Source organism: Allobosea sp. 05T433, from assembly GCF_056396065.1.
The window spans coordinates 225,785-280,715 of record NZ_JBFTKS010000006.1 but is presented as its reverse complement, the minus strand read 5'-3'; the positions used below and the strand labels follow the sequence as shown (position 1 = coordinate 280,715).

The following is a 54,931-nucleotide window of genomic DNA, read 5'->3' as shown; positions in this document are numbered from 1 at the left end:
GCTGCCCTGTCGATGTCGGCGGCGCTGGCCTTCGGCGAAAGCCTGGCCGGCAATGTCGTCGCGCTGATGTATGCCGGCGGCCAGTTGCTCGAGAATTTTGCCCAGGGGCGTGCGCGCCGGGAGATGTCGGCCCTCCTCGGCCGGGTCGCCTTCAATGCCATGCGTTATCGCAGCGAGACACTCGAGGAAGTGCCGATTGCCGCGATCCGCCAGGGCGACCGCCTGCTGATGCGCACCGGGGAGGTGCTGCCGGTCGACGGCCATGTCGCAAGCGGCACCGCCGTGCTCGACCTTTCGGCTTTGACCGGAGAATCCGTGCCGAAGAGCCTGAGCCGCGGCGCCGAGGTGCTCAGCGGAGCAACGCTGCTCGGAGCCCCGTTCGATCTGATCGCGAGCCGGCCGGCGTCCGAGAGCACCTATGCCGGGATCGTCAAGCTGGTGGAACAGGCGCAGGCGAGCAAGGCGCCGATGGCTCGCCTGGCGGACCGTTACGCCATCGGTTTTCTCGTGCTGACCCTCGCGATCGCGGGGGCCGCCTGGCTGCTGAGCAGCGACCCGATCCGCGCCCTGGCAGTCCTCGTCGTGGCGACGCCCTGTCCCTTGATCCTCGCCGTGCCGGTCGCGATCATTTCAGGCATCTCGAAGACCGCGCGGGGCGGCGCACTGGTCAAGGATGGCAGCGTGCTCGAAGCCCTGGCGCGAGTGCGAACAGCCATTCTCGACAAAACCGGTACGCTCACCCAGGGGCGCCCGACGATTACCGAGATCCGCACCTGCAACGGCTTTGCCGCGACGGAGGTACTAACCCTCGCCGCGAGCCTCGATCAGGCCTCCGCCCATGTCGTGGCCATTTCACTGATTCGGGCCGCGTCCGATGCCGGACTGCCCCTTCTGCCCCCCTCGGATATCTCCGAAACGCCGGGAAAGGGCATCGAGGGACAGGTCGGCACCAGGCGCATCGCACTGGGCGGCGGTTCCTATGTGCGCAGCCGCAGCCGCGGCGGTGATCCGGACGCGCTGGTTGCGGACGCCCCCCCGGACGCTCTGACCGTGGCGGTGGCCGCGGACGGGCTGCTCGCCGGCGTCATTCTGCTTCGCGATCAACTGCGCGACGATGCGCGTTCGACGCTTCAATCGCTCCGCACCGCCGGAATCGAGCGGATCGTGCTGGCTTCCGGAGATCTTGACCAGATTGCCCGGACAGTGGGCGAGGATCTCGGCGTCGATCAGGTTTTGGGAGACCTGACGCCGGAGGGCAAGGTCGCCGTCGTGCGCCGCGAAGCCGAGAGCCGGGCGGTGATGATGGTGGGGGACGGCGTCAACGACGCGCCCGCACTTGCCGCCGCGGATGTTGGGGTCGCGATGGGCGCGCGCGGCGCCGCCGCGTCGTCGCAAGCAGCGGGCGTCGTCTTGCTGGTCGACGAACTGCAACCGCTGGCGAAGGCACTCGTGGTCGCCCGGCGCACGCGCGGCATCGCTCTGCAGAGCGTCTTCGTCGGCCTCGGGCTGTCCCTCGTCGGAATGCTTGTCGCTGCCCTCGGCTATCTTCCCCCGGTGCAGGGAGCCCTGTTCCAGGAAGCGATCGACATCGTGGTCATCCTGAACGCGCTCCGGGCCCTGCGCTGACGCGAAATGCACATCCGTTGAGCGGTTTCCTGGCCGGTGAGGTATTTGCGCGCGCCTCCGCTCCAGCTTCCACGCTGGCCGTCGCGCTCCCGCGCCAGCTGCCATCTGGTCATGAATGCCAGGTCTTCTGACGCTGCCCCTCGGAATTCAAAACCCAATCCGCCCCCCGCAGCCCCCTTCGTCCAAGACGTGACAGCAATGCTGCCCTGGTGCGCTACGCAATCCGCGACAGGCTGGTCGTGCTTTAGTCTGGTCCCTCGTGACGGCCGCCCGCCCCCGCCCCGAACTCACCCGGCAGGCAAACCTTTAGCCGGCTCCGTTCCAGGACCGGCAAACAAACATTCGAGCGCGACTTTCCGCGGGTTGTCAGTATCCTGCGCGTTCGATGTCATGGCCTACCGGCCGCCGGTGCAGGTCGAGAGTGGACGGAGGCCCATGAGCCCGCTTGATATATTCGCCTGGATTGTCCTGGTCGTTCTGGTGTGCAGCACGGTTTTCGTCATCGTCTTCATGGCCATGCTTCCGGGCATGATCGCCAAGCGACGCAATCATCCCTGGGCCCAGGCAGTGGCCGTCGGCGGCTGGGTGACGCTGTTCCTGGGATTCGTGCTGTGGCCTGCCGTCCTGATCTGGGCCTATGTCGACGTGCCCGCGCGTGTTGACGCGCCCGCGCGCCCGCAGGAGCTCGCCCGATGATCGTCGTCCTGCTCAATGTCTATCTCGCCCTGCTGTTCGTGCTGGTAAAACTCCGGATCGTGCCGTTCAACCTGTTCTGGAAGGTCTCGCCGGTCCTTGTCCTGCTCCTCTTGCTGATCGGCCTGTTCATCCCGATGAACTGGGGCGCGCCGCAAGGCGCGGCGCTGGCCATCCGGCAATCCGTCGCCATCGTCCCTGATGTCGCCGGCGAGGTGATCGACGTCCCTGTCGAGCCGAACACGCCGTTGAAGGCGGGCGCTGTGCTGTTCAAGATCGACCCCGTGCCCTACGAGGCCCAGGTCAAGGCGCTTGAAGCGCAGTTCCAATTGCAGCAGCAGCGCCTGGCTCAGATGACCCAGCTGCAGAGCACGGGGTCCGGCCGCAGCTTCGATGTCGAGCAACGCCAGGCCGAGGTCGACCAGCTCAAGGCGCAACTCGAGGGCGCCAGGTGGAACCTCGAGAAGACGGTGGTTCGAGCTCCGGCCGCCGGTTACGTCACCAATGTCGCGCTGCGGAAGGGCGCACGCGTCGCCAACCTGCCGCTTGCGCCGGTCATGGCCTTCGTCGACACCGCGGAGACGGTCATCGGCGTCGAGATCCAGCAGATCGATGCCCGCTACATTGCGGCCGGCCAGCCGGTCGAACTGACGTTCAAGTTCGCCCCGGGGCAGGTCTTTACCGGCAAGGTCGAGAGCGTGCTGCAGGCGATCTCGACCGGTCAGGTGCAGACATCCGGGGCGCGCCGAAATCCATCCAGGCAGCCCCCTTTGCCGTGCGCGTGAAACTCGACGACCAGGCCTTTGCCGACAAGCTCCCGGCGGGTGCTGCCGGCGATGCCGCCATCTTCACCGATCGCGTCACGGCCGCACATGTCATTCGCAAGGTGCTGCTGCGGCAGATCGCGATCACCAACTACATCAACCCCTTCTGATGCGAACGATCCGGCCCGCGGAGCTCGGCGCGCAACGGCCGCCAGCTCCCCGAGCCGGAGCGTCTCGGGATCACGAGCAACGAGTTGGCCCGATCGGATCGCCCGGCTCGGCTGATCGGTCGGGCGTTCGCCGTCCACATGATCTCGCGGCGGCGCGTTGACGCCGGCTGCTGCCGCCGGCTTTGATGCAGCGACACTATACGACCGGCATCGCCCGCTCACGCGGCGGCGGGTTGTTCATCCACACGAAGGGTTATCCAGATGCCTAGCGGCGGCTCCATCATCACAATCAGCGCCGCGAGGCCCCCCCTTCTCCGGGCCTCCGCGGCCCTCATCCTGCTCGCCGCTCTCGCCGGCTGTACGCAACGCGAGCCCATCGCGGCGAACGAGGGGCCAGGAATCCCGATCCGTACGCCGCAGGAGCGCAGCTATCTCGATCCCGGCCCTGCACCGAGCGAAGGCAGCGGGCCGGCTTATGTGCGCGAAAACCGCCGCTCGCCCAATTTCGGCGATCGTTTCGGGGGCGATGTCCTGTCCCGCGCGCCGTACTGACCCCAGCCATTGCTGAATGATGCGCAGAGCGGCCATGACCGCTCTGCTGCCTGACCCCGCGACCTGGATGGCTTCTGCATGAGACGGAAGGGGATGAGGATCGCTGCTGGGGCACTGGCGTTGTTGCTCGCCGGCTGCGCCGGCGACGTGCAGGGCGTGCTGGCGCCGGTTGCGCATGGCGCACCCGGCGCCAGCAAAGTCACCATGCTCGTGGCAACGACGCGCTCGCCCGATCCGGATAACGGCATCCTGTTTTCCGGCGAGCGCGGCGCGAAATCATCCTTCGCCGAGATCACCGTCTCGATCCCGCCCGCGCGCGCCCGGAAGGTTGGCGAGGTCCAATGGCCAAGCCGCCTTCCCGGCGACCCGGAACGCGAATTCGTGACACTGAAGGTTGACCGTCTCGACCAGCAGGCCGCCTTCGCCCGCTTGCACTCAGCAGCGTTGAAAGCCCCGAAGCGGCGCGTTCTCCTCTTCGTCCATGGCTTCAACAACCGGTTTGAGGATGCGGTCTATCGCTTCGCTCAGATCGTCCACGATTCCGATGCCAATGTCGTGCCGCTGCTCTTCACCTGGCCCTCGCGCGGTTCGCTCTTCGCCTATGGCTACGACCGCGAGAGCACGAATTATTCCCGCCATGCGCTCGAGGCCACGCTGCAGGCGCTGGCGCGCGATCCGGCCGTCGGCGAGGTCTCGATCCTGGCCCATTCCATGGGCAACTGGCTCACGCTCGAATCGCTGCGCCAGATGGCGATCCGCAACGGCCAGATCGCACCGAAGATCGCCAATATCATGCTCGCCTCGCCTGACGTCGATGTCGATGTCTTCCGGACCCAGATCGCCGAGATCGGCAAGAGCCGCGCGAAATTCACCCTCTTCGTCTCGCAAGACGACCGGGCACTGGCGGTTTCCCGCCGAGTCTGGGGCAGCACGGCACGGCTGGGCGCGATCAACCCGGAAGCCGAGCCCTATCGCGACGAGCTGGCTGCCGAAGGCATCACCGTACTCGACCTGACGAAGCTCAGATCGGACGACCGGCTCAACCACGGCAAATTCGCGGAGAGCCCCGAGGTCGTGCGGCTGATCGGGACCCGCCTCGTCGCGGGCCAGTCCATCACCGATTCACGCGTCGGCCTCGGCGACCGCCTGATGGCTGTCACCGCCGGTGCCGCGGCAACGGTTGGAACTGCGGCCGGTCTTGCGATTGCAGCACCGATCGCCATTGTCGACCCCCATACTCGCCGCAATTTCAATGGCCGCATCGAGCAACTCGGAGACTCGATCAGCGACGCGGCGAGCACGACCGGCGAAGTACTGACCACGCCGCTGGTGAACACGGGCCAGAAACAATAGCCGGATCGCGTGCACCAATCTCCAAGCCGCCGAACGCCAATTTCATTCGGTCGCCCGGGCAAGCTGCGACGGCAAGTGCCGCGGAGCACCTGTCAGATCACAGACGGCAACATCGTCGGTTTTGGCAGGTTCACGGTCACCCGCAGACCCGCCGGCTGGGCCGAAGCGAGGGTGACGTCCCCGCCATGCGCCCGGATGACGTCCCGGGCAATCGTGAGCCCGAGCCCGGTCCCACCGGTCGCACGGCTGCGCGATCCATCGAGGCGTTGAAACGGAGCGAAGGCACGCTCGATCTGGTCCGGCGCAATCCCTGGCCCGCCATCCCTGAGAACAATGACAAGCGCCTGAGCTTCGTCGCGCAGTTTAACGCTGACCCGCTCTCCATAGCGCAGGCCATTGTCGATGAGGTTTGACAGAGCACGGCGCATCGCCACGGGGTGACATGACAGCTGCGCATGATCGGGGCCGATATAGGTGACATGCCCCCCCATATCCGTGAAATTGTCGCAAAGGCTGATCAGCAGCGAGGCGATATCGACCACGCTGTGCGGCTCGCGCCGGGCATCGTCGCTCCCGAACGCGAGAGACGACTGGATCATGGTTTCCATCTCGGAAATATTGGACAGGACCTCCTGCCGCTGATCCTTGTCGCGCACATACTCCGCCATGAGCCGCAGCCGCGTGAGCGGCGTGCGCAGGTCATGCGATATGGCCGCGAGCATAGTGGTTCTCTCATCCACGAAATTCGTGAGGCGCGCCTGCATGTCGTTGAAGGCGTGGGCGATCGCGGCATATTCCGGCAGGTCCATGTCACCGATCGGAGTCAGCGCCCGCTCTCGGCCGAGCCGTTCGGCCGCTCCGGCAAGCTGCGTCAGCGGCTTGACCAGGCTGCGCGCCATCCAGATGGATAGCATGCCGACAAACAGCGCCCCGCCGATCAGGTCCGCCGCGTTCCGCACGTAGCGCGCGCTCGCCAGATCGCCGGCGCGCTGTCTCACGATCAGCCAGGACCGATCCGAGAGGCGGACGCCGATCTCGATTTCCGATGCCACGAGCGGGTAGTGCTCGACAGAATCCGCGGCGACATTGGTCATGAGCGCCGGCAGGCCGGACAAGAGAACGACACCGGTCCTGACCTGGCTGAGCAGGTTGCCGTAGGGCGTGATGTTGACAACGACAGCATCCGCATCGACGCCCAGTTTCTTGCTGATCTGGGCCTGGAGCGTCGCGCTCGATGCAGGCGAAGGACCGCCCGGCGCTGCGGGTTGACCTTCACGGATGACGAAATCGAGCCACTCCTTCGATTTCAGCGAAGACAGCGCCAAATCACGCTGGCTGGCATCGGCCGCCGTCACGGTCCGTTGAGCATCGACTGTCGTATCGACAAGCCACTGCGTGTCGAACAACGCGAAATCCGAGGGTGGCACCAGCGCGCGAAGCGCTTCGCCGAGCAGTTGAGTCCCGATGAAGGTGAGGACCACAACAATGGCGATGCGGGGGGCAAAACCCACCCGCGACCACAGCCTTACCCTCATGGCGTCGCTTCGGGCGCATCGGCAACCACGTCCGCAGTCATGACATATCCCTCGCTCCGCACGGTCTTGATGAGCAGTGGTTCCTGCGGATTGATCTCGATCTTGCGGCGCAGCCGGCTGATCTGGACGTCGATGCTGCGATCGAAGATCTGGCTGGCCCTGCCATGGGCCAGATCGAGCAGCTGATCACGGCTGAGAACACGCTGCGGATGCTCGACGAATGCCAGAAGCAGATCGAACTCGCCGCTGGTCAGGTCGGTCAGCACATTGTCGGGAGACAGGAAGACGCGGCGTTTCGCATCCAGAGTCCATCCCGCAAACCGAAAGTTCGACCGCACGTGATCGCGCGCAGCGGCGGGAGAGACGCCGGTCCGGCGCAGAACAGCCCGCACCCGCGCCAGAAGCTCCCGCGGGTTGAAAGGCTTCGTCACGTAATCGTCGGCACCGAGTTCGAGCCCGACGACCCGATCCGTATCGGATGTCATCGCCGTCAGCAGGATGATCGGGATATTGCTCGTGGCACGGACGCGCCGGCAAAGGCTGAGCCCATCCTCTCCCGGCATCATGATATCGAGGACGATGAGGTCGAAGCGCCCTGCTTCCAGGGCTTCGAGCATCTGCGCCCCGGCCTGGGCCTGCGTCACACGCACCCCATGCTCACTCAGGAATCGCGCGAGGATCCTGAGTATCGTGGCGTTGTCATCGACGATGAGGAGATGAGGGCTGTTCGAGCGGGCCACGCGATGAAGCTCCGGCAGAGGAGTACCCTTGGCCTTCCACATGCCCTTTGGGCAAGCATCATTCTGTAACAGTCTGTTGCAAACCGAAATCCCGGAGACATCGCCCCGCGCCCCCACTGCCTTAGAGATGAGCGTCTCGCGAACGCGTTTTGCGCCATTGGGGTTGATGAATGACGTCGTTGGAGGCGCTTCGGCGCATTTTGTCCGGCCGCGTGGCCCTGGCCGCATCTGCCCTGGCGCTCATCTGCACGACAGGTCCCGGTGATGCCCATGCGCAGAGTCTTTTCGATCGCATGCCAACGATCCCCGGCGATTGGACCATCACCCTGGGTGCTCAGGGCAGGTTTCTCCCCGAATTCGAAGGCGCTAGCCGCTTCCGCTTCGAACCCCTGCCGATCGTCTCCGTCCGCCGGGCCGGCAAGGCTGCGCGCTTTCGCGCCCCTCTGGACGGTGCCGGTATTTCGCTGATCGACATCGGCGGCTTCCATGCCGGTCTTGTCGGCAAGTACAAGGGCGGGCGCGACGCTGGCGACTACCCCAGACATTTGCGCGGGCTCGGCGATGTCGACGCGACGATCGAAGCTGGCCTCTTCGCCGAGTTCTGGCCCCGGGATTGGTTCCGGACGCGAATCGAAACGCGCCGTGGTTTCGGCGGGCACAGGGGCTTCGTCGCCGACCTTTTCGCCGATGTCGTCGTTCCCATTGGCGAACGCTGGACGCTGTCCGGCGGGCCGCGCCTGTCGCTGGCCGACAACAAGGCGACCGCACCGTATTTCGGCGTCGACGCGGCCCAATCGCTGGCTTCCGGACTTCCCCTCTTCAATGCCAAGGGCGGGCTGCATTCGATCGGCGCCGGCCTGCAGGCGCGCTATCAACTGACGCCGCGATGGGAGGTCCGTGCCTATGTCGAATACGCCCGCCTCAGGGATGATGCGGCATCCAGCCCGCTGGTGACCCGCTATGGATCGCCGAACCAGACGACCGTCGGCCTCGGCTTGAGCTACTCATTCGACGCCAAACTCTGGTGAGGGGATGCCCCTTGGACAGGCGTGGCGAGGGTGCGGCGTACGTGAGGCAGATGGAAGCGCCGGCTCCGGCCGCTAAAGCGTAACGGAGGAAAGGGCATTTACGTTTGCAACGGGCGCAGGGGGGCTGGCAATGATGATAGAGCTGGCGAGCGCGCGAGTGTCGTGCAAATCTCCGGGACCTTGCGATCATTCTGCCCCCATTGCAGGCATCTACCGTGCCGGTTCACGCTCCGAGACCAGACAAACCTAGTTTCGCGGGTCGGCGCAGGGGCGTTCTGCGCATTCTATTGCTGTTTGTTGCATCAGCAGCCATTGCAGGCTTGGCTCTCTCCTACAGCACGGTGCGCGACTACGGCTCCTTTCGAGCGTCGATACTGACCGGCGCGCCAGGCGGCGCCTATCATTCGCTCGCTTCAAATCTGGCGCAGCTGGCCAGGCGCGACCGAGGGCATCTCGAGGTTATCCCGACAGCGGGTTCGATCGAGAACGCCAAACGCCTGATGGCAGACCAGAAATCCTGCGCCGAGAAATTTGCCTTCGTTCAGGACGGCACTCCAGTGCCTGCCGAATCCGAACTGGAACTATTGGGGCGCCTGCCCGAACCGGAGTCGCTGCTCTTTCTGACCCGGCGCGATCGGTCCTTCGGTAGCTTCTCCGACCTACGGGGCGCCTCCATCGGAATAGGCCCCGAGAATTCGGGAACGGCCTATCTCGTGCTCCAACTGCTCGGCGATCCCGACCTGAAGAAGCTCGACATTCGAACGTCCTATCGCGAGCTCGAGGAGCAAGCTCAGCTTTTGGCGCAGGGCAATCTCGATATTGCCGCCTATGTCATGCGAAATGATGCCGAGTTCCTGCGGACGATCATCGGCCGCTATGATCTGGAAATCATCGAACTCCGAGATTTGAGAGGTTTGACCGACCGCTTTCCATGGCTGACTCTTGGGCGCGTGCCGGCTGGCCGATACGACTTGATGCGCCTGGTCCCTGCGACCGACAAAATGGTGCCGCAGGTCAATACGCTGGTCCTGGCCAACGCGTGCGCGAAGAGAGCTGACCGCATTGAATTGCTGGTGCTCCTGGCGGCTGCGCTTCCGACTTTCGTGCGCAGCAACCCGCCGACCTCGACGAGTTCGGCGACCGCGGTGCCGCTATCGTCCGAAGCGAGGCAGTTCTTTCTGACTGGCGAGCCGGAGTTCGTAGACCGCTATTTTCCGTGGCTCGTGAACCTCATGTCGCCCGCCTATTGGATCTACCTCGTCATGGCCGTTACGGCCCTTTTCAACCTGCTGAAGGGCATCAGCCGCTTTCGTCTTTGGCGACTTGATTCCGCGCGCGAGAAGCTTGAGGCGGAAGCAAGGCTCGTGGCGGGGGAGGCCGTCAGCCATGCGCCAGCACTGCATCCCATCGCGAAGCCCGCCTTGCCGGATGCGGATGAACGTGAAGCGATCAGGGACATGCTGGAGCGCCTGGCCGGGCTGCGCGAGCGGTGTCAGCGATACGCCAACTCGTTCGCAACGCCGATGGGCGAGGAAATGTTCTATCGCTACCAGCAATTCCTGATCGACCGCACGACAGTCGAACTGAAGACGCGTCTTGGAACGGGCTCATAACTCGTAGCTGCACCGATTCCCAACACGTGCGCCGACTATCGCCCCGACACGGCCCAGCCTCTCTCGTCTGGTCGATGAGATGACACGGCGCCGCTCGTTACAGACGTGCTTGAGACCGTGCACAAAACCGGCAGCAGGCGAGTTGTTGGATCAGAGAATGGCGGCACCACGTGTTCGATCAGGCGGCGCGACTTGGTGCCTTCTCAGACGGCATGCCATCTTTGATGGCGGCTTTGATTTGGTTCCGCAGTTCAGGCGTATCTTGATGCCCATGCACGGCAACGGCGTGCTGCACCGAGGCCTCCACCAGTTCGCTCTCATTGTCGGCGATGATCGTGACTGAGCAATTCATCTCGCTCGGGAATTCACGGCAGTCGATGAACTTGCGTCCCATAACGTCCTCCCCAATTGGGAGATCAAGCAACCTTCCATCACGTCGAATGGAAGCCCCCTACTTCACCTACAGTACGCTTACGCCCGGGGCCTGGCAAAAAGATCCGGCGCCCGACGATCGGGTGTAGCTGAGATAATCGAAGCCTGCTGATGCGGGAGAATGTCGTTCGCCCCTGTGGGTCTCGACCCTACCAACCCGTTCGCCACTTCAGGCTAGCAGCCAAGGGCGTCACGTCCGGCTGCTATGGACAACGGTTACAGAAATCTTGGAAAATCGTTTAAAATCAATACTTTATGATAATGGCTGGGGCGCCAGGATTCGAACCTGGGAATGGCGGTACCAAAAACCGCTGCCTTACCACTTGGCGACGCCCCAACGCGCTGCTGCGTTCTAGTGTGCGTCGCGCCTCTGCGCAACCGTCGACAAGCGCTTCTCACAGGTGGCTGCATCCGATGCGACAGATCCTTCGGCGAGGCTCTGGAGAAATCCACACAAGAGGTGCTTAGCCCTGTTGCGCTGCGGCGCGACGCTGGCTATAAGCCGGCCACCAGTTGATCGGAGTGTAGCGCAGTCTGGTAGCGCACCACGTTCGGGACGTGGGGGTCGCAGGTTCAAATCCTGCCACTCCGACCAAAATTTCCCGAGATATTTCAAGCCGTTACAAATCAAGCCCTTCGGGGCTTTTTTGTTGCCCGGACCGTTTCAGCGCGGTTTGATCCTCAGGCGGGCCTGCCTTGGCCCGATTAACGCATCCACGACTTCTCCCGGTACAGCGATGGTGTCGCGCGCGAGGCTCCTGTAGTCTCGCCCAAGGACAATGGGGCTCACTCTATGACGCGCTTTTCCCGAATCATCGGAATCATGAGCCTCGCCGTGMTGCTTTCCGGCTGCGACAAATGCGGGGAGCTGATGAAGCTCGATATCTTCGGCCAACCCGTGAAGACATGCTCCGGCAATAATCCGCAAGGCTGAGCGCAGGCCCGTCTGCCTGACGCGAATCGGTGGACTATCGGACCGGATCTTGTATGCGGCCCGATGCTTTCACCTTGTGCGGCTGCATCGGCCTTGCCGAAAACCGCAATCCCCTTTTCGGGCCGATGCCTTCCCGGCCGGCGCCAAAGAAAAAGCCGAGGCAAAGCCCCGGCTCGTTCGTCTCTACCGTTGCAGCGCGTCTCAGCCGCGGCGGCGCAGGAAGGACCAACTGGCCCCGACAAGGCTCGCAGCCAGCGCCATCTTGACCGCATCGCCGAGCAGGAAGGGCTGCACGCCGAAAGTGTAGGCCTTGGCGAAGCCGACACCCGTGGCACCGCTCGCCATCTGCGCCCCGAGCGCGAGCCACAGGCCGCCGAGGCCAAGAATCAGCGCTTCCGCGGCAATGAATCCCGCGATCAGGCGGATCACCGAGGCGCCACGCTCGGCCGCCCAGCCAGCGACAGCCGCCGCAAGCACGAAGCCGACAAGGAACCCGCCGGTCGGACCGGCAAGATAGAGCAGCCCGGCTGCAACCGGCGGCGTGTTGGTGAAGACCGGCAGCCCGGCAAGGCCATAGGCAATATAGAGTGCGACAGTCGCAGCGCCGAGGCGCGAGCCATAGGCGGCGCCCAGGCCGAGCACCGCCAGCGTCTGCAGGGTCATCGGCACCGGCCAGAACGGCACCTTGATCTTGGCCGCGAGGACGAGCAGCAGGCTGCCGGCCACGGCAAGGGCGACATTGCGCGCCAGCGCGGCGCGACGTCCCGAGACCTGGGGAAGGATCGCGTTGACCAGGGTCGGAGCGGAAAGGGGAAGCAGATCGGCCATGCGCTCTCATCCATTTTTCGAGGGCCGCGCTGCGCAGCCGGTTTTCCGTCTATAGAAAATGCTGCAATGCCCTACAAGGCGCGCGGCGGTGCGCGAAGCGGCAAGGCCGGGGCGCAACCTGCCCCCGTGACGCGACTGGACCAGGCGACGGAACCCGCATGAGCGAAGACATCGAATTCGATCGGAGCGCCACGGCTCCCTCCGGCGACGTGGTTGAACTGTCGCCGCTCGTCCGGCGCATCATCGCCGGAAATAGCGGGCCGATGACCTTTACCGGCACCTGCACCTATATCATCGGCCGGGGCACTGTGGCGGTGCTCGATCCTGGCCCCGACGACCCGGCTCATGTCGCGCGCGTCCTTGCCGCACTCGCTGACGAGAGCGTCAGCCATATCCTTGTCACACACACCCATCGCGATCATTCGCCCGCCGTTCCGGCACTGCAAGCGGCGACAGGCGCCATCGTCGCCGGCTGCCTGCCGCATCGCGCGGCGCGCGAACTGGCGCTTGGCGAGATCAATCCGCTCGATGCCGCGGCCGACCGCGATTATGCCCCCGATCTGCCGATGTATGACCGTGACACGGTCACGGGCCCCGGCTGGACGCTCTCGGCGGTCGAAACGCCGGGGCACACCGCCAATCACCTCGCTTTCGCGCTCGCGGAAGAGACAAGCCTGTTTTCAGGCGACCATGTCATGGCCTGGTCGACGAGCATCGTTGCCCCGCCCGACGGCTCGATGGCGTCCTACATGGCTTCGATCGAAAAACTGCGCGCGATGGAGCACGCCATCTACTGGCCTGGCCATGGCGGGCCGGTGAACGAACCGCAGCGCTTCCTGCGCGCGCTCGTACAGCACCGCCGGCTGCGCGAAGCCGCGATCCTCAACCGCCTCAGGGCTGGCGACGAGCGCATCGCGGAGATGGTGCCACCAATCTATCAGGGCTTGCCGGTCGCATTGCATGGCGCGGCCTCGCTCTCGATCCTCGCCCAACTCGAGGATCTGGTCCTCCACGGCACTGTCATCTGCGACGAGGCACTGCCGATGCTGGCGAGCCGATACAAGCTGGCCCGGACCTGATGCAGCGGCGTCGATTTCTTCGGATCGCATCACGCCGTCGCACATGACCTACCGTGCCTCGACCAGCAGCTCGACCTCTGCAGCAAAGGCGGCGATGCGGGCAGCATTTGCGCCGAGATCGTGGCTTCCGATCCGCGAAGCCGAGCGGATGTCGATGCGGCTGCCGTCGGCACGCGGTCGCACTCGGATCGTGATGTCCTCGGCAAGGCGCAGGATTCGGGTGCGCGCCACCGCCTCGATCCGCCCTGCCCCGCTGCGTCCGCCGGGGCGCGACGCTTCGAGCACCTGCCAGCCCAGTGCAGTGGCGGCCCGGCGCGCGATTGTGAACGCCGTTTCGGCCGGGACCTCCAGCACGATCGGCAGCGTCTTCGGATAGGCTTGGCGCTGGATGCGCCGCTCTCCAGCCGGTACGTCGGGCGGCACCAGGCCGTGGCGCACGGTCAACGCGGCCTGCGAGCGGCTGAAGGTCGGGGGATCATCGATATCGGTCGAGATATCGCTCAATCGCGGCAGCGTCAGCCATTTGAAGCCACCATAGAGCACTGGGGCAAGCATGATGAGCGCAAGCACGAAGGCCTGTGCCGCCATGCCGACCCCGCGATGCCCCACCTGCCAGATCCGCATGAAGGCGAGCACGGCCAGCAGCAACGCCAGCAGAACGAAGCCATAGGCACCGGCGATCGGCGCGAGTCCCTGCGCCGAAGGCTCGCCGAGCCGGGCGACGAGAATGGCCAGCAGCAGCACCGCGACGGAAAACCAGGCCAGCCGCCGGCTCCAGCGTGCGGCGCGCGAGACAGGTTCCTCGAAGACGATGCGACGATGCATGATGATTACGTGGCGGGGTCTGGCACCGAAGGCAAGCCTCGCGGCTCAGCCTGTCGGCAGGCGATAGTCCTTGAACTGCTCGCGCAGCGCGGTCTTCTGGATCTTGCCCGTAGCGGTATGCGGTATCGCCTCGACCAGGACGACATCGTCCGGCAGCCACCATTTTGCGATCTTGCCGGTCATATAGGCCAGCATCTCGTCGCGGCTCGGTGAACGGCCGGGTTTTGGAACGATGACCAGCAGCGGCCTCTCGTCCCATTTGGAATGGGCGACGCCAATCACCGCGGCCTCCGCCACATCGGGATGGCCGACCGCGAGATTTTCGAGATCGATGGACGATATCCACTCGCCGCCCGACTTGATCACATCCTTTGAGCGGTCGGTGATCTGGAGATACCCCGCGGCATCCAGCGTGCCGACATCGCCCGTATCGAAGAAACCGTGCTCGTCGAGGATCGCTTCATCCTCACGCCTGAAATAGGCGCCGGCGACGGACGGTCCGCGCACCTTCAGGCGCCCGAAGGTCTTGCCATCCCAGGGCAGGTCCTGGCCGGCATCGTCGGTGATGCGGAATTCGACGGTAAAGGGCGGATGCCCCTGCTTGACCTTGAGATCGTAGAGCGCATCGCCCTGCAGATGCCCATAGACCGGCTTGATCGAGCAGAACGAGCCGATCGGGCTCATTTCGGTCATGCCCCAGGCATGTGCGACCGTGACGCCATATTTGCGCTCGAATGCTTCCGTCATCGCCCGCGGGCAGGCTGAACCACCGATCACCACACGTTTCAGCGTCGAGAGGCGGGCGTTGGTCGCCTCCAGATGCTGCAGCAGGCCAAGCCAGACCGTCGGCACCGCAGCGGTGCAGGTCACGCCCTCGCCTTCCAGCAATTCGAGCAGCGATGCACCGTCGAGCTTCGCACCCGGCATGACCAGCTTGGCTCCGGTCATCGGCGCGGAATAGGCCAGCGACCAGCTATTGGCATGGAAGAGCGGCACGACCGGCAGCACGCTGTCGCGCGAGGACAACCCGATATAATCCGGCGCCGAGCAGGCCATGGCATGCAGCACGTTCGAGCGGTGCGAATAGAGCACCCCCTTCGGACCGCCGGTGGTGCCGGAGGTGTAGCAGAGCCCGGCGGCGGTGTTCTCGTCGAACTGCTTCCAGGCGAAATCATCATCGGCTTCAGTGAGCCACTCCTCGAAGGCGGCTGCTCCCTTCAGGCTGGTTTGCGGCATATGTGCCGCATCGGTCAGCACGATGTAGCGCTCGATGCTCGGCAGCCTGTCCTGGATCTGCTCGATCAGCGGCACGAAGGTCAGGTCGAGGAATAGCATCCTGTCCTCGGCATGGTTGATGATCCAGGCGATCTGCTCCGGGAACAGCCGCGGATTGACCGTATGAGTGATCGCGCCGATCCCGCTGATCCCGTACCAGAGTTCGAGATGCCGGTCGGTATTCCACGCCAGCGTCGCGACCCGGTCGCCGAGCCGCATCCCTTCCCGCTCGAGGCGCCTGGCCACCCGCAGGGCGCGGCGGCGGATATCGGCATAGGTCGTGCGCCGCAGCGAGCCGTCTTCCACCGCGCGGCTCACGACCTCGCGGGTGCCGTGCTGGACGGCGGCATGGTCGATGATCCGGTGCAGCAGCAGGGGCCAGTCCTGCATCAGGCCAAGCATAGCGTCTCTCCCCACGATCATTCTTGCTGTTGTTGGGAGCAGCATAGACAGGCTGCTCCCCGGCAGGGAAGCAGGAGTTGAGCCGGAGCGGGAATGAAGGGCTCGCCTGGAGCCACGCGATAGTTTAGGGCAGAACTGATAGACCCTGAGAGTTGGAACCGTGTCAGCGCCCGACGCCCTACGCACCGATCCAGACCGCGTCTGGTTCCGCTTCATGCGGTTGCACCAGCGCATGCTCGGCCAGATGACGGCGCGCATCCGTACGCTCGGGCTCTCGATCCCTCAATTCGATCTGCTCTCCACGCTGACCGAGCGCGAAGGCATCAGCCAAAGCGAGCTGGCCGAGCGGCTCTACGTCACCAAGGGCAACGTCTCCGGGCTCGTCGATCGCCTGGTGCAGGCCGGCCTCGTCGAGCGCCGCGCCATCGCGGGCGACCGGCGTTCCTATGCGATGCATCTGACGCCCGAGGGGCGCAGGCTGGCGGAAGCCGGCATCGCGGCGCAACGCAGCTATGTCGCGACCACGCTCGGCAAGCTGCCGGCCGGCGATCTCGCAGATCTCGACCGGCTCGTCCTGGCCTGGCGCGACCTCGCTCGCGCCGCGGACGCCGAATAGCGCCTTTATGTTCGCCGGGCTCGCCTTCGCTGGCGGCGGCAATCGCTGCTACTGGCAGGGTGGCTTCCATGAAACCGTGGCGCCACGCCTCGCGTTGTCGCCGCGCCGGGTCGTCGGTGTCAGCGCCGGCGCCTTCGCGATGCTCTATACGGCACTCGGTCTCGGCCCGACCGTACGCGAGCAGGTCAGGCAAGCCTGTCTCGACCGAACATCCGAAATGGATTGGGCGGCCTTTCGCCGGGGTGGGCGGCTCTTCCCGGTCGGCGAGCTCTATCAGCGCCTCCTCACTCAGCTCTTCACGCCCGAGGCCCTCTCAACCCTGCGGCTGATGAGCGATTTCCGCATCGCGATCTCGCGCCCGCCACGCTTCTGGCCCCTGCCGATCGCCGCGATGCTGGGGATCGGCGCCTATCAGCTCGAAAAGCGCCTCCGCCGGCCGGTCCATCCCACCGCCGGGCGCCGCCTCGGTTTCGTGCCCGATCTTGTCCGGCTCGCCGATTGCGCAACCGCAGAGCAACTGGTCGCGGCCCTGATGGCGAGCGCTGCAGTGCCTCCCTTCATGCCGGCCGGGCTCGTCGGGCAGCGCGCTGCGCTCGACGGCGGGCTGGTCGACAGCGCCCCCGCCTGGGCGCTCGCCGATCTGGAACAGGCCGGCGAACGGACGCTGGTCCTGCTGACGCGCCCCTTCTCCGCGGTGCCGCAGGTGCCGGGCCGGACCTATGCGCGCCCGTCCCGGACCATTCCGGTCTCGCAATTCACGATCCGCGACTGGGAGGGGATCCGCTTCGCCTACGAACTCGGCATCAGTGACGGCGAGAGCTTCCTTCGGCGGATGGAAGTCGAAGCGCGAACCGGCTAGGCATGAGGCTGGTTCCTGCGAACTGGTTCTTGCCAACCGACCGGACGTACCGATGCCTGCGATCGATCTGACCGCCTCCGCGACCGACCTCCGCGAAGCCCTGCTCGCGCGCCGCTTCAGCGCGAGCGACCTGCTCGAGGCCAGCTTCGCCCGCATCGACTCGCTGAACCCATTGCTCAACGCCATCATTGCCCAGGACCGCGAGGCCGCGCGCGCCATGGCGGCAGAATCGGACAGGCGCCTCGCCGATGGCAGCGCCCGCCCGCTTGAAGGGCTGCCGATCACGATCAAGGACGCCTTCGACGTTGCCGGCCTGCCCTCCTCCGGCGGGCTACCCGCCTACAAGGAGCGCATTCCCACCGATGATGCCGCCCCCGTCGCTCGCCTGCGCGCTGCCGGCGCCGTCATTCTGGGCAAGAGCAACGTCCCGGTCTTCTCAGGCGATTTCCAGAGCTACAACCCCATTCACGGCGTCACCAACAACCCCTGGAATGCTGCTTTCTCGCCCGGCGGCTCGTCCGGCGGAGCGGCAACCGCGGTCGCGACCGGCATGTCTGCTTTCGAGCTCGGCTCCGATCTCGGTGGCTCCGCGCGCTGGCCGGCCCATGCCTGCGGCGTCTACGGCCTGAAGACGAGCTGGGGGTTGATCTCGACCTGGGGCCACCTGCCGCCGCCGCCCGAGCGCCGCACACCGCGTAATGCCGACCTTTTGGTCGCCGGACCGATCACGCGCGCGCCCGAGGATCTTGCGCTCATCCTTCCGGTGCTGGCCGGCCCGCGCGATTCCCGAGTCGCGGGCGCCACACTCACCGCTCCTCGGCTGGAAGAGCCCCGCGGCCTGCGTGTCGCACTCTGGGCCGACGATGCTTTCGCTCCGACCGACCGGGAGGTCGGCGCAGTCGTGCATCGGGCCGCGGATCTGCTTGCCGCGCAGGGCGCGATCATCGACGAGACGGCGCGCCCGGCGATCCGCTTCTCCGAAGCCTTCGAGGTCTATGCGCTGCTCAACCATGCCGTCGTCGCCTATGGTCTGCCGCCTAAGGTCAGGGCGCGTATCCAGGCCATGGCATCGCGCTTCAGCACCAACGATCTCTCGCATCAATCGCTGCAAGCGCGCGGCGCGCGCATGACGCCGGGGCTCTACCAGCAGATCTCGCAGCGGCGCATGGCTCTGAAACGGCAATGGGCCCGCTTCTTCCAGTCCTATGACGTCGTGCTCTGCCCACCTGCCCCCGTTGCCGCGATCCCGCATGATCACACGCCGGATATTCACGCGAGGCGCCTTGTCGTGAACGGCGAGCCTCGCCCCTATCTCGATTTCCTGCTCTGGGCCTCGCTCGCGACTGGCGCAGACCTGCCTTCGCTGGTTGCGCCAATCTCGCAGTCGGACGCTGGTCTGCCGCTCGGCGTGCAGATCATTGCGGCGGCCGGCGAAGACCTGACGGCAGTCGCCGTCGGCGGCATGCTGGCAAGGGCGGGCGCAGGATATCGCGTTCCCCCCGGCTCGGCCGGACAATCCTGAGCAGGCGCAACCCGATACGCGCCAGAGTCTGCGTCGATCTGCGTGAAAATCGCTCAGTGCTTGCGCTGATCCCGGTCTATGCTCGCATAAAGGCCGCATAAAAACCTGGAGATTGCGCCATGCTATCCAACCTCGCCGTCCGCGACATTGAGACCCTGGTCCACCCATACACGAACCTGGCGACGCATCGCGAGACCGGCCCGCTGGTGCTGGAAAGCGGCAAGGGCGTCTTCGTCTATGACAGCGCCGGCAAGGAATACATCGAGGGCATGGCCGGGCTCTGGTGCACCGCGCTCGGCTACTCCAACCAGGAGCTGATCGACACGGCGACGGAGCAGATGAAGAAGCTGCCCTTCACGCATATCTTCGGCGGGCGCAGCCATGATCCGGCGATCGAGCTGGCGGAGAAGCTGAAGGAGATCGCACCGGTTCCGATCTCGAAGGTGTTCTACGGCGCCTCCGGCTCCGACGCCAACGACACCCAGGTGAAAATCGTCTGGTACATGAACAATGCCCTTGGCCGGCCGCAGAAGAAGAAGATCATCTCGCGGCTGAAGGGCTATCACGGCGTCACCGTGGCCTCGGCCTCGCTCACCGGCCTGCCCAACAATCATATCGATTTCGACCTGCCGCTGCCGGGCATCCTGCACACCTCCTGCCCGCATCATTATCGCTTCGCCGAGCCTGGCGAGAGCGAGCAGGATTACTCCTCGCGCCTCGCAGCCGAACTGGAGGAGATGATCCTGCGCGAAGGGCCGGACACGGTCGCCGCCTTCATTGCCGAGCCGGTAATGGGCGCTGGCGGCGCGATCACCCCGCCGGATGGCTATTTCGAGAAGATCAACGCCGTTCTCGCCAAATACGACATCCTGTTCATCTCGGATGAGGTCATCACCGGCTTCGGCCGCACCGGCAACATGTTCGGCACCACGACCTATGGCATGAACGTCGACACGATCTCGCTCGCCAAGCAGATCACCTCGGCCTATTTCCCGCTCAGCGCCGTGTTGATGAACGACAAGGTCTACGAGGTCCTCGTCGACCAGAGCCGCAAGATCGGCACCTTCGGCCACGGCAACACCTATGCCGGCCATCCCGTCGGTTGCGCGATCGCGGTCAAGACGCTGGAAATCTATCAGCGCGACAAGATCGTCGAGCACACCCGCAAGGTCTCCCCGACCTTCCTGCGGCGGCTGGAGAAGCTTGCCGAGCATCCGCTGGTCGGCGAAGCGCGCGGCGTCGGTCTGATCGGTGGCGTCGAGATCGTCAAGGACAAGGTGACCAAGGCCCCGTTCGAGACCAAGAAGGGCGTCGGCCCGAAATCGGTCTTCTTCGCGCAGGAAGAGGGCCTGATCACCCGCGCCATGGGCGACCGTGTCGCCTTCTGCCCGCCGCTCGTGATCACCGAGGCCGAGATCGAGGAGATGTTCGACCGCTACGAGCGGGCCCTGAACAAGACGCTCGCCTGGGTCAAGGCCGAAGGCTTGCTCGCGGCCTGAGCCTGCATGCTTAAGGGGAGATTAACCGAAGCGGCGACATGATTGCGATCGAGGCCGAAAAGCCACGAAGAAATCACGATCACGCCGCTTCGTCGTCCCGATCGGACGTCACCTTCCCTGTGTCGACGGCCAGGAACCGCCGGCACCGTGCAACAAGTAAAGTCAGGACCGATGCCTTCCGCCAACAAGCGTCAGACGACGCAACGAAGCGCGAGCTTCCATGATGCCTCGGCCAGAGAGGCCTACGCATCGCACTTCCGCCCGATCGCATTTCGCGCGATCGCCGCGGGAACGAGACGTGCCTCGCCTGCGTCGGACAGGACGGCAGAGAGGAAACCGGCTCATCTTGTGCCGGCCGTTCTCCGCAACGGTTTTGACGATTGACTTGACGACTGCCAGACTGACTTTCGAGACCCTCCATGATTGACCGGCGCAGAGCTCTCCAAACTCTCGCCGGTCTTTTTTTGGCCGGCTTCGGCACTGGCGGCTATGCCTATGCTTGGGAGCCAACCCATCAGCGGGTGACGCACTACCGGTTCACGCCGAATGGCTGGCCCCAGTCAGGCCGCCTCAAACTCGCAATCATCTCGGATCTGCACATTGGCGGGCCGCATATGCCGGTATCGCGTGTGCGCGATATAGTCGCGATGACCAACGAGCTGAAACCGGATCTCGTCCTGCTGCTCGGGGATTTCGTTGCGAGCCGGACGCGCCGCGCCTCCGACCCTCCCTATGCCGAATGGGCTATGGCACTCGCCGCGCTCAAGGCGCCGAGCGGGGTCTACGCCGTACTCGGCAATCACGACTGGTGGCAGGACGAACCGACACAAAGGAACCGCAGCGGGCCGACACAAGCGGGCCTTGCGCTCGAAGCGGCCGGGATCACGGTTCTCGAGAATCGGGCGGTGCGCCTGGAGACCGCTGCAGGTCCGCTCTGGCTTGCCGGCCTCGGCGACCAGATCGCCTTCGTCAAACGGTTGCGCGGACAGAAGAATGGCGTCGACGATCTGCCCGGCACCCTCGCCCAGATCGCTGATGATGGCGCGCCCGTCATCATGCTGGCGCATGAGCCGGATGTCTTCGCCCGGATGCCGGCGCGGGTTGGGCTGACACTGTCAGGCCATACCCATGGCGGACAGGTAAGGCTGTTCGGCTGGTCGCCGATCGTGCCGTCACGCTATGGCAATCGCTACGCCTATGGCCATGTCCGCGAGAACGGGCGCGATCTGGTGGTTTCTGCCGGCCTCGGCACCAGCAAACTGCCGCTCAGGTTCGGAATTCCGCCGGAGGTTGTGCTGGTGGAGCTAGGCTAGGGCATCGGACCGAAAAGTGGAATCCGGTTTTTGGAAAAATCCGATGCTTAAACAAGGAGCTAGATCGCCGCCGCATGCTCGGATGCCCCGAGCATCTTGCTCCGCTCGATCTGAAATGCTGTCAGACCCTGGCCGGGCGAGGCCCGACCAGAACCGGCGGGGGCCGTCAGACCACCACCACCTTGGTGCCGACCGTGACCCGATTATAGAGGTCGATCACGTCGATATTGCGCATCCGGATGCAGCCGGAAGACGCCGAACGGCCAATGGTCTCGGGCTCGTTCGTGCCATGGATGCGGTAGAGCGTGTCCTTGCCGTTCTGGTAGAGATACAGAGCGCGCGCACCGAGCGGGTTGTCCGGACCGCCCTCCATGCCACCGGCGCGGGGCGCCAGATGCGGCCAGCGCTTGATCATCTCGGCCGGTGGGGTCCAGCGCGGCCACTCGGCCTTGCGCTGCATCGTGGCTTCACCCGTCCAGCCGAAGGCTTCGTCGCCGGTCGCGACGGCGTAGCGAATCGCCTTCTTGTTCGGCAGCACGAAGTAGAGAAACTTCTCGACCGTATCGACCTTGATGCTGCCGGGCGGCAGACCGGTCGGGTCCGTGATCTCGTAGGGCAACTGCGTGATCTGGTGCTCGAATTTCGGCACCAGCGCGATGTATTCTGCATCGCGCTCGGACAGTGCGGGAGCATTCACGCTCTTGTATTGGCACGCACCGAGAAGGGTCGACAGCGCCAGGGCAACGATTACGGTCTGTTTCATGCCTACCACCAGCGACGCCGCGAACGCGCCATTTATGATGAATGAAAAGTTAATATTCTATTCCCGCCCCCGGGGTTGGGGCGACGTCGAGACATGCCGCTGCTCTATGCGGCAAACTGACATGGCGCAATGAAGTTCCAGCCGTGATGCGTGTTTCGTCGACTTCGACCGCGACCGTGGTAATCGCGCAACGGCAGTGCAACATGACGCGCGGCGGCAGGCCCCGCAATGAGGGTGAGAACCAGTGACGACGCTTCTGATTACACACCCGGCGAGCCTCCGGCACCTGACTCCGCCCGGCCATCCCGAGCGCCCGGACCGCATCCGCGTCGTCGAGCAAACGCTCGAAGATGAACGATTCGCCCACCTGGCCCGGGTCGAGGCGCCGCGTGCCGACCTCGACCTCGTCACGCTTTGCCACCCGCGCCAATTCGTAGAGGCATTGATCGCCGCCTCGCCGGTCACGGGACTCGTCGAGATCGAAGCCGACACCACGATGTCGCCCGGCTCGCTGGAGGCCGCGCTGCGCGGCGTCGGCGCTGCCACCCACGCCGTGGACGAGGTGATGCAGGGCAAGGCCAGGAATGCCTTCTGCGCCACGCGCCCGCCCGGCCACCACGCCGAGAGCGTCAAGGCGATGGGTTTCTGCTTCTTCAATCAGGCTGCCATCGCCGCCCGCCACGCCCAGAAGGCGTATGGCGCGGAGCGCGTCGCGATCATCGACTGGGACGTGCATCACGGCAATGGCACGCAGGAGATCTTCTGGAACGACCCGAGCGTGCTTTACGCCTCAACCCATGAGATGCCGCTCTATCCCGGCACCGGCGCCGCCTCGGAACGTGGCGAACGCGGCACGATCGTCAATGCCCCCCTGCGCGCGGGCGATGGTTCCGACACCTTCCGGGATGCGTTCGAGACCGCGGTATTGCCGCGCGTCGACGCCTTCCAGCCCGACCTCGTGATCATCTCGGCCGGCTTCGATGCGCATTGGCGCGACCCGCTCGCCAATATCAATCTGGTCGAGAGCGATTTCGCCTGGGCGACCCAGAAGCTGATGGCGATCGCCGATCGTCGCGCCGAGGGCCGCCTCGTCTCGATCCTGGAAGGCGGCTACGATCTCGAAGCCCTGTCGAAATCGACCGCAAGCCATGTCCTGGCACTGATGCGAGGCTAAAGCATCGGCCCGAAAAGTGGATTGCGGTTTTCGGGAAAGCCGATGCAAAGACAAAGGGTTAGATCCTCGGACTGGATGCGATGTCCGGTCCGATGATCTAGCCGCCCTTGCAAGTCGCCCAGCGGCGCCCCAATCCGGGCAGGGCAGGCATCCCCGGGGGCTGCGTTTCGTCGCGCTGATGGCGGAGCCGCTCACTCCAGCGGCTGCGTCTCCGCGATTTCGATGCCGAAGCCGCTCAGGCCCACGAAGGAGCGCGGCGAGGACGCGAGGTTGACGATCGAGGCGACCCCGAGATCGCGCAGGATCTGGGCGCCGAGTCCGACCTCGCGCCATTGCTGCGAGCGCTGGGCGTCGGAACCCTCCTCGACGCTCTTGATCGGCACGCCGGCGGAGCCGTCGCGCAGATAGATCAGCACGCCGCGACCATCCTGCTGGAAGCGCCGGAGCGCGCACTGGATCGACTTCGCGCCTCCGAGCACATCCGCCACGACATTCGCACGATGCAGTCGCGCCGGGACCTTCTCGCCGTCACCGACCTTGCCCATGACGAAGGCAAAATGCTGGGTGTCTTCGAAGGGCGTGACATAGACATGGCCGGTCATCTCGCCGAACTCGGTCTTGACCGGGAAGGAATGCACCCGCTCGACGAGCTTCTCGCGCGCCTGGCGATAAGCGATCAGCTCGGCGACCGTGATCTGCTGCAGCCCGTGCGTCTTGGCGAAGGCGGTGATCTGCGCGCCCTTCATCACGGTGCCATCATCATTGGCGAGCTCGCAGATTACGCCGACCGGCGGCAGATTGGCGAGCTTGCAGAGATCCACCGCCGCTTCGGTATGGCCGGAGCGCATCAGAACGCCGCCATCCTTGGCGATCAACGGAAACACGTGACCGGGCCGCACGAAATCCGTGGCGCCCATATTGCCATTGGCCAGCGCCCGCACGGTATTGTTGCGCTGCTCGGCCGAAATACCGGTGGTCAGCCCGTGCTTGACGTCGACTGTCACCGTGAAGGCCGTGCCGAGCGGTGCGTCGTTTGACGAGACCATCGGGTCGAGCCGGAGCCGCCGCGCCTCGTCAGCCGTCAGCGGCGCGCAGACGATGCCGCAGGTATTGCGGATAATGAAGGCCATCTTCTCCGGCGTGCAGAGCGAGGCCGCGATGATCAGATCGCCCTCGTTCTCGCGGTCATCGTCATCGGTGACGATAACGATCTCGCCGCGGGCGAAGGCTTCGATGGCCTGAGTGACGTTCTGCTGCATGACAGCCTCCCGCGGCCCTTGCAGGCCCAGAAAATCATTGGGGGTGACGGCACCGTTCGTGGCGGCGGCGATGCGCTCGGCACTTTCGCGCGAGATCCAGGCACTCTGATCGTTGCAGAGCGCCGACACGCTGGCCGGCGACAGGCCGACCTGCCGCGCGAAGGCGCTGCGAGCCATGCCATTCTGCCGGAGCCAAGTTTCGAGCTTCATGGCCGCAAGCTAATACGCCCCCGCTTCACTTGCAATGAAGCAGGGAATTAATTTCAGTAACACTGAAATTCACCGAGCAAAGGGCCAGCGCGGCTCGACCACGCCGACCTGGGCGCGATGGCGCAGGAACTGGTCGGCCAGCACGCAGGCGACCATTGCCTCCCCGACCGGCACGGCCCGGATGCCGACGCAGGGGTCATGGCGCCCCTTGGTGAACATATCCGCTTCCCCGCCGGTCCGCGTCACGGTCGCGCGCGTGGCGAGGATCGAGGATGTCGGCTTCACCGCGAAACGGGCGACAATCGGCTGCCCGGTCGAGATGCCACCCAGGATGCCGCCGGCGTGGTTGGAGAGAAAGAGCGGCTTTCCGTCATTGCCGGCCCGCATCTCGTCGGCATTCTCTTCGCCCGAGAGTTCGGCCGCAGCGAACCCCTCGCCGATTTCGACACCCTTGACGGCATTGATGCTCATCAGGGCCGAGGCCAGCTCGGCATCGAGCTTGCCGTAGATCGGCGCGCCCAGGCCGGCAGGAACGCCCTCGGCGACAATCTCCAGCACCGCGCCGATCGAGGATCCGGACTTGCGGATGCCATCGAGATATTCGGCGAAGAAGGCCGCCGCCTTGGCATCCGGGCAGAAGAACGGATTATTGCCGACCTCGTTCCAGTCCCAGTTGTTCCGGTCGATCTTGTGCGGCCCCATCTGCACCAGCGCACCGCGCACGATCATGCCTGGCACGACCTTGCGCGCAATCGCGCCGGCCGCGACCCGCATGGCCGTCTCGCGCGCCGAGGAACGCCCGCCACCGCGATAATCGCGAATGCCGTATTTCACGTCATAGGTGAAGTCGGCGTGGCCGGGCCGGTACTTGTCCTTGATGTCCGAGTAGTCCTTGGAACGCTGGTCGACATTGTCGATCATCAGCCCGATCGAGGTTCCCGTCGTCACCTGCTGGCCGCTCGCCTCATCGGGAAAGACACCGGAGACGATGCGGACCTGATCAGGCTCCTGGCGCTGCGTGGTGAAGCGCGACTGACCGGGCCGGCGGCGATCGAGTTCGAGCTGGATTTCGGCTTCGCTCAGCGGGATCAGAGGCGGGCAGCCATCGACGACGCAGCCGATCGCCGGCCCGTGGCTTTCCCCAAAGGTGGTGACGCGGAAGAGATGGCCGAAGGTGTTATGGGACATGGCAGCCTGACGGGTTTCGCTCCGGGCTCATAAGCCGGATCGCGCCCGCGCGAAACCCCGCTGCGCGCAAACCATGCCCCAACGCCCGCCGCGTCGCGTCCCGCGCTCCGCATCCCCGGCAATGCTGCGCGGCAGCGCAAGTCTTGACAGCCGTCCGATCCGGCGGCTTCTAGGCCCGATGAGACGCAGGCCTGTCACCCAGCCGCGCTCCTGGCGCCCCGGGAGTGTCATCATCGCGGGCGCCTAGCCCCGAACCTTCCGAAGAGGAGCGGGTTCGGGGGGAGTGGCCTCAGGTCGGCCACGACGCCTGCCACGGCGTGCCGTCTCGGACCTGGCACAGCAACCTATCCCGGACGAGGTTCGCGCAGACGGTTTCGCACCGCAAGGCGGCTTGTCCACGGTAGCCCGTCCCGCGCCTCGACATGATGGCCCCGGAGCCGGCGACCGGTCTTTCGCATTCGGAATGCCCAGACCATGTCGAGACAATCCGGCCCCGGCACGCCGGGGTCCGTCAGCCTCGCGCGCGCCCTTTCCAAGCTCGGCTATTGCTCACGCACCCAGGCCGAAGGCCTGATTCTCGGCAGGCGCGTCCGGGTCGATGGGCGTCTTGCCCTGAACCCGAGCCTGCGCCTGGATCTCGCGCGTGCCCGCATCATCGTCGATGGCGAAACGGTCTCGGCCGAACGCCGTGTCTATCTGATGGTCAACAAGCCCCGCGGCGCGCTCACGACCCGGACCGACCCCGAAGGCCGCGCCACGGTCTATTCCTGCCTGGACGGACTGGAGCTACCGTTCGTCGCCCCGGTCGGGCGGCTCGACAAGGCGAGTGAAGGGTTGCTGCTCATGAGCAACGACACGCGCTGGGCGCAGCGCATCCTGGACCCGGCCTCCGGCGTGGAGAAAACCTACCATGTCCAGATCGACACGGTGCCCGACACCGCCTTGATGGTGCGGCTGCGCGCCGGTGCCGTCGACGGCGACGAGGCGCTCTCGACCAAGGCGGCGACGCTCCTGCGCCATGGCCAAAGGAACGCCTGGATCGAAATGGTGATCGACGAGGGCCGCAACCGACAGATCCGGCGCATCGTCGAAGCGGCCGGCGCGCGGGTGCTGCGCCTGGTCCGTGTCGGCATCGGGGCCTTGCCGCTGGGCGAGTTGCCAAAGGGCGCGGTCCGCGCATTGCAGCCTGACGAGATCGCACTACCGCTCGATAATGGCTGCGTCGGCGCTCCGCGACCTTCGGCCGAGGGCCGCCTCGACGGGTAGAACCGCCGGTCAGCTTTGGCCCTAGTGCGCCGCCGCCTTGGCCGGCACCGCCGGCGCCCCCTCCCAGCGCGTATTCGCCGGCAGGTTCTCGCCCTTCATGATCACGGTCAGCAGGCCGATCTGCGCGTAGTCGCCGACATGGGTGTCGTAGAGCACCGTCGCTGCCGCGCCCACACAAACGCCCTTGCCGAGATGCACGCGGCCGACCTTCATGACCCTGTCCTCATAGAGGTGGGTCTGCAGGGCCGAATGCGCGTTGACCGTGCAGTAGTCGCCGACCCTGATGCAGTCGAACTCGGTGATATCGGTCGAGTCGAGCCAGACGCCCTTGCCGTATTTCGCACCGAACAGCATCAGGAACCAGGGCAGGAAAGGCGTGCCGCGCAGATAGTCGAACAGCACCTTGCCGCCCAATCCCCAATAGAGCACGGCGACCGCCTCGGTGCGCATCGCCCAGAACGACCACATCGGCTTCATCACCGGCTTGTAGACGCCCATCAGCAGCCATTTCATCGCGGCGCAGATCAGCGCCTGCGTCACCGCGATCAGGATGGACACGCCCATGAAGCTGAGCGCGAGCCCGCCCCAGTCGCGATCGAAGATCTTCTGCTGCAGCACGAGATCAACCGCGATGGTGCCGAAAGTGATGAACAGCATCGCCGGGAATGAGGTGTGCAGCGCCTCGAAGCCCGCCCGCGCCAGCCTCTTCCCCAGCGACGGCTTGTAGGTCCAATCCGCCCCAAGGTCGACCTTCTGCCGCGTCGGCAGGCGGATCGGCGGCGAGCCGAACCAGGTATCGCCCGGCTGCATCTTCTCATTGGCAGGCGGCTTCGACTTGATGCCGATCAGCACCCGGTCGGGGATCACGGCGCCTGGCGCCACGACCGCATCATTGCCGATGAAGACCTGATCGCCGGTCTTCGTCATGTCGAGACGCATATAGCCGCGGCGCATGTCCTCGTCGCCGAAGACGACCTCGTCGGCGATGAAGTTGCCGGCCCCGATCGCCGTCAGATCGTAGCGACCCGACAGATTGGTCGAGATCTCCGCGCCCTTGCCGATGCTGGCGCCCATCAACCGATACCAGAAGCGCATATAGATCGTCGCGAACAGCGAGGAGAGTGTCTCCAGCGTCACCTCGGTCGCCAGCGCCACCGTCCATTTGCGGGCATAGAAGCCGGAATGGATCGACCACGAGCCCGAGGTCACGCGCGGCAGGATCACCCAGCGCAGGCCGGCCATCAGCAGCACGGTGAAGGCGATGAGGCCCATCGCCGTCGGCCAGGTCAGGATCGGCAGATACCAGAGATAGCTGATATCGGACCATGTCGCGATCTGGTCGTCGATCCTGTCGAAGAGCCAGAAGGCCGGGAAGATCGGCAGCAAGCTGATCGGCGGCAGCACGATCAGCATGAACACGTAGAAAACCGTCATCGCGAAGCGACGGCGCATGCTCGCCTCGGCCTGCGGCGGCAACGCGTCGAGATCGACCATGCCGATCTTCCGGCCAGGCGTGCCGTCCCAGATTTCGGCCGCGCCGACCGTCGTACCGGACGGTATCGCCGTCAGATCGCCAATCTCGGCATGGTCGCCGGTGGTGCTGCCATGACCGAAGACCACGGAGGCGCCAGCGTTCACGTCCCGCCCGATCTTGATCCGGCCCAGGATCAGCTTGTCGCCGATGGCTTCGCCATTGGCGAAAGTGGTCTTCGAGCCGAAGGTCGTGTAGTCGCCGATCTCGATGAGATCGAGCGCACCGGCCTCGTAATCCGAGATGATGACGTCGCGGCCGACCTTGGCACCGAGCAGGCGCCAGTAGAAGCGCATCACCGGCGTACCCTGCAGCCATTTGATATGGACAAGGCCTGCAACGCGCGCGGCGAACCACCAGCGGAAATAATAGACGCCCCAGAGCGGATAGACGCCGGGCTTGGTCCGGCCGAGCACGATCCATTTCAAGGCGATCGAGATCAGGCCGGTGACGATGGTAATCGCGACATAGACGCCGAGCAGGGTGAAGACCTGCGCCGGCAGCGACAGGTCCTCGCCGGAAATCAGCAGATAGGTGACGAAAATTCCGAGCCACTGCGCCGTCGCCAGGCTGATGATGATCGGCAGCGCGGCGGCCTGCGCCAGCCCGCACAGGAAGCGGCGCCGAAAGGAGGGCGGAGTGAAAGAGAGATCCTCGGCCTCCGCGATCCCGCGCCCATCGAGCACCGCCGCCATGCCACGCAACGTACGGGCACCATAGACGTCCTGCAGCGTGATGCCGGCATAGGCAGGGGTTTCGCGCACGATCGAGATGAAGCGCGCGGCCAGCAGCGAATGACCACCGAGATCGACGAAGAAATCGGCCTCGAACGGCAGGCTCGACGCACCCAATACGCGCTTGGCCGCCTCTAGAAGGGCGGCCTCCGTCTCGTTGCGCGGCGGCTCCTGCTCGCCGGCTGCGGCCGGCGCCGTCAGCGGCGCAGCCCTCAGCATCTTGCGGTCGACCTTGCCCGAGACCATGCGCGGCAGCGAGCCGACAGCCTCGAAATGGGCAGGGACCATGTAGGGAGGCAGCTGTTCTCTCAGCGCAGCGCGCAGCACTCCCGCATCGACCGCGACGCCGGGCTCGCTGACCACGAAGGCGACGAGCCGTTCGATGCCGTCATCTTCGCGCAGCACGACCGCCGCCTGGTTCACCCCCGGCTCGTCTGCGAGCTTCGACTCGATCTCGCCGAGTTCGACCCGGAAGCCGCGGATCTTGATCTGGTCGTCGATACGGCCATGGAAGACGATGTTGCCGGCCGCATCGAGGCTGACCGCATCACCGGATCGGTAGAGAATGGGGTCGTCGATCCCACCAAACGGATTGGCGATGAATTTCTCCGCCGTCAGTTCGGGGCGGCCGTGATAGCCCCGGGCAACGCCCGGGCCGCCGATCAGGAGTTCGCCCTGCTGGCCAGGCGGCAGCAATTGCAGCTCTTCGCTGACGACATAGGCGGTATAGTTGGGGATCGGCCGGCCGATGGTCACCACCTCGCCGGGTTTCACCTCGGTCGCGGTCGCCACCACGGTCGCCTCGGTCGGCCCGTAGGTGTTGAGGATGCGCCTTTCCGGCTTCGCCCATTTCTGCACGATCGAGGGCGGGAGCGCCTCGCCGCCGAGCAGGATGAGCCGCAGCGAAGGCACGTCGGAAGGCAGGATACCGAGCAGCGTCGGCACGGTGTCGATCACGGTGACGCCGGCACCGTTCAGGATTGCCGGCAGCTTCTCGGCATCGCCCATCATCTCGGGCGAAGCGACGAACAGCGTCGCGCCGACGAGATAGGGTGTCCAGATTTCCTCCATCGACAGGTCGAAGGCGACCGACGCGCCCTGGAAGACGATGTCGTCTGGCCCCATCCCGTAGAAGGCGTTCCCGGAGCGCAGGAAGTGGCAGATGTTGTGATGGCTGATGACGATCGCCTTCGGCGTCCCCGTCGAGCCCGAGGTATAGATCAGGTAGGCGGGATGATCCTTGCTCAGCCCGGCTGCGCGCGCCGGCAGGAGTGCGCCATCGTCACGCGCCACGAGATCGGCAGGCGACCAGACCGGACGCCCGATCGCGGTCGCCTTGCCCTGCCAGGCGGCGCAGGTCACGAGCCCCTTGGCCTCGGCATCGTTCAGGCAGGTCGCGATGCGATCGACAGGCGCCTCGGCATCGAACGGCACCCAGGCCGCGCCGCTGAGCGTGATCGCGATCTGCGCGACAAGGAGGTCGATGCCGCGCGGCATCCACAGGCCGACCATGCTGCCGGGGCCGACGCCCGACAGGACAAGGCCGCGCGCCTGACTGCGCGCCGCTGCCCAGACCTCGTCATAGCTGAGCCGGCGCTCGGCATCCGTCAGAGCCGGGTGTGCGCCGCGCGCGGCCACTGTCGCAGCGAAGATCTCGCCCAGAACCTCATCGCGGATCAGGTCAGGCCGCTTCTCGCCCGCGATCATGGCGAGCGGGGTGGCGCTCCGGGCGGTCTCGTCCGCCGACAGAATGCTGATGTCGTTCATGGTGCCCCGCTGCGGATCGGCCAGAGCAGCCCCGGCGGCACTCACCCCAAGGCGACCCTGCGGCGAACCGCACCTCTAAAACTGCCCCGGAAACCGTATCGTTCGATCCGGATTCCGGCTGCCTCCCCCCGGCCGAGCATGTCGCTGTTGTGTGCATCCCTGCTAGCACAACACTCCTTAAAGAGCACCCCTGAACCCACGATGAATGTCTGCGACCGAACCTCGCGCTAGACCCAGGAGACGCGTCCGTCCGAGACCATCAGGATCTTGCCCTGCCAGATATCGACCATGGCGGCTTCCCCCGGCGCGACGGCCCCGACAAGCGCGAGCACGGCGCGCGCCACACCGCCATGGCTCACCATCACCGTCTCGCCCGTCAGCCCTTCCAGCACCGGCCTGATCCGCTCGGCCAGCATCCGGTAGCTCTCGCCTTCAGGGGGAACGAAGCCCCATTTGTCGCGCTCGCGCGCCAGCGCCAGCTCGCGCTCGGACTTGCGGACCTCGCGCCAGGTGAACCCTTCCCAGGCGCCGAAGGTCAGCTCGCGCAGGCGCTCATCGATACGGTAGCCCTTGGGCGGCAACCCCAGCCGGTAGCGCAGGATTTCCATGGTCTCGCGCGCCCGCTCCATGGGAGAGGCCACGAAATCGAGCCCCTCATAGCCCTGCACCAGGTTGCGCAGGCGCCCGGCGGCTTCGGCCGCCTGCTCGCGCCCGAGCTCGTTCAGCGGGATGTCCTTCGAACCCTGGAGACGACCCTCCCGGTTCCAGTCGGTTTCGCCGTGACGGACGAGGAAGAGGCGGTGAGAGATCGTGAGCGGCAGCATGCTCCGGCTCATGCACGCTCCGCGCCCGCAGGTCAAAGCGTCAGAGGGGCACAGGGGCATGCGTATTGGCCATGGCAACCTGTCATCGCTTTCTGATGGCAGAGCGCGAGTGCGCTGTGTATAGGCGGCTCTCCGCTTCGGATGGATCCATGTCCCCGGCTCTCACTTTGCCAGACGGTCGCAGGCTTGCCCTCGGCACGACGCCCCTGCTCATGGGCGTCGTCAATGTCACTCCCGATTCCTTCTCGGATGGCGGCATGCTGAAGAGCGCCGACGAGGCGATCGCTCATGCCGAAACGCTGATCGCGGAGGGCGCCGATATCGTCGATATCGGCGGCGAGTCGACCCGGCCAGGCCATGCAGAAGTCGATGCGGAGACCGAGCGTGCCCGGGTCATCCCGGTGATTTCGCGACTCGCCACCCGAACACGCATCCCGATCTCGATCGACAGCTACAAGGCCGAGGTCGCCGAAGCCGCGCTCGGCGCCGGCGCAGCGATCGTCAATGACGTCTGGGGCTGCCAGCGCGAGCCGGCCATTGCCGATGTCGCTGCCCGCTTCGGCGCCCCGATGATCCTGATGCACAACCGCGACAGCATCGATCCCGCGCTTGATATCCTCGACGACGTTCTGCGCTACCTCGAACGCTCCATCGCCATCGCCATCGCAGCCGGCGTGCCACGCGAGCAGATCGTGGTCGACCCGGGAATCGGCTTCGGCAAGACGCCGGCGCAGAACCTCGCGATGATCCGCGACCTCCGCCAGCTCGAACAGCTTGGCTGCGCCATCCTGCTCGGCGCCTCACGCAAGTCGACCATCGGTCTGATCACCGGCCAGAAGGTTCCGGCCGAGCGACTGGCCGGCACGCTGGCAGCCCATCTCTACGGCGTCTCGCAGGGCGCCTCGATCATCCGCGCGCATGACATTCGTCCACATGCCGACGCCTTCAAGGTCTGGACCGCCATCGGAGACGCGCCATGAGCGAGACAGGCAGCATCCTGATCGAGAAGCTCGACATCTATGCCTATCACGGCTGCTTCTCCGAGGAGGAACGGCTCGGCCAGCGCTTCACGCTCGATATTGCGCTGGCGACCAATATCCACGCCTCGGCCATCAGCGACGACCTCGCGGATACGGTCGATTACGGCAAGGTCGTCGCCGTGGTGAAACAGACCTTCACCACCCGCCGCTACAATTTGCTGGAAGCGGCAGCGCGCGCCGTGGCGCAGGCCATCCTGGCCGAGTTCCCGCCGGTCAGCCGTGTCTGGATCACCCTGCGCAAGCCCGCGCCGCCGATTCCGGCAACGCTGGCAGCTGTCGGCATCCGCCTGGACTTCCGGCGTGAAGACTGAGGCCGCTCTCTGCTTCGGCGGCAATCTCGGCGATCCGGTCATTGCCTTCGCCGCCGCGATCGAAGCCCTCGCGCGCCATCCTGCCGTGACCGTGCTGCGGATTTCGTCGGTCTATCGCACCGCGCCCTGGGGCAAGCTCGACCAGCCCGAATTCAAGAACATGGCCGTGATGATCGCAACCGATCTCGCGGCGGCCGACCTGCTCGCCTTCTGTCTGAGGATCGAGCGCGAGCAAGGCCGCGAGCGCAAGGAGCGCTGGGGGCCGCGCACGCTCGATATCGATCTTCTGACTTATGGCGAGGCTATCATCGACGAGCCGGGTCTTCAGGTTCCGCACCCGCGCATCGCCGAGCGCGCGTTCGTCCTGGCGCCGCTCGCGGAAATCGCGCCGACGCTCGTCATCGGCGGCGGGAGTGCGTCCGAGCTGCGCGACGCTCTCGCGAGCGAGGAAGTCAGGCGCGACGATACGGAAACGGCGCGCCTGCGGAACGCCGGCGCCGGCTGAAGCCGGCGCTCCGGATCACTCGCCCTTGTCGAGCGTGATATCGGGGGCAGACGGCACCTTCATGCCGACCACGTGGTAGCCGGCATCGACATGCATGATCTCGCCGGTGATGCCGCGCGACATGTCGGAGACCAGGAAGACTGCTGTCTCGCCGACTTCCTCGATCGTCACGGTGCGACGGAGCGGTGAATTGTACTCGTTCCAGCGCAGGATATAGCGGAAATCGCCGATACCAGAGGCGGCGAGCGTCTTGATCGGCCCAGCCGAGATCGCGTTGACGCGGATCTTCGAGGGACCGAGATCGGCGGCAAGATACTGCACGCTCGATTCCAGCGCCGCCTTCGCCACGCCCATGACGTTGTAATGCGGCATCCATTTCTCGGCGCCGTAATAGGTCAGCGTCAGCATCGAGCCGCCATTGGTCATCAGCTTCTCGGCGCGCTGCGTGACGGCGGTGAAGGAGTAGCAGGAGATCAGGAGCGACTTGGTGAAATTCGCTTCAGTCGTCTCGACATAGCGGCCGGTCAGCTCGTCCTTGTCGGAGAAGGCGATGCAGTGAACGACGAAATCGAGCTTGCCCCAGAGCTTCTCGACCTCGGCGAAGACGGCATCGATCGTCGCCGAGTCGGTGACGTCGCAATGGCCGACAACCTGTCCGCCAAGTTCCTTCGCCAGGGGTTCGACGCGCTTCTTCAGCGCATCGCCCTGATAGGTGAAAGCCAGCTCCGCACCAGCATCGGCCGCAGCCTTGGCAATGCCCCAGGCAATCGAGCGATTGTTCGCGACGCCCATGATGAGGCCCCGCTTGCCCTTCAGGACATTGGCGGTGGAGGAGGCAGCGCTGGATTCGGGCATCGGGGACCTGCGAACTGGACGAAGCGGAAGGTCTCTTAGCCGAGCCAGCGCCTCAACGAAAGGCTCAGTTGCTCGCTTACTCGCTCCGCGCCTTCATCAGCGCCATCAGTTCAGGATCCTTCTCCGGCATCTCGATGTCGATTGCGACGAAGAGATCGCCGTGATGACCCTTCTCGCCCTTCAGCCCTTTGCCGCGCAGGCGAAACTGCTTCGTCGTACCGGTCAGCGGCGGAATCTTCATCTCCACGGCTCCGGTGAGGGTCGGCACATGCAGCGGCCCGCCCAGCACGGCCGTCGCCAGCGGAACCGCCACGCGGGTACGCAGATCATGGCCCTCGATCGTGAAGCGCGGATCGGGCTTGACCTTGATCGTCATCAGCAGGTCGCCAGCCTCGCCCGAGAAGGGATCGGTCTGGCCAAGGCCGCGCAGCCGCATGACCTTGCCGTCCGCAACACCCTCGGGAATCGTGACCTCGACCTCGCGCCCATGCGGCAGCTTCACACGGCGGGTAGCGCCCGTGGCGGCCTCGGCAAGCGAGACGCTCAGCGAAAAGCTCTGCTCCGGCGGTTTCTGGGGCTCATGGCGAGCCCGGCCGCCGCCGCGGCGGGCCGCGTCACCGAAAAGCGAGCCGAAAATATCGGCAGGATCGAAGCCCTGATCGGCCCCGCCACGCCCCGAGGCCGCGCCGCCGCCATGGCCGAAATTGAACTCGAACCCGCCGGCACGCCCGCCCCGACCGGCGCCCATGCCCTCGAAGCCCTGGAATTTCGGCTTGCCGTCGGCGTCGATCTCGCCGCGGTCGAACTGTTTGCGCTTGGTTTCGTCACCCACGATCTCATAGGCGCTGTTGAGCTCCGAGAAGCGGTCCTGCGCCTTGGGATCATCCTGATTGCGGTCGGGATGCAGGTCCTTGGCGCGACGGCGATAGGCTTTCTTGATTTCAGCTTCGCTGGCACCACGGGCGACGCCCAGGACCTGATACGGATCGCGCATGCATGAACCCCACTCTTCGACGAGACGCTGTTTCCCGCGCCCGATACGGCACGCCGGAACAGCTCCGCCCGCTATGTGGGGAGACTGTGGCGGGAATGCAACGTTTTCCTTCCCGGCGCGGCCGCAGGCCGGATCCGGCAGCCTATGCTAGCTCAACCCCTTCCAGGGTTGCGTTTCCTTGACTGCCCATTCTCCACCGGACGGACGGCAGGCCGTGCCCTGAAGCCGAACCGGGCTGGTCTGCGTCTGGACATTGGCGATGAAGGCACGACAAATCTCGTCCGAGCGCAGGAACGGCCCACCGACCGGCGTGAACGATCCCTTCATGCCGCTCTGCGGATTATCCCAGTTGACCGCTGCGCCATTGCCCTGGGGGTCGAGGGCCAGCGCCATCGCCCCATCGGCACGGCGCAGATCCTCGGGACCAAGCTCGGTGGAGAGGGCGCCAAGCACGCTCGGCTTCGTCGTGCCGCGCGCCGGCAGGGTCGAAGTCGTCGTCATCGCCACCTCGTCTTCGGACTTGCTCGACAGGCCGAGGATCGGAAAGGAGACCGAGCAGCCGGCGCTGGCAACGGCGAGCAGCAGCACGGTGGCGACCGCAGCCGGACGCATGGGCGCAGCGCGCCGATCGAGGCTTTGGTTCGCCGCCCGGGCTGGCCTATATAAACTCGCAGTCCAACACCAAATCACAGATTGCGCTCGCCCGACGCTTAACCAGAACTTGCCGAGGATTAGACACGTGGAACGGTTAACGCCGGGTGACTTCACCGAAGTCGATGAACCCTTCGCCCTGTTCGCGAGCTGGCTGGAGGAGGCCGCGCGCTCCGAGCCGAACGACCCCAACGGCATGGCACTCTCGACGGTCGACGCCGAGGGCCTGCCCAATGTCCGCATGGTCCTGCTGAAGGGGCACGACCGCGACGGCTTCGTCTTCTACACCAACACCCAGAGCCAGAAGGGCGAGGAGCTGCTCGGCCAGGGCAAGGCGGCCGCGTTGTTCCACTGGAAGAGCCTGCGCCGACAGGTCCGTATTCGCGGACCCGTATCGATCGTCAGCGACGCCGAGGCCGATGCGTATTTCCAGTCTCGCCCGCGCGACAGCCGCATCGGAGCCTGGGCCTCGCAGCAGTCGCGCCCGCTCGAGAGCCGCTTCGCGCTCGAGAAGGCGGTGGCGAGCTATGCCGCGAAATTCGGTCTCAGCACGATCCCGCGCCCGCCGCACTGGACTGGATTCCGCATCGACCCGGTCTATATCGAGTTCTGGCGCGATGGCGCCTTCCGCCTGCACGACCGTGTGGTCTTCCGCCGTGCCTCGGCCGCCGAGCCGTGGACGCGAACCCGCCTTTACCCCTGAGGATCTGACCGCATGGCCATGCCGAAATTCGACTTCCCCAAGACCGAGGCAGGCAAGCGCCCGGTCATGCTCCTGACCGGAGCGAGCCGCGGGATCGGCCACGCCACGGTGATGCAGTTCGCCATGGCAGGCTGGCGCATCCTGTCGTGCTCGCGCCAGGCCTTCTCGGATAAATGCCCCTGGCCCTCAGGCGCCGACGATCATGTCCAGATCGATCTCGGCGACCCCGAGGACACGATGCGTGGCATAGCCGAGATCAAGAAGCGGCTGGCGGCCGAGGGCGGCAAGCTCAATGCGCTGGTCAACAATGCCGGCATTTCGCCGAAGGGGCCGAAGGGCATGCGCCTGGGCGCTGCCACGACCTCCTTCAATGACTGGCACCAGGTCTTCCAGGTCAACTTCTTCGCGCCGATCATGCTGGCGCGCGGCCTGCTGGACGAGCTGACCGCCGCCAGGGGCACGATCGTCAACGTCACCTCGATCGCCGGCTCCCGCGTCCACCCCTTCGCCGGTGCCGCCTATGCCACCTCGAAGGCGGCGCTCGCCAGCCTGACGCGCGAGATGGCCGCCGATTTCGGCCCGCTCGGCATCCGGGTGAACTCAATTTCGCCCGGCGAGATCGACACTGCCATCCTCTCGCCCGGCACCGAGAAGATCGTCGCGACGCTGCCGCTCGGCCGGCTCGGCAAGACGGAGGAAGTCGCGAAGGCGATCCATTTCCTCTGCACCGACGCCTCGTCCTATGTCACGGGCGCCGAGTTGCACATCAATGGCGGGCAGCACGTGTGAAGAGCCAAAGCGGCCAGGTCATCCGTTTTCCGACGCAGGCCAAGGCGGCGCGCCCAACGCTTGCCGCGTCCCTCGCGGTCTTCCGCGACGGCAAGGTGCTGCTCGCAACCCGCACCAAGCCGCCGGCCGACCAGCTCTGGTCACTCCCCGGCGGCAAGGTCGAAGCAGGCGAGACGCTTGAAGCGGCCGCACTGCGCGAGCTCGAGGAGGAGGTCGGGGTCAAGGCCGCCATTCTCGGCTTCAACCGGCATGTCGAGATTTTCGGGCGTGATGCGGCAGGCTCGGTGACGCATCATTTCGTCATCGCCTCGTTCGTCGGCGAATGGATTTCCGGCGAGCCACAGCCCGGCCCTGAGGCAGGCGCCGTGATGTGGGCCGATCCGCTGAAGCTCGGAGGCTTGGCGACGACGCGCGAACTCGGTGACGTGCTGCGGAACGCCCATGCCATCCTGCAGAACGGCGGGCAGCGGCCGTGACCTGCGCCCGCCTCGCGCTCCTGCTCGCCTGGACATTGGCGGTTGCGCCGTTCGGTCACGCCGTTGCACAGGGGCAACGCCAGCAATCGGCGCCGCAGCCGCCGACCCAGGCCACGCCGCCCCCCGAGGCGTCGCCTCCGCCTTACGAACCGCAACTGCTCGAACTCGCCGAGATCATGGGCTCGCTCGCCTATTTGCGGACCTTGTGCGGCGGCAAGGAAGCCGATGTTTGGCGTGAGCGCATGACTGCGCTGATCGACGCCGAAGGACGCACGCCACAGCGGCGGGAACGGCTGATGAGTGCCTATAACGGCGGTTTCCGGGCTTATGCGGCGACCCACCGGAGCTGTTCTGGCGGCAGCCAGGAGGCCGCACGGCGACTCGCCGCCGAAGGCGACCGTCTGGCCCGGTCCCTCGCCGGCCGCTATGGCGGATAGGTCACATCGGGACGAAACTGTGTCTTTCTCAAAACTCGCGCGGTCAAATTAACCTTTCTTAAACACCGCGGTAGCGCCAGCCTCCCCTGATGCGTATGAATCTGAGGCAGTCGATCGCCCCGGCGCAGGCCTGATTCTCGGGTACGCGCCGGTCCTTTGTGACCAGCCGCAGAGTCCGTGCCTTCATGTCCATCCGTCCAGACGATCTGCAGCTCGATCCCATGCTCACCGACGAGCCGGGAGATGCACGCCGCGTCGCCTATGGCTATGTCGAGGACGCCTTCAACGAGGCGCAGCAGGACGGGCTCGACAGCGATGCGCTGGCTCACGCCGCTCTCTTCGCGGCCTTTCGCACGCTGGTCGAGACCTATGGCGAAGAAGCCACAGCTGTTTTCGCCGAAACCCTGGCGGAAAAGGTGCGCTGCGGCGCCTTCACGATGGGCACACGGCACTAGATCGCCATGCGTCCGACCGGACGTACTGTGGCGGCCCATCTCTTTGCCCCGCATCGGACTTCTCCGAAAAGTAGATCCCACTGTCCGGTCTTATGCTCTGGTCTTGCCTAGGCGCCGCTAGCGGCCCGGCGGGCATTCTCTGCGCGAGCGAGCAATAATGTTCGCTCCTGCACATTCCTCGTCATCGCCGCCGCGCGCTCGAACTCGGCCTGCGCCTCGCCATGCCGATCGAGCTTGCCGAGCAGATCGGCGCGTACGCTCGGCAGCAGATGGTAGTTCTTCAGCGAAGGTTCCAAGACCAGTCGTTCGACCGCGGCAAGCCCGGCTGCCGGCCCCTCGGCCATGCTGATCGCCACCGCCCGGTTGAGTTCGACGATCGGCGACGGGTTGATCGCGGCCAGCGCGCCATAAAGCACGGCGATGCGGACCCAATCCGTCTCTTCCGCGGTGCGCGCCCGCGCATGGCAGGCGGCTAGCTCGGCCTGGAGCAGATAGGGACCGATCGCGCCGCCGATCGCCCGGGCCCGCTCGATCGCGGCAAAGCCCCGGCGGATCAGAAGATGGTCCCAGCGAGCGCGTTTCTGGTCGAGCAGCAGGATCGGCTCGCCGCTCGGGCCGACCCTGGCCCTGAGGCGCGACGCCTGGATCTCCATCAGCGCCACGAGTCCATGGACCTCGGGCTCCAGCGGCGCGAGCTCGGCCAGGATGCGCCCCAGCCTGAGTGCTTCTTCGCACAGGGCCGGCCGGATCCAGTCCTCGCCGGCTGTTGCCGCATAGCCCTCGTTGAAGATCAGGTAGACGACCTCGAGCACCGACTCGAGTCTCTCGGCCAATTCCGCGCCATGCGGAACCTCGAAGGGCACTTTGGCGTCGGGAAGCGTCTTCTTCGCCCGCACGATCCGCTGCGCCATGGTTGGCTCAGGCACCAGGAAGGCCCGCGCGATCTCTTCGGTGGTGAGTCCACCGAGCAGTCGCAGCGTCAGTGCAAGGCGCGCCTCCGTCGAGAGAACCGGATGGCAGGCCGTGAAGACAAGCCGCAGCAGATCGTCGCCGACATCGTCATCGAGCGCGGCGTCGAGATCGGGCGTCGTCTCGGTTTCGAGTTGGTGGCCAAGCTCCTGATGCTTGCGGGCGAGAAGCTTGTCGCGGCGAAGGCCGTCGAGGGCGCGGTGCTTGCCCGCCTGCATCAGCCAGGCGCCCGGATTGCGCGGTACGCCGTCTTGCGGCCACTGCTTCAGGGCCGCGACCAGCGCATCCTGCGCCAGTTCCTCGGCGCGCCCGACATCACGCGTGATGCGCGTCAGCCCGGCGATCAGCTTGGGAGCCTCGATTCGCCAGACCGTTTCAATGGTGCGGTGTGCATCGCTCGCCGACATAACGGCCGATACACACCATTTCGTCCCTTGCTGCGCAAGCCGTCCGGTCTGCCGTCAGGCCGCGAGAAAGCGTTTCAGCTCCGGCGCCAACACCGGCAGCGAGACATTGTGCGTCTGCCCCTTCAGCACGGCGTGGCTGGCTCCCGGAACGGAATCGGCCGCAGCCTGCGCCGCCATTCTCAGCGAGCGCGGGCTCTTCTCCCCTGCAAGCAACAGCGTCGGAACTGCGACCTTGGCGAGGCGCTCGGCCGGCACCGTGAAATCGCCCATGATCGTCGTGTCGTAGACCAGCGTATGGGCCACTGCCTTGAGCTTGGACCAGCCCGGCATCAGCCGCATCAGCCAGCCGACAAATGCCGGCATGCCGACGATATCGACCATGAAGAAGCGCACTGCCGCGCTACGCCGGCCCGCGGCGATCAGCGCCCTGAGCTTGCCGGGGCAGTCCTGCGGCGGCTGCCGGCCCTCCTTGTCAGCGGCGAGATAGGGCGGTTCGTACAGCGCGAGCCGGCGGATCGGCACGCCTGCGGCGGCAGCTTCAAGCGCCAATGCGGCGCCGGATGAGAGGCCGACAGCCACTGCCTCGCCGCCCGCCTCGGCGACGAGCGCAGCGATGTCCTCGATCTCGCGCTGCTTGGCATAGGTCGGCGAGTCGCCGCTATCGCCGCGCCCGCGGCGATCATAGACGAAGACGGTGAAGCCCTCCGCCAGCAGCGGCGCAAGCTTCGGCATCGGCCCGAAGGCGCGGCTACAGAGCGCGCCGTCGACGAGGATGACCGCCGGGCCGGAACCGAAGCGCTGATAGGCGATGGCGGTGCCATCCTTGGACAAGACCGTATTCATGAAAGCCTCCACAGACCGATGGCGCAAGACGCGGCGGCAGGTATCGTCCCGCCGTCACTCACCGCCGATGCCCATTTCCCGGAAGCGCTCGACCGATTCGAACTGCTCGAAATCCTCCAGCTCATAGAGTTCGCGGATCTCGATTTCGCACTCCTGACCCGGCTCGAAGGGCTTGGGAAAACGCCGCGTCCATTCGAGCGCTTCCTCGCGGGACTTGGCCTTGATCACGGTGTAACCGGCGACCAGCTCCTTGGTCTCGGCGAAGGGGCCGTCAACGACGCGGTTCTTGCCGTCGGCCGAGTACTTGATCCTCCAGCCCTTCGAGCTCGGCTTCAGGCCGGAGCCGTCGAGCAGCATGCCGGCCTTGGCAAGCTCCTCGTGATAGGCCGCCATCGCCGCCATCAGGCTGTCATCTTCCGGGAAGATGCCCGCTTCGCTGTCCTTGGTCGCCTTGACCATGATCATGTATCGCATGGATTTGCTCCTGGTGTCGGTGGTCCGAAGCCGGTCGGGGCCTGGTGCCCCGCCGCTCCTGAGGACACGTCTATCGACGCGTCGCGAAATCGACAGGTCAGCCGGCCTTTTTCGCGGCCTCGGCGCGGATGCGCTCTTCTTGCTCGCGCAGCTCCGGGGTGAAGGCCTCTCCGAAATCCTCGGCCTCGAAGATCCGGCGGATCTCGATCTCGGAATCGCCTGTCATTGGATTCGGGCAGCGCTTGACCCATTCGACCGCCTCTTCCATCGACTTGCACTGCCAGATCCAGAAACCGGCGATCAGTTCCTTGGTCTCGGCGAAAGGTCCGTCGACGACGGCACGCTTGGCGCCTGAGAAGCGGATGCGTGCGCCCTTGGAGCTGGGATGCAGCCCGTCACCGGCGAGCATGATGCCGGCCTTTACCAGTTGCTCGTTATAGGCGCCCATGGCGGTCAGCAGTTCCTCGCTCGGCATGATGCCGGCTTCGGAATCCTGGGTCGCCTTGACGATGATCATGAAGCGCATCGGTCTTCTCCTGATGGGGTGGATGGGTTCTGACTTTGGTTCGGAGAGAGGAGAATTCCCGCTCTCTGTCCTCACGTCGAACGGCGCGCTCCGGAATCGACAACGCGCCGAAACATTTTTCAGGCTGCGCTGAGATTTTTCTCGCGGCGCGCGATCTCGTCCTCGCTCGGCGCCTCAAGCGCGAAGGAGCCGGTCGTAACCGCACCGGCTCGACGATAGGTCGCCATGATCACGCCCGTGCTCGAAACCCTGCTCTCGACCAGCGTGAAGGCAGCGGGCATGGTGCCCTCGCCGAACAGCCGCTTGCCTGCGCCGAGCACCACCGGGAAGATCAGCAGGTTGAACTCGTCGATCAGGTCCTTCGCCAGCAGCAGCTGGATCAGTTCACTGCTGCCCTGGAGCAGGAGCTTGGGACCGTCCTGGCGCTTCAGCGCCGCCACCTCGGCGGCGATATCGCCACGTAGCGCTACCGAGTTCTGCCAGTTCAGCGTCTTCGGCGCAGAGGTCGCGACATATTTGATGCAGGCGTTGAACTTCGTGGCGACCGGGTCGTCGCCGGCATGCGGCCAATGCGCCGCGAAGATGTCATAGGTCCTGCGGCCGAGCAGCAGGTCGAATTCCTCGGCGAAGGCCTTTTCCATGACCTCGCCCATCGGCTCGTCCCAGTAGTGGAAGGTCCAGCCGCCATGGCTGAAGCCACCTGAGCTATCCTCCTCCGGGCCGCCCGGCGCCTGCATCACGCCGTCTAGGGACAGGAATGTGGCGGCAACAACGTTTCTCATCTTTGGATCTCCCGTTGGGCGGGAGCCGTGCCCCCACGCGATTGTCAGGAGCTCCGGAGAAGCCGCAACGACCTGCGGCCTCCCCTGCTCCTTGACAATACGTCGAACGGGGCAGCGCACGATCGACACGATCGCGCGAAAAAAATCAGCCGCGCGGCAGCGCCTCCAGGAAGCGCGCCGGCTCGCCCTGCGCAGGCGTCACCACTTCGCGCTCCCACATCACCTTCCGGCCGCGGACATAGGTGCCGACGGGCCAGCCGGTCACGGTGACGCCGTCATAGGGCGTCCAGCCGCAGCGCGAGGCGATCCATTCATTGGTGATGGTCTCGCGGCGCTTCAGGTCGACAATGGTCAGGTCGGCATCATAGCCCGCCGCGATCCGCCCCTTGCCCTCGAGCCCGAAGATCCGCTGCGGGCCATGGCTGGTCAGATCGACGAACCGTTCCAGTGAAAGCCGCCCGGCATTGACATGGTCGAGCATGATCGGGACCAGCGTCTGCACGCCCGGCATGCCGGAATGGCTCGCAGGATACGCATGATGCTTCTCCTCATGCGTATGCGGCGCATGGTCGGAGCCGAGCACGTCGACGATGCCCTGCTCCAGCCCCCACCAGATCGTCCGGCGATGGCTGTCGTCGCGGATCGGCGGATTCATCTGGGCATAGGTGCCAAGCCGCTCGTAGCAGTCCGGCGCGACCAGCGTCAGATGGTTCGGCAGCACCTCGACGGTCGCGACGTCCTTGTGATCCCTGAGGAAGATCATCTCCTCGCCGGTCGAGATGTGCAGGATGTGAACGCGCGCGCCGGTCTCGCGTGCAATCCGCACCAGTCGCCTGGTGCAGGTCAGGGCGACTTCGGGCGAGCGCCAGACCGGATGGCTCGACGGATCCCCCTCGACGCGCAGGCCCATGCGCTCGCGCAACATCATCTCGTCTTCGGAATGGAAGGCGGCGCGGCGGCGCGTGCGCTTCAGGATCTCACTGACGCCCTTGTCGTCCTCGACCAGCAGCGAGCCGGTGGAGGAACCCATGAAGACCTTGATGCCCGCCGCACCCGGCAGGCGCTCCAGCTCCGGCACATCGGCAATGTTCTCATGCGTGCCACCAACCCAGAAGGCGAAATCGCAATGCATCCGGTGCCGACCGCGCCTGACCTTGTCGGCCAGCGACGCCTCGTCGGTGGTCTGAGGGATCGTGTTCGGCATCTCGAAGACGGTCGTGACGCCGCCGAGCACCGCGGCGCGCGAGCCGGTCTCCAGATCCTCCTTATGGTCGAGCCCCGGCTCGCGGAAATGCACCTGGCTGTCGATGACGCCCGGCAGAATATGCAGGCCGCGGCAATCGACCGTCTCACCTGCGGAAGCCTGCGACAGATCGCCGAGCGCCAAAATCTTGCCGCCGGTAATCCCGAGATCCCGCTGGACACGGCCATCGTGATTCACGACGGTGCCGCCCTTCAGAATGACATCATAGCTCTGCGGCATCGGAGGCGTCCTGCTGGTTGAGGATGAGGCTGAAGCGGCCTACCTATCGAACGGACCCGCGTCCAGCCCTTGGCAGCGATCAGAAACGAGCTTCACCATGCCTGCAACCCGATTGGTCGATCGCGGCGTCATTCGCGTCAGTGGCGAGGACGCGCGCGACTTCCTGCAGAACATCGTCACCAACGAGATGGACGTGGTGACGCCGGACCATGCCGGCTATGGCGCGCTCCTGACACCGCAAGGCAAGATCATCAGCGATTTTCTCGTGGTCGCGGTGCCGGAGGAGGAACGCGGAGGTTTTCTCCTCGACGTGCCGCTCCTGCAGGTTCCCGATCTGATGAAGCGGCTGAAGCTCTACAAGTTGCGCGCCAAGGTCGCGCTCGACGATCTCACCGAGGTGGCCACCGTGGTCGCATCGAGCGGCGGTTTCTCGCTCCCCGACGATGCCGGCCTCGTCTATGCCGACCCGCGCCTGCCGGCGCTCGGCGAGCGCGCGATCACTGACCGCAACGACGTCGGCTCGCTCGCCAGCGCCGAACCCGATGCCTACCACGCCAGGCGCATCGCGCTCGGCATTCCCGATGGCGGCAGGGATTTCGTCTATGGCGACACCTTTCCGCATGAGGCGCTGCTCGACCAGCTCGGTGGCGTCTCCTTCAAGAAGGGCTGCTATATCGGCCAGGAGGTGGTGTCGCGCATGCAGCATCGCGGCACCGCCCGGACCCGCATCGTGCCGGTGGTCTTTACCGAGGGACTGGTTCCCGAGATGGGCGTCGAGGCGACCGCCGGCAGCAAGGTGCTCGGCCGCATCGGTTCCTGCGCCAAGGGGCGCGGGCTCGCCATGCTGCGGCTCGACCGTGTCGCCGACGCCATGGCCGCGGGCGAAAGACTCGAAGGCGGCGGCGTGGCCTTTACCCTGGCGAAGCCGGACTTTATCCGCTTCCCCTTCCCCGGCGAGCCCGGTTTTGGAGCAGCAGCATGAGCGGACGCGCAGCAGTCGAAGGCCCGGACGGCAAGTTCCGTTGCATCTGGCCGGGGACCGATCCGCTCTATCTCGCCTATCACGACACCGAATGGGGCGTGCCGGAATATGATTCGCGCGCCTTGTTCGAGAAGCTGATCCTCGACGGCTTTCAGGCTGGCCTCGCCTGGATCACCATTCTGCGCAAGCGCGACAGTTTTCGCTCGGCCTTCGCCGGTTTCGAGCCGGAGGCGATTGCTCGCTTCACCGAGACCGATGTCCAGCGGCTGCTCGGCGATGCCGGCATCGTCCGCCATCGCGGCAAGATCGAGGGCACGATCAAGAGCGCTCGCGCCTATCTCGAGATCAGCGAACGGCGCGAGTTCTCGGATTTCCTCTGGCGCCATCTCGACGGCCGCGTCCTCCAGAACGCTTTTCGGACTCATGAGGAGGTGCCGGCCGAGACGGCGGTCTCCAAGGCGATCTCCAAGGAGCTGAAGGCCGCCGGCTTCACCTTCTGCGGCCCGACCATCGTCTACGCCTTCATGCAGGCCTGCGGACTGGTCAACGACCATCTGACCGGCTGTTTCCGCTACGAGGAATGCGCCGTGCTCGCCCGCGACACCCGCGTTCCGGCCTGAGCATGGCCAAGGCGCCGCTTCCACCCCGCGCCTGGCAGCGCATGCTGTCGGGCCGGAGGCTCGATCTGCTCGACCCCTCCCCGCTCGATATAGAGATCGAGGATATCGCGCATGGTCTGGCTCGCGTCGCGCGCTGGAACGGCCAGACGCGTGGGGAGCATTCCTTCTCGGTGGCGCAGCACTGCCTGCTGGTCGAGGCGATCGCGAGCCACCTCAATCCGGACTGGTCAAAGCCCTGGCGGCTGATGGCGCTGCTTCACGACGCTCCGGAATATGTCATCGGCGACATGATCTCGCCCTTCAAGGTGGTGATGGGCGACGCCTATAAGAGCGTCGAGCTCCGGCTGCTTGCCGCAATCCATCTGCGCTTCGGCCTGCCGGCGGCGACGCCCGCCATGCTGACGCGGAAAACCAAGGACGCCGACAAGATCTCGGCTTTCCTCGAGGCGACCGAACTCGCCGATTTCGACCGCGAGGAAGCTCTGATCTTCTTTGGCCGGCCGAAGCCGCTGCCGCGCGAGGTCACGGACTGGCTGAGGCCACTATCGACCGAAGTCGCGCAAGCGCGCTTCCTGGAGCGCTTTCAGGCCCTCGTTTAGCGATCTCGGCTCAATCCGCCCCGGCGACCAGGCGCATCATGAAACGCGCCTCGCTGCCATAGCTCGCAAGCTTGGCCTCGAGCCGCGGGTCGGCGACGACCGAAAAACCCTGCTTGCCCCAGAAGCCGACAGAGGCATTKACCGCGACGAGCGACAGGCTCGGCAGCCCGAACTTTTGAGCGAGCCTGAGTGCATCCGCGACCGCCAGGACAGCGGCGCCGGTGCCTCGCGCCTGCGGCAGCAGCGCGAGATCATGGATGTAGAAGGTCCCGGGAGCGGGCGGCAGCGCGCCGAGCGGCGCGTTCAGGGCTGGGGGCTCGAGCTCGCGCCAGGGATGGCTGAGCAGATAGGCGGCGATCCCGCTCCCCATGTCCAGGACCCGGCAGCCATCGCCAAACAGCTTCAGCCGCTCGGCGAAAATGGCGGCCTCCTCCGGAAAATCCGGATGAACCTCGGCCGCCACTGCGACGACAGCGTCGAGATCGGACACGGTCATGGTCCGCCAGTGAGATCCTGCTACCTTGGTCATCGTCGATCCGTCCTGCCTTTCCGCGCTCCGATATTGCACGCAAGCGGACAGAGGGTGAATGCCGATTTATTCCATTTTGGCAAAAGTCATCAAGCATTCCCGCGGCTACAGGAGAAAGCGATTTCCTCCGATACTGCGCCTCACCTCATCCCTGCCGAATGCGAAGGAGACCGCCATGTCGGACACCAAGACCCTGCCGAAGGGTGTCGTCATCAAGGGCGCAATGGGTCCGCGCTTCGACGAGATCCTGAGCCATGATGCGCTCGCCTTCGTTGCCGACTTGCAGCGCCGCTTCAACGAGACGCGCAAGCGCCTGCTCGCCTTGCGCAAGGAGCGCCAGAAGCGCTTCGATACCGGCGAGACGCCCGATTTCCTGACCGAGACCAGGCATATCCGCGAAGGCGACTGGAAGGTGGCGCCGATTCCCGCCGATCTGCAGGATCGTCGTGTCGAGATCACCGGTCCTGTCGACCGCAAGATGATCATCAACGCGCTGAACTCCGGCGCCAAGGTGTTCATGGCCGATTTCGAGGATGCCTCCTCTCCGGTCTGGGCCAATATGGTCGAAGGCCAGATCAATCTCAGGGATCGCTGGGCCGGCCGGATCGACTTCACCGAGTCGACCACCGGCAAGGCCTACAAGCTCAAGGACAAGCCAGCCGTTCTGATCATCCGCCCGCGCGGCTGGCATCTGCCGGAACGCCATATCGAGATCGACGGTGAAATCGCCTCGGGCTCGCTGGTCGATTTCGGCCTCTATGTATTCCACAATGCCAAGGCGGCGCTGGCTGCGGGCTCCGGCCCCTATTTCTATCTGCCGAAGCTCGAGAGCCATCTCGAGGCCAGGCTCTGGAACGATGTCTTTGTCGCCGCTCAGAACGCGCTTGGCCTCAAGACCGGCACGATCAAGGCCACCATCCTGATCGAGACCCTGCCCGCTGCCTTCGAAATGGACGAGATCCTCTATGAGCTGAAGGATCACATGGCCGGGCTGAACTGCGGCCGCTGGGACTACATCTTCTCCTTCATCAAGAAGCTCGCCCGCAACCCGGCCTTCGTCCTGCCCGATCGCTCGCAGGTGGTGATGACCAAGGCCTTCCTGCGGGCGTATTCGCTGCTGCTGATCAAGACCTGTCACCGCCGCGGCGCCTTCGCCATGGGCGGCATGGCGGCGCAGATCCCGGTCAAGAACGATCCGGCCGCCAACGAGGCCGCCTTCGCCAAGGTTCGGGCCGACAAGGAGCGTGAGGCCGGCGACGGCCATGACGGCACCTGGGTTGCCCATCCCGATCTCGTGCCCGTGGCGATGGAGGTCTTCAACCGGCTGATGCCGCAGCAGAACCAGCTCGACAAGAAGCGCGAGGATGTCTCCGTCGGCCGCGAGCAACTGCTCGAGGTCCATGAGGGCACGCGCACCGAGGCCGGCTTCCGCGAGAACATCCGCATCGGCGTGCAATATCTCGAAGCATGGCTGCGCGGCCGCGGCGCGGTGCCGATCTACAACATGATGGAGGATGCCGCGACGGCCGAGATCAGCCGTGCCCAGATCTGGCAGTTCATCCAGTACGGCGTCACCGTTGACGGAGGCACCATCGTCACCGCGGATCTCTTCAAGCGCTGCCTCACCGAGGAGATGGAGCGCGTGAAGGGCGAGGTCGGGCCTGAAAACTACGCAAAGGGCCGTTTCCCGGAGGCGATCGAGCTGTTCTCGACCCTCTCGCTCGCGCCTGAATTCGAGGAATTCCTTACCGTCCCGGCTTACGACAAGCTCGGTTGAGTCCAACGACCGGCGCCGCCTGGGCGGCGCCGGTCGTTGCCTATGCCCCGGCGATGCGGATCAAGCGATATGATCGCTCCGTCGCAAGGCGACGTTGATTTCGCGCAGGAACTGGACAAGCGAAGCGCCGAAGAGCCCAACAGCCACGATGAAGAGCACGGCCACACCCCGTTCATGGGCCGACCCGACGAACGCAAACATGAACGCGAGCATCATCAGCAGGATCGTCGAAACACCGCTCGAGATGGCAAGACGCATCGCGCTGTTGATCAGATGGGCTCGCCGCTCGAGGCGGGGGAGATCAGCCTTGAGTTCGTGAACGACAGGCCCCTCGCCCTGCAGGCTGCTCAACATGCGCGACCGGTCGAGAATTCGCTCCAGGCGACTGATCAGGACCGATATCAGGCCGACGACCGCGCCGAGCAGGAATGCTGGTGCGGCAGCCTGGCTGATGACCAATGAAAGCTGGTTCACGGACGGAAGCTCAGGAATCATGGTTTCTTCGCCTCGTCGCGAACGCCGTCGGCTGCCGAGCGAATTGACCAACCGGGTGCGATAGACAGCCCCCAATCCCATCCCGGGCGTAAGCGATCATGCGTGGTTAGAGCGTGGATTCATGAAACTCGCGGCCGACGCGCCTGTCTACGGCTATCCGCTGGTGACAATGGAAATGCCCCGACGGATCCTCATTCATGTCGCGGCACCAACCTCAGCCCGAGCGCAGCCGGATTCCATCCTCAAGCAGCGGGAGTGCCCGAGCGGCTCGCGATGGCAAGGGCCATGACGATCATTGCTCCAGCCAGGCCAAAGGTGACGTGCAATCCGGTCGCGACCATGTCCGGAGATGCGACCGCGCTGCCGTCCGTCCCCGCGGCGAGAGCGAACACCGCACCCATCACCGAAGCACCGGTGATCAGGCCGAGATTGCGGGCGAGGCCGAGCATCCCGGAGACAAGCCCGCGCCCTTCCGGACCAGCCTCTCGCATCACGGCCGTGTTGTTGGCGGCCTGGAACAGCGCATAGCCTGGGGTGAGAACGATCAGGGGGACGGCATAGCCCGCAATCCCGATCTGCAGCGGCACGAGCGCGAAGAGAAGCGATCCGACGGCCATGGCGGCCAAGCCCACCAAGCTCATGCGTTGCGCGCCGAACCGATCGACCAAGCGGCCAGCCGGTACGCCCGAGAGCGCCGCGACAACCGGCCCGATCGCCATGACCAGGCCAGCGCCCGATGCATCGAGGCCGAGCGCCATGGTGAGATGGAAGGGGCCAACGACCAGTGTTGTCATCATCACCGCCGCGACCAGCGCGGTTGTGGCGAGGCCTTTCCGCAGCCCGGGCTCGCGCAGCATCGAGAGCCGGATCAGGGGCTCCGCGACCCGCGCTTGTACCAGTACGAACAGGAGCGCGGCGACTGCTGCGGCTAGTAGGAGCCCGCCATTGAGCAAGCCGAATGCACCGCGGTTCCAGGTCATGGCGAGCGCATAGGCGACCAGCGCAGCGGCCAGCAGCAGCGTGCCGAGCATATCGAAGCGCGGCTTGTCTCCCCTCTGTTCGAGGCGATCGACCGGAAGGCTCCGCAAGGCGATCATGAAGGCAACGACGCCGAACGGGACAGTGACAAGGAATATCGCCCGCCATCCGAAGCCGTCGATGACAGCACCACCGAGCGAGGGGCCGAGTGCCGTGCCGACCGCCGACATGGTGCCGAGCAACCCCATGGCACTGCCGGTCCGGTCCCTCGGCAGGGCATCGCCGACAAGGGCCAGGCTCAGCGTCATCATGACTGCGGCGCCCGCCCCCTGCACCGCCCGCGCGGCGATCAAGCCGGCGAGGCCGGAAGCAAGGCCGCACCCCGCCGAGCCCGCTGTGAAGAGGGCTATGCCGGCCAGCAGAAGCGAGCGGCGTCCGACGAGATCGCCAAGTCGTCCGACCCCGACGCTCAACGTGGTGATGACAAGCAAATAGGCGAGGACCACCCACTGCACCTGCTGGAAGGAGGCTGCGAAGGCCTGCACCAGCGCCGGCAGGTCGACATTGGCAATGCTGGTGCCAAGCGAGGACAGCAACATGCAGAGGGACAGGCTGGCGAGAGCCAAACGAGGCGCGCCACGCTGGGCCGTCGTGGCTTCGGTGGGGAACGGCGGGTCAAGCATAGCCTTCATCATCGTGGGGGGCTCCGAAGCACGGTTCGAAGCAGGTAGCCACATATGACACCTGGCGGAAGACGCAGCATTTGCACTGATTCAGTGCATTTGACGCCATGTCATGCTGGCGAGCCGTGCTAGTCTTGCCAGCATGACGAGAGCCGACCTCAACTTGCTCATCACCCTCGATGTCCTTCTCACCGAAGGCAGCGTGGCCCGCGCTGCCCGGCGCCTGCGGCTAAGCCCGTCCGCGATGAGCCGAGCCCTGGCGCGGCTGCGCGAGACGATCGGCGACCCGCTGTTGGTAAGGGCGGGGCGCGGCCTTGTACCAACGCCGCGTGCAGTGGAATTGCGGGAGCGCGTCGGTCCGCTCGTTCAGGAAGCGGAGGCGATCCTGCGGCCGGCCGAGGCGCTCGATCTGCAACGGCTTGTCAGGACCTTCTCGGTTCGGGCGAGCGACGGCTTCGTCGAGGCCTTTGGGCCTGAACTCATCGCGCACATCCAGGCGGAAGCGCCCGGCATACGGCTCCGCTTCGTCCAGAAGCTGGACAAGGATAGTACGCTGCTTCGAGAAGGCAGTGTCGATCTCGAAACCGGTGTCATCGGGGCGGCGCAGAGTCCGGAAATCAGGACGCGGGCGCTGTTCTCGGATCACTTCGTCGGGGTCGTGCGGCGGGGACATCCATTGGCCACAGGCGAGATCACCGCCGATCGCTTTGCTGCTGGCCGGCAGATCCTCGTCTCGCGGCGCGGTCTCGACAAGGGACCGATCGACGACGCGCTGGAGGCGATCGGACTGCGGCGAGACATCGCCACGATCGTCACCGGCTTCTCGCCTGCGCTCTCGCTCGCGCGTGGATCCGATCTCGTCGCCATTGTGCCCGAACGACACACTCGGACCCTGCGCGACGGCATGGTCACCTTTCCGCTGCCGGTTTTTGTGCCTGAGATCTCCGTGTCCCTGCTCTGGCATCCCAGGCTGGATGCCGATCCTGCGCACCGCTGGCTGCGCGAATGCGTCCGCCGGGTCTGCGGGATGCAGAATTCGCCCGATGATATGGGTGGGGTGCCGGCTGAAACAGGGAACAACCGAGGGCGCCGCCCGCAGGCTGATCTCCTGCCCGATTACTGACGTCCCGATGGCAGCAGCAGCCGCCCTGTCACAATCCGGCTGAGACACCGGGCCCCCGCGGCGACAGGTTCAGCGCGCCATCATTGCCCCGCAGAGCCTGGTCGCAAAGCGGTTGAAGCAGTGCGCATATGGCATCTGGTTCGCGCCCGCCGGACCGCAGCATGTGGAACACGGCAAAGCTGGTCAGCGCGAAGAGCAGGTCGACGGCATCGCGCTGCAGTTGCTCGTCGCGCCCACCCTGGCGGCGCACGAGCGCGGCCAGCGCCAGCCGACGGCGCTCATTGCGTTCTGCCAGGCTCTCCGTCAGTTCGGTGTCGCCGGCCGCTGTCGCGAACAGCCCAACCAGTCCGTCATCGGAACTCCAGAAGCCGCAGAACACCGTGACCAGCGCCGCCAAGGCCTCCTTCGGGTCAGAAATGGCCATTGCGTCTGCAAGATCAGCGATCCCGCCGGCAGCCGCCAGGGCGTCGAAGGTCGCCTCCAGCAGCCCACGTCGCGAGCCGAACTGATTGTAGACGGTCAGTCGAGTCACGCCCGCCGCGGCCGCCACGGCCTCTAGCGAGAGCGTCCTTCCAGCCGGCTCCCGAAGCAATGCCGCTGCCGCAGCGAGGAGCCGGCCGCGCGTTTCTGCGGTTTTGGCCTCTCGTTTGGCACTCGAATAGGGCCTTGACGTTCTCTCGTGCCTCATGACTATACAGATTGTATATCCAATTTTGCCCATTCAAACGGGCGCTGTTTCGGAGCCTAGCCTATGGAACCCTTCCTGATCAGTATCATCGCCATGCACGTTCTCTCCTCGGTGTTCTGGGCCGGCACGACATTCGTGCTGGCCCGTACTGGTGCAAACGACGTCGCCCGCCTCTTCCGCCCGCAGTTCGGTGCCGCCGTCGTCGCGATGATCTCTGGCGCGCTCCTGTGGAGTTTCATCCATGCCGGGAACGTCGGAAACGCAGAAATGCTGCTTGCGCTCGGCGCCGGCACCGCGGTGGCGGCGTTGGTGATCCAGGCGCTCGGGGTGCTGCGCGGCTTGCGCAGGACCGGCCAAGCTGCGCCCTGGCTGGGTCTCCTCTACCGGATCTCAGCCGGGCTGCTGCTCGTAACCGTGATCTGCATGACGGTCGCACGCTATGTCTGAGCAACCGTCGACCGTGTCACACATCCCGACTTTCCCCGACCTCGCCGGCAAAACGGCGCTGGTCACTGGCGGCTCCGGCGGGATCGGCGCCGAAACCGCGCGTTGGCTGGCGCATAACGGGGTTTCCGTAACGGTTGCCGGCCGCGACCAACCCCGGCTCGACACGGTGCTGCGCTCCCTGGAGGCGATCTCCGACGGGCATGCCGCCGTCCGGATCGACTGCACCCGGCACGACGAGTTGGAGACCGCCCGTGCCGCGTTCGTTGCACGGCGCGGCAAGCTCGACATTCTCGCCGCCTTCGCCGGAGGTGGGACCAGCAGGCCCGTTGCGCTGGAGGATGTGACTGAGGCGGACTGGCACTCCAGCCTTGATCACAATCTGACCGCCACGTTCTTGACGCTCAAAACCTTCCTGCCAAGCCTCAAGCAGGGCCGCGGCGGCGCCGTCATCACCATGGCCTCGACAGCCGGCCGCGCGCCTTCGCAGGCGCCGCTCGGCTATGGGGTCGCCAAGGCCGGCGTCATCATGCTCACACAGCAAGCCGCACACGACCTCGGGCCATCCAGCGTGCGCGTGAACTGCATTTCACCATCGGCCGTATTGACCGACCGGACCGCAACACACATGCCTCCCGCCGTCAGGGCGCAGGTGGTCCTCGCTCATCCGGTCCGGCGGCTCGGCTCGCCGGCAGACGTGGCGGCGGCCACGCTGTTCCTCGCTTCGGAGAGTTCGGGCTGGTTGACCGGCGTAACCCTCGACATCGCCGGCGGACGGCTGATGCACTGATCACCGACGCCAAAGCCGGCGAACCAGGCCAGTTGGGCTGGCAAGCGATCGCCTCGCCCCCCTGCCCCGCCCAAGAAGGCCCTTGGACAAGGACTCGCATTGAGCCCGTTGGGGCGCTTCGGTCGCCTGTATGCGTCTCAGCTGTCCCT

Annotated in this window: 54 protein-coding genes, 2 tRNA genes and 1 pseudogene (2 of these 57 cut by a window edge); 31 read left to right on the top strand and 26 right to left on the bottom strand. The window is 65.5% G+C overall.

Annotated features, from left to right (window positions below):
* The 5 genes and pseudogenes from AC1DGP_RS11080 to AC1DGP_RS11060 form a co-directional block, all read left to right on the top strand.
* Positions 1-1,626, top strand: partial view of a heavy metal translocating P-type ATPase gene (locus AC1DGP_RS11080; RefSeq protein ID WP_441488295.1) — the 3' portion only. Its footprint begins 267 nt before the window's first position; the window shows 1,626 of its 1,893 coding nt (coding positions 268-1,893); its start codon lies beyond the left edge, outside the window; it ends in the stop codon at positions 1,624-1,626.
* A gap of 435 nt (positions 1,627-2,061) precedes the next feature.
* Positions 2,062-2,322, top strand: a complete 261-nt coding sequence (locus AC1DGP_RS11075; RefSeq protein ID WP_441488294.1) for a DUF3302 domain-containing protein — start codon at positions 2,062-2,064, stop codon at positions 2,320-2,322.
* A pseudogene (locus AC1DGP_RS11070) lies at positions 2,319-3,253 on the top strand (HlyD family secretion protein). The gene AC1DGP_RS11075 and the pseudogene AC1DGP_RS11070 overlap by 4 nt, the downstream one beginning before the upstream one ends.
* 261 nt (positions 3,254-3,514) lie before the next feature.
* Positions 3,515-3,805 (top strand): hypothetical protein, encoded by a 291-nt coding sequence (locus AC1DGP_RS11065; RefSeq protein WP_441488292.1) that lies wholly within the window; start codon positions 3,515-3,517, stop codon positions 3,803-3,805.
* Positions 3,806-3,898: 93 nt separating this feature from the next.
* The gene (locus tag AC1DGP_RS11060; RefSeq protein ID WP_476832113.1) at positions 3,899-5,158 is read left to right on the top strand and encodes an alpha/beta hydrolase; all 1,260 of its coding nucleotides are present in this window, start codon (positions 3,899-3,901) and stop codon (positions 5,156-5,158) included.
* A 92-nt stretch (positions 5,159-5,250) separates the two neighbouring features.
* Here the strand turns inward: AC1DGP_RS11060 and AC1DGP_RS11055 are convergent, their stop codons facing one another.
* Positions 5,251-6,693 carry an ATP-binding protein gene (locus tag AC1DGP_RS11055; protein WP_476832112.1) on the bottom strand — a complete coding sequence of 481 codons (1,443 nt, stop codon included), beginning with the start codon at positions 6,691-6,693 and terminating at the stop codon, positions 5,251-5,253.
* A complete protein-coding gene (locus AC1DGP_RS11050) occupies positions 6,690-7,475 on the bottom strand; it encodes a response regulator (protein ID WP_476832111.1) in 786 nt (261 codons plus the stop codon). The genes AC1DGP_RS11055 and AC1DGP_RS11050 overlap by 4 nt, the downstream gene beginning before the upstream one ends.
* A gap of 251 nt (positions 7,476-7,726) precedes the next feature.
* On the opposite strand from AC1DGP_RS11050, the gene AC1DGP_RS11045 reads away from it, so the two are divergent.
* Together AC1DGP_RS11045 and AC1DGP_RS11040 are read left to right on the top strand one after the other, a co-directional pair.
* On the top strand, positions 7,727-8,461 hold the full coding sequence (locus tag AC1DGP_RS11045) for a MipA/OmpV family protein (RefSeq protein ID WP_476832110.1): 735 nt from the start codon (positions 7,727-7,729) through the stop codon (positions 8,459-8,461).
* Positions 8,462-8,676: 215 nt separating this feature from the next.
* Positions 8,677-10,074, top strand: coding sequence for a TAXI family TRAP transporter solute-binding subunit (locus tag AC1DGP_RS11040; RefSeq protein ID WP_476832109.1), 1,398 nt, complete (start codon positions 8,677-8,679; stop codon positions 10,072-10,074).
* A 178-nt stretch (positions 10,075-10,252) separates the two neighbouring features.
* Here AC1DGP_RS11040 and AC1DGP_RS11035 read toward each other — a convergent pair whose 3' ends face one another.
* Together AC1DGP_RS11035 and AC1DGP_RS11030 are read right to left on the bottom strand one after the other, a co-directional pair.
* Complete coding sequence (locus AC1DGP_RS11035) at positions 10,253-10,468, bottom strand: DUF1059 domain-containing protein (protein ID WP_441488286.1); 216 nt, start codon at positions 10,466-10,468, stop codon at positions 10,253-10,255.
* A gap of 300 nt (positions 10,469-10,768) precedes the next feature.
* Positions 10,769-10,843: transfer RNA gene (locus AC1DGP_RS11030), tRNA-Gln, on the bottom strand.
* A 181-nt stretch (positions 10,844-11,024) separates the two neighbouring features.
* On the opposite strand from AC1DGP_RS11030, the gene AC1DGP_RS11025 reads away from it, so the two are divergent.
* A tRNA-Pro gene (locus tag AC1DGP_RS11025) sits at positions 11,025-11,101 on the top strand.
* 540 nt (positions 11,102-11,641) lie between these two features.
* Here AC1DGP_RS11025 and AC1DGP_RS11020 read toward each other — a convergent pair.
* Positions 11,642-12,268, bottom strand: coding sequence for a biotin transporter BioY (locus AC1DGP_RS11020; RefSeq protein ID WP_476832108.1), 627 nt, complete (start codon positions 12,266-12,268; stop codon positions 11,642-11,644).
* 158 nt (positions 12,269-12,426) lie between these two features.
* Here AC1DGP_RS11020 and AC1DGP_RS11015 point away from each other — a divergent pair, with 158 nt between their 5' ends.
* Positions 12,427-13,347, top strand: a complete 921-nt coding sequence (locus AC1DGP_RS11015; RefSeq protein WP_476769617.1) for an MBL fold metallo-hydrolase — start codon at positions 12,427-12,429, stop codon at positions 13,345-13,347.
* A gap of 48 nt (positions 13,348-13,395) precedes the next feature.
* Here AC1DGP_RS11015 and AC1DGP_RS11010 read toward each other — a convergent pair whose 3' ends face one another.
* Together AC1DGP_RS11010 and AC1DGP_RS11005 are read right to left on the bottom strand one after the other, a co-directional pair.
* Positions 13,396-14,172: a DUF1499 domain-containing protein gene (locus AC1DGP_RS11010; protein ID WP_476769616.1), complete on the bottom strand. Its 777-nt coding sequence runs from the start codon at positions 14,170-14,172 to the stop codon at positions 13,396-13,398.
* 45 nt (positions 14,173-14,217) lie between these two features.
* Complete coding sequence (locus tag AC1DGP_RS11005; protein ID WP_441507687.1) at positions 14,218-15,849, bottom strand: long-chain-fatty-acid--CoA ligase; 1,632 nt, start codon at positions 15,847-15,849, stop codon at positions 14,218-14,220.
* Between the two features lie 214 nt (positions 15,850-16,063).
* On the opposite strand from AC1DGP_RS11005, the gene AC1DGP_RS11000 reads away from it, so the two are divergent.
* The 5 genes from AC1DGP_RS11000 to AC1DGP_RS10980 all read left to right on the top strand — a co-directional run bounded on the left by AC1DGP_RS11000 (position 16,064) and on the right by AC1DGP_RS10980 (position 21,658).
* Positions 16,064-16,465 carry a MarR family winged helix-turn-helix transcriptional regulator gene (locus AC1DGP_RS11000; protein ID WP_084652251.1) on the top strand — a complete coding sequence of 134 codons (402 nt, stop codon included), beginning with the start codon at positions 16,064-16,066 and terminating at the stop codon, positions 16,463-16,465.
* A 7-nt stretch (positions 16,466-16,472) separates the two neighbouring features.
* Positions 16,473-17,324 (top strand): patatin-like phospholipase family protein, encoded by an 852-nt coding sequence (locus AC1DGP_RS10995; RefSeq protein ID WP_476776049.1) that lies wholly within the window; start codon positions 16,473-16,475, stop codon positions 17,322-17,324.
* Between the two features lie 52 nt (positions 17,325-17,376).
* A complete protein-coding gene (locus tag AC1DGP_RS10990) occupies positions 17,377-18,846 on the top strand; it encodes an amidase family protein (protein WP_476776050.1) in 1,470 nt (489 codons plus the stop codon).
* Positions 18,847-18,965: 119 nt separating this feature from the next.
* Positions 18,966-20,345 (top strand): aspartate aminotransferase family protein, encoded by a 1,380-nt coding sequence (locus tag AC1DGP_RS10985; protein WP_113517787.1) that lies wholly within the window; start codon positions 18,966-18,968, stop codon positions 20,343-20,345.
* A gap of 419 nt (positions 20,346-20,764) precedes the next feature.
* A complete protein-coding gene (locus tag AC1DGP_RS10980) occupies positions 20,765-21,658 on the top strand; it encodes a metallophosphoesterase (RefSeq protein ID WP_476776051.1) in 894 nt (297 codons plus the stop codon).
* Between the two features lie 166 nt (positions 21,659-21,824).
* Here the strand turns inward: AC1DGP_RS10980 and AC1DGP_RS10975 are convergent, their stop codons facing one another.
* Entirely contained in the window at positions 21,825-22,421 is a 597-nt protein-coding gene (locus AC1DGP_RS10975; RefSeq protein WP_476769612.1) for a L,D-transpeptidase, read from the bottom strand.
* 244 nt (positions 22,422-22,665) lie between these two features.
* On the opposite strand from AC1DGP_RS10975, the gene AC1DGP_RS10970 reads away from it, so the two are divergent.
* Complete coding sequence (locus tag AC1DGP_RS10970; protein ID WP_476832107.1) at positions 22,666-23,595, top strand: histone deacetylase family protein; 930 nt, start codon at positions 22,666-22,668, stop codon at positions 23,593-23,595.
* A 191-nt stretch (positions 23,596-23,786) separates the two neighbouring features.
* Here the strand turns inward: AC1DGP_RS10970 and ribB are convergent, their stop codons facing one another.
* Both ribB and aroC read right to left on the bottom strand, forming a co-directional pair.
* Positions 23,787-25,064: a 3,4-dihydroxy-2-butanone-4-phosphate synthase gene (gene ribB, locus AC1DGP_RS10965; RefSeq protein WP_476769610.1), complete on the bottom strand. Its 1,278-nt coding sequence runs from the start codon at positions 25,062-25,064 to the stop codon at positions 23,787-23,789.
* Between the two features lie 69 nt (positions 25,065-25,133).
* Positions 25,134-26,252, bottom strand: a complete 1,119-nt coding sequence (gene aroC / locus AC1DGP_RS10960) for a chorismate synthase (protein ID WP_069879474.1) — start codon at positions 26,250-26,252, stop codon at positions 25,134-25,136.
* 474 nt (positions 26,253-26,726) lie between these two features.
* Between aroC and AC1DGP_RS10955 the strand changes: the two genes are divergently transcribed.
* Positions 26,727-27,518 carry a pseudouridine synthase gene (locus AC1DGP_RS10955; protein ID WP_476832106.1) on the top strand — a complete coding sequence of 264 codons (792 nt, stop codon included), beginning with the start codon at positions 26,727-26,729 and terminating at the stop codon, positions 27,516-27,518.
* Between the two features lie 21 nt (positions 27,519-27,539).
* Here AC1DGP_RS10955 and AC1DGP_RS10950 read toward each other — a convergent pair whose 3' ends face one another.
* Together AC1DGP_RS10950 and AC1DGP_RS10945 are read right to left on the bottom strand one after the other, a co-directional pair.
* Entirely contained in the window at positions 27,540-31,550 is a 4,011-nt protein-coding gene (locus tag AC1DGP_RS10950) for a Pls/PosA family non-ribosomal peptide synthetase (RefSeq protein WP_476832105.1), read from the bottom strand.
* Between the two features lie 227 nt (positions 31,551-31,777).
* Positions 31,778-32,386 (bottom strand): histidine phosphatase family protein, encoded by a 609-nt coding sequence (locus AC1DGP_RS10945; RefSeq protein WP_441488272.1) that lies wholly within the window; start codon positions 32,384-32,386, stop codon positions 31,778-31,780.
* Between the two features lie 137 nt (positions 32,387-32,523).
* Between AC1DGP_RS10945 and folP the strand changes: the two genes are divergently transcribed.
* The 3 genes from folP to folK are packed head-to-tail and all read left to right on the top strand — an operon-like array spanning position 32,524 to position 34,230.
* Complete coding sequence (folP, locus tag AC1DGP_RS10940; RefSeq protein WP_476769607.1) at positions 32,524-33,354, top strand: dihydropteroate synthase; 831 nt, start codon at positions 32,524-32,526, stop codon at positions 33,352-33,354.
* On the top strand, positions 33,351-33,725 hold the full coding sequence (gene folB / locus AC1DGP_RS10935) for a dihydroneopterin aldolase (protein ID WP_069879469.1): 375 nt from the start codon (positions 33,351-33,353) through the stop codon (positions 33,723-33,725). Before folP ends, folB begins: the two co-directional genes overlap by 4 nt.
* Positions 33,715-34,230 (top strand): 2-amino-4-hydroxy-6-hydroxymethyldihydropteridine diphosphokinase, encoded by a 516-nt coding sequence (gene folK / locus AC1DGP_RS10930; RefSeq protein WP_476776055.1) that lies wholly within the window; start codon positions 33,715-33,717, stop codon positions 34,228-34,230. The genes folB and folK overlap by 11 nt, the downstream gene beginning before the upstream one ends.
* Before the next feature lie 15 nt (positions 34,231-34,245).
* Here folK and fabI read toward each other — a convergent pair whose 3' ends face one another.
* The 3 genes from fabI to AC1DGP_RS10915 all read right to left on the bottom strand — a co-directional run bounded on the left by fabI (position 34,246) and on the right by AC1DGP_RS10915 (position 36,691).
* Complete coding sequence (gene fabI, locus AC1DGP_RS10925; RefSeq protein ID WP_476832104.1) at positions 34,246-35,085, bottom strand: enoyl-ACP reductase FabI; 840 nt, start codon at positions 35,083-35,085, stop codon at positions 34,246-34,248.
* A gap of 76 nt (positions 35,086-35,161) precedes the next feature.
* Entirely contained in the window at positions 35,162-36,079 is a 918-nt protein-coding gene (locus tag AC1DGP_RS10920) for a DnaJ C-terminal domain-containing protein (RefSeq protein ID WP_476776056.1), read from the bottom strand.
* Between the two features lie 147 nt (positions 36,080-36,226).
* Positions 36,227-36,691 carry an RT0821/Lpp0805 family surface protein gene (locus AC1DGP_RS10915; protein ID WP_441507677.1) on the bottom strand — a complete coding sequence of 155 codons (465 nt, stop codon included), beginning with the start codon at positions 36,689-36,691 and terminating at the stop codon, positions 36,227-36,229.
* A gap of 127 nt (positions 36,692-36,818) precedes the next feature.
* On the opposite strand from AC1DGP_RS10915, the gene pdxH reads away from it, so the two are divergent.
* The 5 genes from pdxH to AC1DGP_RS10890 all read left to right on the top strand — a co-directional run bounded on the left by pdxH (position 36,819) and on the right by AC1DGP_RS10890 (position 39,590).
* Complete coding sequence (gene pdxH, locus AC1DGP_RS10910) at positions 36,819-37,433, top strand: pyridoxamine 5'-phosphate oxidase (RefSeq protein ID WP_441488267.1); 615 nt, start codon at positions 36,819-36,821, stop codon at positions 37,431-37,433.
* A 12-nt stretch (positions 37,434-37,445) separates the two neighbouring features.
* Complete coding sequence (locus AC1DGP_RS10905) at positions 37,446-38,222, top strand: SDR family NAD(P)-dependent oxidoreductase (protein WP_052514014.1); 777 nt, start codon at positions 37,446-37,448, stop codon at positions 38,220-38,222.
* Positions 38,219-38,698: an NUDIX hydrolase gene (locus AC1DGP_RS10900; RefSeq protein WP_476832103.1), complete on the top strand. Its 480-nt coding sequence runs from the start codon at positions 38,219-38,221 to the stop codon at positions 38,696-38,698. Before AC1DGP_RS10905 ends, AC1DGP_RS10900 begins: the two co-directional genes overlap by 4 nt.
* The gene (locus AC1DGP_RS10895) at positions 38,695-39,135 is read left to right on the top strand and encodes a TIGR02301 family protein (RefSeq protein ID WP_476832102.1); all 441 of its coding nucleotides are present in this window, start codon (positions 38,695-38,697) and stop codon (positions 39,133-39,135) included. Before AC1DGP_RS10900 ends, AC1DGP_RS10895 begins: the two co-directional genes overlap by 4 nt.
* Positions 39,136-39,320: 185 nt before the next feature.
* Positions 39,321-39,590 carry a hypothetical protein gene (locus AC1DGP_RS10890; protein WP_441488264.1) on the top strand — a complete coding sequence of 90 codons (270 nt, stop codon included), beginning with the start codon at positions 39,321-39,323 and terminating at the stop codon, positions 39,588-39,590.
* Positions 39,591-39,697: 107 nt separating this feature from the next.
* Here the strand turns inward: AC1DGP_RS10890 and AC1DGP_RS10885 are convergent, their stop codons facing one another.
* The 6 genes from AC1DGP_RS10885 to AC1DGP_RS10860 form a co-directional block, all read right to left on the bottom strand.
* Positions 39,698-40,966: an RNA polymerase sigma factor gene (locus AC1DGP_RS10885; RefSeq protein ID WP_476832101.1), complete on the bottom strand. Its 1,269-nt coding sequence runs from the start codon at positions 40,964-40,966 to the stop codon at positions 39,698-39,700.
* A 54-nt stretch (positions 40,967-41,020) separates the two neighbouring features.
* Positions 41,021-41,809, bottom strand: a complete 789-nt coding sequence (locus tag AC1DGP_RS10880) for an alpha/beta fold hydrolase (protein WP_476832100.1) — start codon at positions 41,807-41,809, stop codon at positions 41,021-41,023.
* Between the two features lie 54 nt (positions 41,810-41,863).
* Positions 41,864-42,283 (bottom strand): YciI family protein, encoded by a 420-nt coding sequence (locus AC1DGP_RS10875; protein WP_476832099.1) that lies wholly within the window; start codon positions 42,281-42,283, stop codon positions 41,864-41,866.
* 97 nt (positions 42,284-42,380) lie between these two features.
* Complete coding sequence (locus tag AC1DGP_RS10870) at positions 42,381-42,809, bottom strand: YciI family protein (protein ID WP_476832098.1); 429 nt, start codon at positions 42,807-42,809, stop codon at positions 42,381-42,383.
* Positions 42,810-42,928: 119 nt separating this feature from the next.
* Entirely contained in the window at positions 42,929-43,591 is a 663-nt protein-coding gene (locus tag AC1DGP_RS10865; protein WP_476832097.1) for a dihydrofolate reductase family protein, read from the bottom strand.
* A gap of 145 nt (positions 43,592-43,736) precedes the next feature.
* Positions 43,737-45,074 carry a dihydroorotase gene (locus AC1DGP_RS10860; RefSeq protein WP_476832096.1) on the bottom strand — a complete coding sequence of 446 codons (1,338 nt, stop codon included), beginning with the start codon at positions 45,072-45,074 and terminating at the stop codon, positions 43,737-43,739.
* Between the two features lie 97 nt (positions 45,075-45,171).
* Here AC1DGP_RS10860 and ygfZ point away from each other — a divergent pair, with 97 nt between their 5' ends.
* The 3 genes from ygfZ to AC1DGP_RS10845 are packed head-to-tail and all read left to right on the top strand — an operon-like array spanning position 45,172 to position 47,275.
* The gene (ygfZ, locus tag AC1DGP_RS10855; RefSeq protein ID WP_476768920.1) at positions 45,172-46,056 is read left to right on the top strand and encodes a CAF17-like 4Fe-4S cluster assembly/insertion protein YgfZ; all 885 of its coding nucleotides are present in this window, start codon (positions 45,172-45,174) and stop codon (positions 46,054-46,056) included.
* The gene (locus tag AC1DGP_RS10850) at positions 46,053-46,676 is read left to right on the top strand and encodes a DNA-3-methyladenine glycosylase I (RefSeq protein WP_476832095.1); all 624 of its coding nucleotides are present in this window, start codon (positions 46,053-46,055) and stop codon (positions 46,674-46,676) included. The genes ygfZ and AC1DGP_RS10850 overlap by 4 nt, the downstream gene beginning before the upstream one ends.
* Before the next feature lie 2 nt (positions 46,677-46,678).
* The gene (locus AC1DGP_RS10845; RefSeq protein ID WP_476832094.1) at positions 46,679-47,275 is read left to right on the top strand and encodes a YfbR-like 5'-deoxynucleotidase; all 597 of its coding nucleotides are present in this window, start codon (positions 46,679-46,681) and stop codon (positions 47,273-47,275) included.
* A 10-nt stretch (positions 47,276-47,285) separates the two neighbouring features.
* On the opposite strand, the gene AC1DGP_RS10840 is transcribed toward AC1DGP_RS10845, so the two are convergent.
* Entirely contained in the window at positions 47,286-47,804 is a 519-nt protein-coding gene (locus tag AC1DGP_RS10840) for a GNAT family N-acetyltransferase (protein WP_476832093.1), read from the bottom strand.
* Between the two features lie 175 nt (positions 47,805-47,979).
* On the opposite strand from AC1DGP_RS10840, the gene aceB reads away from it, so the two are divergent.
* On the top strand, positions 47,980-49,581 hold the full coding sequence (aceB, locus tag AC1DGP_RS10835) for a malate synthase A (RefSeq protein ID WP_476832092.1): 1,602 nt from the start codon (positions 47,980-47,982) through the stop codon (positions 49,579-49,581).
* A 60-nt stretch (positions 49,582-49,641) separates the two neighbouring features.
* On the opposite strand, the gene AC1DGP_RS10830 is transcribed toward aceB, so the two are convergent.
* Positions 49,642-50,076, bottom strand: a complete 435-nt coding sequence (locus AC1DGP_RS10830) for a DUF2721 domain-containing protein (RefSeq protein WP_441488252.1) — start codon at positions 50,074-50,076, stop codon at positions 49,642-49,644.
* Positions 50,077-50,318: 242 nt separating this feature from the next.
* Positions 50,319-51,737 (bottom strand): MFS transporter, encoded by a 1,419-nt coding sequence (locus AC1DGP_RS10825; RefSeq protein WP_476832147.1) that lies wholly within the window; start codon positions 51,735-51,737, stop codon positions 50,319-50,321.
* Positions 51,738-51,879: 142 nt separating this feature from the next.
* Between AC1DGP_RS10825 and AC1DGP_RS10820 the strand changes: the two genes are divergently transcribed.
* The gene (locus tag AC1DGP_RS10820; protein ID WP_476832091.1) at positions 51,880-52,860 is read left to right on the top strand and encodes a LysR family transcriptional regulator; all 981 of its coding nucleotides are present in this window, start codon (positions 51,880-51,882) and stop codon (positions 52,858-52,860) included.
* Positions 52,861-52,888: 28 nt separating this feature from the next.
* On the opposite strand, the gene AC1DGP_RS10815 is transcribed toward AC1DGP_RS10820, so the two are convergent.
* On the bottom strand, positions 52,889-53,548 hold the full coding sequence (locus tag AC1DGP_RS10815) for a TetR/AcrR family transcriptional regulator (RefSeq protein WP_476832090.1): 660 nt from the start codon (positions 53,546-53,548) through the stop codon (positions 52,889-52,891).
* Positions 53,549-53,611: 63 nt separating this feature from the next.
* Between AC1DGP_RS10815 and AC1DGP_RS10810 the strand changes: the two genes are divergently transcribed.
* Positions 53,612-53,995, top strand: a complete 384-nt coding sequence (locus AC1DGP_RS10810) for a hypothetical protein (protein ID WP_441488249.1) — start codon at positions 53,612-53,614, stop codon at positions 53,993-53,995.
* A gap of 13 nt (positions 53,996-54,008) precedes the next feature.
* Entirely contained in the window at positions 54,009-54,782 is a 774-nt protein-coding gene (locus tag AC1DGP_RS10805) for an SDR family NAD(P)-dependent oxidoreductase (RefSeq protein WP_476832089.1), read from the top strand.
* Positions 54,783-54,919: 137 nt separating this feature from the next.
* Here AC1DGP_RS10805 and AC1DGP_RS10800 read toward each other — a convergent pair whose 3' ends face one another.
* Positions 54,920-54,931 carry the 3' portion of a carboxylate-amine ligase gene (locus tag AC1DGP_RS10800; protein WP_476832088.1) on the bottom strand. Its footprint extends 1,227 nt past the window's final position, so 12 of the gene's 1,239 nt are visible here — the last part of the coding sequence; its start codon lies off the right edge, out of view; it ends in the stop codon at positions 54,920-54,922.

What these genes read in the sequence shown, in the direction of transcription:
- AC1DGP_RS11075 (WP_441488294.1), top strand. Translation starts at nt 2,062, where the DNA reads ATGAGCCCGCTTGATATATTCGCCTGGATTGTCCTGGTCGTTCTGGTG.
- AC1DGP_RS11065 (WP_441488292.1), top strand. Translation starts at nt 3,515, where the DNA reads ATGCCTAGCGGCGGCTCCATCATCACAATCAGCGCCGCGAGGCCCCCC.
- AC1DGP_RS11060 (WP_476832113.1), top strand. Translation starts at nt 3,899, where the DNA reads ATGAGGATCGCTGCTGGGGCACTGGCGTTGTTGCTCGCCGGCTGCGCC.
- AC1DGP_RS11055 (WP_476832112.1), bottom strand. Translation starts at nt 6,693, where the DNA reads ATGAGGGTAAGGCTGTGGTCGCGGGTGGGTTTTGCCCCCCGCATCGCC.
- AC1DGP_RS11050 (WP_476832111.1), bottom strand. Translation starts at nt 7,475, where the DNA reads ATGTGGAAGGCCAAGGGTACTCCTCTGCCGGAGCTTCATCGCGTGGCC.
- AC1DGP_RS11045 (WP_476832110.1), top strand. Translation starts at nt 7,727, where the DNA reads ATGCCAACGATCCCCGGCGATTGGACCATCACCCTGGGTGCTCAGGGC.
- AC1DGP_RS11035 (WP_441488286.1), bottom strand. Translation starts at nt 10,468, where the DNA reads ATGGGACGCAAGTTCATCGACTGCCGTGAATTCCCGAGCGAGATGAAT.
- AC1DGP_RS11020 (WP_476832108.1), bottom strand. Translation starts at nt 12,268, where the DNA reads ATGGCCGATCTGCTTCCCCTTTCCGCTCCGACCCTGGTCAACGCGATC.
- AC1DGP_RS11015 (WP_476769617.1), top strand. Translation starts at nt 12,427, where the DNA reads ATGAGCGAAGACATCGAATTCGATCGGAGCGCCACGGCTCCCTCCGGC.
- AC1DGP_RS11010 (WP_476769616.1), bottom strand. Translation starts at nt 14,172, where the DNA reads ATGCATCGTCGCATCGTCTTCGAGGAACCTGTCTCGCGCGCCGCACGC.
- AC1DGP_RS11005 (WP_441507687.1), bottom strand. Translation starts at nt 15,849, where the DNA reads ATGCTTGGCCTGATGCAGGACTGGCCCCTGCTGCTGCACCGGATCATC.
- AC1DGP_RS11000 (WP_084652251.1), top strand. Translation starts at nt 16,064, where the DNA reads ATGCGGTTGCACCAGCGCATGCTCGGCCAGATGACGGCGCGCATCCGT.
- AC1DGP_RS10995 (WP_476776049.1), top strand. Translation starts at nt 16,473, where the DNA reads ATGTTCGCCGGGCTCGCCTTCGCTGGCGGCGGCAATCGCTGCTACTGG.
- AC1DGP_RS10990 (WP_476776050.1), top strand. Translation starts at nt 17,377, where the DNA reads ATGCCTGCGATCGATCTGACCGCCTCCGCGACCGACCTCCGCGAAGCC.
- AC1DGP_RS10985 (WP_113517787.1), top strand. Translation starts at nt 18,966, where the DNA reads ATGCTATCCAACCTCGCCGTCCGCGACATTGAGACCCTGGTCCACCCA.
- AC1DGP_RS10980 (WP_476776051.1), top strand. Translation starts at nt 20,765, where the DNA reads ATGATTGACCGGCGCAGAGCTCTCCAAACTCTCGCCGGTCTTTTTTTG.
- AC1DGP_RS10975 (WP_476769612.1), bottom strand. Translation starts at nt 22,421, where the DNA reads ATGAAACAGACCGTAATCGTTGCCCTGGCGCTGTCGACCCTTCTCGGT.
- ribB (WP_476769610.1), bottom strand. Translation starts at nt 25,064, where the DNA reads ATGAAGCTCGAAACTTGGCTCCGGCAGAATGGCATGGCTCGCAGCGCC.
- aroC (WP_069879474.1), bottom strand. Translation starts at nt 26,252, where the DNA reads ATGTCCCATAACACCTTCGGCCATCTCTTCCGCGTCACCACCTTTGGG.
- AC1DGP_RS10955 (WP_476832106.1), top strand. Translation starts at nt 26,727, where the DNA reads ATGTCGAGACAATCCGGCCCCGGCACGCCGGGGTCCGTCAGCCTCGCG.
- AC1DGP_RS10950 (WP_476832105.1), bottom strand. Translation starts at nt 31,550, where the DNA reads ATGAACGACATCAGCATTCTGTCGGCGGACGAGACCGCCCGGAGCGCC.
- AC1DGP_RS10945 (WP_441488272.1), bottom strand. Translation starts at nt 32,386, where the DNA reads ATGAGCCGGAGCATGCTGCCGCTCACGATCTCTCACCGCCTCTTCCTC.
- folP (WP_476769607.1), top strand. Translation starts at nt 32,524, where the DNA reads ATGTCCCCGGCTCTCACTTTGCCAGACGGTCGCAGGCTTGCCCTCGGC.
- folB (WP_069879469.1), top strand. Translation starts at nt 33,351, where the DNA reads ATGAGCGAGACAGGCAGCATCCTGATCGAGAAGCTCGACATCTATGCC.
- fabI (WP_476832104.1), bottom strand. Translation starts at nt 35,085, where the DNA reads ATGCCCGAATCCAGCGCTGCCTCCTCCACCGCCAATGTCCTGAAGGGC.
- AC1DGP_RS10920 (WP_476776056.1), bottom strand. Translation starts at nt 36,079, where the DNA reads ATGCGCGATCCGTATCAGGTCCTGGGCGTCGCCCGTGGTGCCAGCGAA.
- AC1DGP_RS10915 (WP_441507677.1), bottom strand. Translation starts at nt 36,691, where the DNA reads ATGCGTCCGGCTGCGGTCGCCACCGTGCTGCTGCTCGCCGTTGCCAGC.
- AC1DGP_RS10905 (WP_052514014.1), top strand. Translation starts at nt 37,446, where the DNA reads ATGGCCATGCCGAAATTCGACTTCCCCAAGACCGAGGCAGGCAAGCGC.
- AC1DGP_RS10890 (WP_441488264.1), top strand. Translation starts at nt 39,321, where the DNA reads ATGTCCATCCGTCCAGACGATCTGCAGCTCGATCCCATGCTCACCGAC.
- AC1DGP_RS10885 (WP_476832101.1), bottom strand. Translation starts at nt 40,966, where the DNA reads ATGTCGGCGAGCGATGCACACCGCACCATTGAAACGGTCTGGCGAATC.
- AC1DGP_RS10880 (WP_476832100.1), bottom strand. Translation starts at nt 41,809, where the DNA reads ATGAATACGGTCTTGTCCAAGGATGGCACCGCCATCGCCTATCAGCGC.
- AC1DGP_RS10875 (WP_476832099.1), bottom strand. Translation starts at nt 42,283, where the DNA reads ATGCGATACATGATCATGGTCAAGGCGACCAAGGACAGCGAAGCGGGC.
- AC1DGP_RS10870 (WP_476832098.1), bottom strand. Translation starts at nt 42,809, where the DNA reads ATGCGCTTCATGATCATCGTCAAGGCGACCCAGGATTCCGAAGCCGGC.
- AC1DGP_RS10865 (WP_476832097.1), bottom strand. Translation starts at nt 43,591, where the DNA reads ATGAGAAACGTTGTTGCCGCCACATTCCTGTCCCTAGACGGCGTGATG.
- AC1DGP_RS10860 (WP_476832096.1), bottom strand. Translation starts at nt 45,074, where the DNA reads ATGCCGCAGAGCTATGATGTCATTCTGAAGGGCGGCACCGTCGTGAAT.
- ygfZ (WP_476768920.1), top strand. Translation starts at nt 45,172, where the DNA reads ATGCCTGCAACCCGATTGGTCGATCGCGGCGTCATTCGCGTCAGTGGC.
- AC1DGP_RS10850 (WP_476832095.1), top strand. Translation starts at nt 46,053, where the DNA reads ATGAGCGGACGCGCAGCAGTCGAAGGCCCGGACGGCAAGTTCCGTTGC.
- AC1DGP_RS10845 (WP_476832094.1), top strand. Translation starts at nt 46,679, where the DNA reads ATGGCCAAGGCGCCGCTTCCACCCCGCGCCTGGCAGCGCATGCTGTCG.
- aceB (WP_476832092.1), top strand. Translation starts at nt 47,980, where the DNA reads ATGTCGGACACCAAGACCCTGCCGAAGGGTGTCGTCATCAAGGGCGCA.
- AC1DGP_RS10830 (WP_441488252.1), bottom strand. Translation starts at nt 50,076, where the DNA reads ATGATTCCTGAGCTTCCGTCCGTGAACCAGCTTTCATTGGTCATCAGC.
- AC1DGP_RS10825 (WP_476832147.1), bottom strand. Translation starts at nt 51,737, where the DNA reads ATGCTTGACCCGCCGTTCCCCACCGAAGCCACGACGGCCCAGCGTGGC.
- AC1DGP_RS10820 (WP_476832091.1), top strand. Translation starts at nt 51,880, where the DNA reads ATGACGAGAGCCGACCTCAACTTGCTCATCACCCTCGATGTCCTTCTC.
- AC1DGP_RS10815 (WP_476832090.1), bottom strand. Translation starts at nt 53,548, where the DNA reads ATGAGGCACGAGAGAACGTCAAGGCCCTATTCGAGTGCCAAACGAGAG.
- AC1DGP_RS10810 (WP_441488249.1), top strand. Translation starts at nt 53,612, where the DNA reads ATGGAACCCTTCCTGATCAGTATCATCGCCATGCACGTTCTCTCCTCG.